Raw genomic sequence first — 57554 nt, forward strand, 5'->3', positions numbered from 1 at the left:
GGTCCCGGCCCGGGGGGTTGGGTCGGCGGCGCGCCGGGGGGCCGCCGTGCGCCGCCCCCCGCCCCCCCCGCGCCCACGCCCCCCCACTACATTGATGCTGTGTCGGGAAAGCCCCGTGCTGAGCACAACTCGACACTACCTGCTCCCTCCCTTTGGCGTAGCCAAGGGGAGGGCTGGGGAGGGGTAGCTTCTAAAGCTTGAAAGTCCTGAAGCCTCAGAACGACAAACCCTCGGCGCTGGCCTCGGCCGCCTCGATCGTGTTCTGCATCAGCGTGGCCACCGTCATCGGGCCAACGCCGCCCGGCACCGGGGTGATCCAGCTGGCCCGCTGCGCAGCCGCTTCAAAGCCGACATCGCCGACCAGGCGACCATCGTCCAGGCGGTTGATGCCAACGTCGATCACCACCGCACCCGGCTTCACCCATTCACCCGGGATCAGCTGCGGAATGCCCACCGCGACGACCAGGATGTCGGCGTTGCGCACGGCCTGTTCCAGCACGTCCTTGGGGGTGAACTTGTGGCAGCTGGTCACCGTGCAACCGGCGATCAACAGCTCCAACCCCATCGGCCGGCCGACATGATTGCTGACGCCGACGATGGTGGCATTGCGACCACGTACCGGTTGGTCGGTATGACCGAGCAACGTGGTGATGCCACGCGGGGTGCAGGGGCGCAGGCCGAACTCGCGCAGCACCAGATGACCCACGTTCTGCGGGTGGAACCCATCAACGTCCTTGCGCGGGTCGATGCGCTGGATCAGGCGGTTGGCATCGGGAATGCCCGGCAGCGGCAGCTGGATCAGGATGCCGTGGATCTTCGGATCAGCGTTGAGCTGATCGATCAGCTCCAGCAACTGCGCCTCGCTGGTGCCTTCCGGCAGGTCGTAGTCAAACGCCTCGATGCCGACCTTCTCGGCAGCACGGCGCTTGTTGCGCACGTACACCGAAGACGCCGGGTCGCCGCCCACCAGCACCACCGCCAGACCAGGCCGGGTACCGCCCGCGGCGAGCCGCGCGTCGACGCGCACCTTCAAATCGTCGAGCAGTTCCTCGGCGATGCGACGGCCGTCAAGGATGCGGGAGGTATGGGTGGAGGCGTCGGCGAGGACAGTCATGGGGCATGGCGGTGAACACGGGGGCGGCTATTGTCCCTGATTCCGGCCAAGGCCACACCTTGTCATGGCCCCGCCGCCCCGCCTGAATCGGCAGCGGCCGCCTCCCCTGCCCCGGCAATGGCGTCGGGATTGAGCGGACGCGACTCACGCCGCGGCGGGGTGAAGGGCGTCGGTGTCGGCGCTCCAGGCGTATTGCGGTACATCAGCCCGGTGTCGGCCTGCAGCCCGCCGCCGGCCATCTCCAGCTCGAAGCGTTCGGCATCGCGCCGACGGATCTCGCGCGCAACCACGTCAGCCTCATCTTCATCCACGCCCAGCTGCAGCAATGCTGCACGACCGAACTCCACCGCTGATTCGAAGGTCTCGCGGATCTGGAAATCCACCCCGGCATGTATCAGCGACAGCGAATGCTCGCGGTCGAATGAGCGCACCAGCAGCTTTGCCAGCGGGAACTCATGCCGCACCAATTCGACGATGCGATCCGCTGCAGCACGATCATCAACGCAGACCGCAATCGCGCGTGCGGTTTCCGCGCCGGAGGCGCGCAGCACATCCAGGCGCGTGCCATCGCCGTAATAGATCTTGAAGCCGAATCGGGTAGCGCTGCGGATCATGTCGATATCGTTGTCGATGATGGTCACGTCCACATCGCGCGCCAGCAGCGATTGGCTGGACACCTGACCAAAGCGCCCGAAGCCGATCACCAACACGCTGCCGGTGAGCCCATCGGCTGCATCCACGCCATCGGTGGAAACCTGCCCCTCCTTCACCAGCAGCCGGTACACCAGCATGCACAGCGGCGTCAGCGCCATCGACAGCACCACAACCGCGGTGAGATTCGCATTGACCTTGGCATCGATCACACCTGTGGTCGCAGCGGCTGCAAACAACACGAAGGCGAACTCACCGCCCTGCGCCATCAGCACGCCGCGGTCCAAAGCCTGGCGATGATCACTGCCCATCACCCGCGCCACGCCATAAATGCAGATCGCCTTGGCCAACATCATTGCCGGCACCAGCAGCGCGATCACCTTCCAATTGGCCGCCACCACCGAAAGATCCAGCGCCATGCCCACGCTGAGGAAGAACAGGCCAAGCAGGATGCCGCGGAACGGCTCGATGTCAGCTTCGATTTGATGGCGGAAGGTGGATTCGGACAACAGCACACCGGCGAGGAAGGCGCCCATCGCCATCGACAGCCCGCCCAGCTGCATCAGCAAGGCCGCACCCAACACCACCAGCAACGCCGCCGCCGTCATCACCTCTCGCGCCTTGGCCGCAGCGAGGATGCGGAACAAAGGATTGAGCAGGTAGCGCCCGACCAGCACAAGGCCAACGATGGCGCCCGCACCGATGGCGATGCTCGTCCAACGCGAGCCTTCATGCGCACCGATCTGCGCCGGCGCCATCCACGCCACTACGGCCAGCAACGGCACGATCAACAGGTCTTCAAACAACAGGATGGAGACAATCTTCTGCCCGGACGGCAAAGTCAGGTCGCCACGCTCGCCCAGCAGCTGCATCACCACTGCGGTCGAAGTCAGCACGAAACCGGCGGCGGCAATGAAGGCGATCTGCGGGCGGTAGCCAAACAGGATTGCGACGCCGGTAAGGACCACGGCACAGGTAACGATCTGCGCCGTGCCCAGGCCAAAGATTTCGCCGCGCAGGCTCCATAGGTGCGACGGCCGCATTTCCAGGCCGATCACGAACAGGAACATCACCACGCCCAGCTCGGCCACATGCAGGATGGCCTGCGGATCGGAGAACCAGCCGAAACCGAACGGGCCGATGGCCAAGCCGGCGACGAAGTAGCCCAGCACCGAGCCCAGCCCCAGCCGTCTGAACAGGGGAACAGCCACCACCGCAGCGCCAAGCAGGGCGACTACCTTTACCAGTTCCTGTGAGGATTCCGCCGCCATGCCTTGCCACCTTGTAATCGTGTAGCCGCACGATAAAGCAAAAAACCCACAGAACTGCCCATTCCCCGCGCTTTTTCAATTCAAGGCGAATGCGAACAGAACGCTGCGTAATCGATATATCCGGGGAATGGAACGCCGGGCGCGCACAACGGGCAGGCCGGATCGGCATGCACACGGGTCTCGCGGAAGCGCATCTGCAGAGCATCAAAACGCAGCAAACGCCCGGCCAATGGCTCGCCTATATCCAGCAACAGCTTCAACACCTCGGTCGCCTGCATCACCCCGGCCAACCCGGGCAGCACACCCAGCACGCCGGCCTCGGAACAGTTGGGCGCGAATTCAGGCGGCGGCGGTTCCGGGAACAGGCAGCGGTAGCACGGCGCCACACCGCGCTGACGACCCGCGTCAAACACACTGACCTGCCCATCGAAGCGCTCGATGGCAGCATAGACCAAGGGCTTGGCGTGCTTGATGCAGGCATCGTTGAGCAGGTAGCGCAGCGGGAAGTTGTCCGAGCCATCCAGCACCACATCCACATCCTGCAACAGGACATCGATGTTGGCCGAAGTGACACGCTCGGCGATCGCCTCGACCTCGATCTGCGGGTTCAGCGCCATCAGACGCTGGCGCGCAGAGTCCACCTTGGCTGTGCCCAAGGCAGCTTCGGTATGGATGATCTGCCGCTGCAGGTTGCTACGCTCGACCACGTCGTCATCGACAATCCGCAGCCTGCCGACCCCGGCTGCGGCGAGATAGAACGCTGCCGGGGCACCCAAGCCGCCTGCCCCCAGCACCAGTACTGTCGATTGCTGAAGCCGCCGCTGGCCGGTTTCGCCCACCTGCGGCAGCAGCAAGTGCCGTGAATAGCGGTCGTAGAAGTCGCGCTCGCCGGCATCCAGCATCGGCTGAACCAAGGGCAGACCTGCTGTCCGCCAGGCGACAGTGCCGCCGCTTACCGAAGACAGATTGGTGTAGCCGGCGTCCTGCAATGCGTGCGCGGCGTCGGCAGAGCGCTTGCCGCTCTGGCAGATCAGCAGGATCTCGCGCCCAGCTGACGGCAGGTGCTGCGCCGGGCTGGCGAGCAGCTCCGCCTTTGCAACGCCGATTGCACCTTCCGCCATGCCGCCTGCCCGCTCGTGCGCCTCACGCACATCGATCAGCAATGCGCCATCTGAGTGGCGGGCGCGGGCCTGTTCTGGGGTGAGTTCGCGGATGCTCATGATCGGATTATCAGCCAAACCAGGGCAGACGACAGAAATGGCTTTGGGCTTTGGGCTTTGGGCTTTGGGCTTTGGGCTTTGGGCCTTTAGAGCTCGTCAGTCCCGACCAAGGCGGGAAAACCCAGCGATTCCCTAGCCCGGATCTCAAAACCGACCAAAAACAAAAGCGGCCTGTCGGCCGCTTTTGTCTACATCACTCGGTACGCTTGAGCCGCGTCCCGGGCCTGAATCACTTCCTTCCCTTGACGTGCTTCATCAGGCGCCGCTTGGCCTTGACCTGGCGGTCCGTCAACACGTTCTTCTTGCCCTCGTACGGGTTGGCACCCTCTCGGAACAGGAAGGTCACCGGCGTACCCACCAGCTTGAAACGCTTGCGGAAGAAATTTTCCAGGTAACGCTTATACGAATCCGGCAGTTCCTTCAGGCGCGTACCGTGCACGATGAAGGTTGGCGGATTGCTGCCGCCCGGATGCACATAACGCAGCTTGGAAACGTGGCCACGGATGCTCGGCGGCGGATTGGCTTCATACGCCACTTCCAACGCCTTGTTGACTTCGGCGGTGCTGAACTCATGCGTCGCCGACGCATGCGCGCGGTGAATCGCCTTGAACAACTCGCGCAGGCCGGAACCATGCAGCGCGGAAATCCGCACGTTCTCGGCCCACGGCACGAAGCCCAGCTTCAGCGACAACAGGGTTTCAGCCTGCTGCTTGTCGTACTCGCTCAAGCCATCCCACTTGTTGATGGCAATAACCAAGGCACGACCGGCATCCAGCACTGCACCCAGCACGCTGGCGTCCTGATCGGTCACGCCTTCGTGGGCGTCCAGCATCAGCACCGCCACCTGGCATTGCTCGATCGAGCGCAGCGTCTTGACCACGCTGAACTTCTCGACCACTTCGTCCACGCGCGACTTGCGACGCAGGCCTGCGGTGTCGATCAAGCGATACAGCTCACCCTCGCGATCCAGATCCACTGCGATCGAATCGCGGGTGGTACCGGGCACTTCGGAGGCGATCATGCGCTCCTCGCCGAGGATGCGATTCACCAGCGTCGACTTGCCCACATTCGGGCGGCCAACGAAGGCAATGCGGATGCGATTCGGATCGTTGTCCAGGGTTTCGGCCGTGCCTTCTTCCGGCAGACGGCCGACAACCTCTTCGACCAGATCGTCGATGCCCTGCCGATGCGCGGCAGAGACGGTCAACATCTCGCTGAAGCCGTAACGGGAAAACTCCGAACGAACGGCATGTTCGTCCGTACCGTCGATCTTGTTGATCAACAGCAGGGTAGGCCGCGCAAGCTTGCGCAGCCAAGACAGGATCTCGTCATCCAGGGCCGACGTGCCATCACGCGCGTCAACAACAAATACGATCAGATCCGCCTCACCGGCGGCGGCTCGGGCTTGGCGCGCGGTGGCGCCAGCCAGCCCTTCCTCTTCACCGGCAATACCACCGGTATCGACGATCAGGAAGGGATTGTCCTCATCTAGACGGCAAACACCGTAGTTGCGATCGCGGGTAACACCCGGCTGGTCATGTACCAGCGCATCGCGCGTACGGGTCAACAGATTGAAAATGGTGGACTTACCGACGTTCGGTCGTCCAACCAGGGCGACCAAAGGCAGCATCGCTATGACTCCTTATTGGGCCAACCGGAATGCGGTCAGCTTTCCATCAACGTTCTGCACCAGCAGGATGCCGTCAGCAACGACCGGCTGCGCCAGCAGAGCATCACCACCGCTCTTCTCACGCGCCGCAAACTCGCCATCGCTCAACCGCAGCCAATGCAGATATCCCTTGTAGTCCCCCACCACGGCATAGTCACCCTGGATGGCGGCACCGGTCAGCGAGCGGCGCGCCAGCGCCTGCTGTGACCACATTGCCGAGCCGGAGGTTTTATCCAGCCCGTAAACCGAACCCTTGCCATCGGTGACCACGACATTGCCCGAGGACACTGCAACACCACCGCCACCGCCGTGGTCACGCGACCACATCGGACGACCGGTCGGGCCTTCAATGGCCATGGTTTCGTTCTTGAAGCTGGTCACGAACAGCGTGTTGCCTTCCAGCACCGGCGCGCCATCGATGTCGGCCATGCGCTCCAGTTCGGTACGGCCTTCCGGCGTACCCACCATTTGCTCCCACAGCGGACGACCGTCCTGCATCGACAGCGCAGCGACGGTGCCGTCGTCATTGCCGATGAACAGCACGCCCGGACCGGTAACGACCGGCGCATTGCCACGCACGGTCAGCGACGGCAGTTCCTGCGAATTGAACCAACGCTGTTCGCCGGTAGCTGCGTCCAGTGCGGTGGTGCGGCCATCGTTGCTGCGCACGAACACCAGACCCTGTGCCACGGCCGGAGCGGCGATCACTTCACCGGTGACCTTGGACTTCCACTTTTCGCTGCCATTGGCCGCGTCCAGTGCGATCACCTGCCCGTCCAGCGTGCCGATCACCACCAGGCCATCGCCAACACCGGGACCACCGGAAAGACGCAGCTTGGGCTTCTTCTTTTCCTTGGCCGGGCTGTACTCCCATACCTGCTTGCCAGTCTGCAGATCCAGCGCATGCACGCCGCCCTGCACTGCAGCGGCATACACGCGACCATCAGCCACCACCGGCGCCTGCCGCAGGCCGATACGGCCCTCGCCCTTGCCGACATTCGCCGACCAGATCTTGTCGACCTTGGCGCTGGCCTCGAACTTGGTCAGTTCAGCAGGCTCCAGCGCCTTCTTGGCCGCCGCATCCTTGCCCGCAAACCAACCCTTGACCGTGGAACAACCGGTCAATGCCACTGCCATCAAGGCAACGCCTGCAACATGCTTGAACTTCATCAATTCTTCTCCGCTGCAGGATCAGCCACGGTGCCGCCGGCGTCCATCAATTTGGTTTCCAGCAAGCGGCGCTGCGGTGCAGCCACGTCCAGCTTGGCCAGCGCTTGGGTGTACAGCTCACGAGCCTCATCGCGCTTGTTCTGCGCCATCAACGCATCGGCGCGGATTTCCAGACCCGCGCTGTCGTCAGCGGCGCCCAGCAAGGTCGCAGCTTCCGCCGGCTTGCCGGTCTCGATCAGCAGGCGCGCAATGCGCTGGTCGATCAAGGCCTTGAACTCACCCTCGGTCTTGAGCGCACGTAGGGTCTTGATCGCGTCATCGTACTTGCCCGCTTCGACCTGGGCCTTGGCCAGTTCCAGCGATGCCAGATCGGAATAGATGCTGGCTTTGCCACCACCCAGTGCCGCAACTTCCTTGGCCGCCTCGTCCAGATTCTTGGACTGCAGGCTGCGCGAGACGGCTTCGTAACGGATGTTGGCGTCGGCAAGCTTGCCGACCTGCTCTTTCTGCCACCACTGCCAGCCGGCAATAGCGCCAATACCGAGAACTACTCCGCCGATAATCCCGGCGCCATTCTTGCGCAGCCACGTGCGGACACGTTCGCTTTGTTCGTGCTCGTCGAGCAGGTCGTCAATCGCCATGCGTACTCTCGCTCACCCTGGCGGGGAGCCTTGTTGTTTTGTTCGACGCCTGGTTTCAGTGTGAAACCGGCGCCACGGAGCCGTCAGAGGATACCGTAAAGCGGGCCACATTGCCGCGCTTGTAGGGTGTCAGGTCGACGTTACCCGCCGCCTGCTGAACCTCGACCTCGGCGGCATTACCCAGCACCATCCGCCCCACCTGACCAGCAGCGAAGCTGCGGCTCTCGCCCGCACGTATCAGGGCCTTTTCGACCGTGGCACCATCCGGCGCGGAGATTTCCACCCAGCTGTCACCCTTGAAATTCAGGGTCAGCGTTGACGGCGTGGCAGCCGCCGGACGCGCCAGCGGTGCCATCGAAGCGATATACGGACCAGTGTCGGCCGGCTGCACCGGCGCTGCAGCAGGCGCCTGAACAGGCGGCACCAACTGCCCGGCAGCCTCCGTCGCTGGCACCACGTCGAGCGAGGCCGTGCTTGGCGGAGCACTGTTGGAGTTGCCGCTGATCACGTACCAGACCGGTACCGCCAGCACTGCCGTGATCACCACGTAGACCGCCCGGCGACCGATATTTTCGGCCGCGCGCTTCAGCCGCGGGGTATGGGTGTGACTGACCAGCTTCGGCGGCTCGACCGGCGCGATCCGCGCCTGTTCCAGCAGCCCACCCAGATCAACCTTCAACAAGCGCGCATAACTGCGTAGCTGGCCACGCACAAAAACCGGCGCCCCCAGACGCGACCATTGCTCGCCTTCCAGTGCCGACACTACCTGCACTGGCATATGCAACTGACCAGCAACCTGATCCAGCGACAGCCCGGCGGCCTCACGCGCCTTGCGCAGCTGCTCACCGCACCCCATTACACCTTCTAAAGCACCTACACCCGGATCATTGATCACAATGCGTCAGCCTTGGGAATTCGAGGTTGCAGCTGAAGGAAACTCTTCGCGCAACCGCTGTTGGAACCGACCGGCCGCCATCCTGTCGCCGAGTCGCTCTTCAATCTGAATGGCAAGTTGTAACACGGAAACCGTGGCCGGCGCAGCCGCCAAACGCCGCTGGTAGAAGGCCCGGGCTTCGAAATAGCGCCCCTGCAGCACTTCGTTGCGGGTCATGGACTCCAATGCATAGGCATTTGCTGGCGCCAAAGCCAGTGCCTGGCGAAGGTTTTCCTCGGCACGTTCGCGCTGCCCGGCATCCAAAGCGCAGCCACCCGCATTGGCCAGGGCGTCAGCCCGCGCGCCGTAGTCCGGATCAGCCAAGGCACGATCAAACCAGACCAGGGCCTCTGCCGGGTGACCGCTGCCGCACAGCCAGGCACCGTAGTTATTGAGCACATCGCCCTGTTTCGGGGCCAGCTCGGCCGCCTTACGGTAGAGCTCACCAGCCGCCTCGGCCTGGCCCCTATGCCCCTCGATCACCGCCTGCATGGTGTAGGCATCGGGCAATTTTGGCTCAAGCTTCTGCGCCGAGCGCGCGAATTCCAGCGCCTCGTCCAACTGACCGCGACCAAAGCGATCACCCGACAGGCGCAGGAACTCCTGATAGCGCATCCGCTTATGGGCGGCCTTGTCCTGCTTGATGCTGTAGTCCGGCGCCACGATGTCCGGGCGGCCGATTTTCAGATTGTCCCGCCCGCACGCTGCGAGCAGCGCAACCAGGAAGATCAGCAGCCAGCGATCAGGCGACCGCATCACCGCCGTCCTGTTCCTGCAGCAGGCGATTGAACTCGGCCTGGCGACGGGTACGGTCCATCACCTGGCCCTTGAGCTGGCCACAGGCCGCATCGATGTCGTCGCCACGGGTACGACGCACCATCGTCAGCACCTGCGAGTCGAGCAGGATCTTCTGGAAGGCGCGGATCTGTTCCTCGCCGGAGCGCTCATAGCGCGTGCCCGGGAACGGATTGAACGGAATCAGATTGACCTTGCCTGAGTCCTTGGCCTGCACGGCGTTATCGAACTGGCGCATCAGCCGCGCCAGCTGGCGGGCGTGCTCGGGCTGGTCGTTGATGCCCTTCATCAGCGTGTATTCGAAGGTCACCGAGTCGCGCTTCTTGTTGCCGCGCAGGTAACGTGCGCAGGAAGCCATCAACTCGGCAATCGGGTACTTCTTGTTGAGCGGCACCAGCGTCTCGCGCAGCTCGTCGTTCGGCGCATGCAGCGACACCGCCAGCGACACATCGCTCTCAACCGAGAGACGATCGATCTGCGGCACCAGGCCCGAGGTGGACAAGGTCACGCGCTTGTTGGCCAAACCGTAGCCCAGGTCATCGCGCATGATGCTCATCGCGCGGATGACGTTGTCGAAATTCATCAACGGCTCGCCCATGCCCATCATCACCACGTTGGTGAGACGGCGCATCTGGTGCGGCACGTTGCCCAGGTGACGCGCAGCAACCCACACCTGGCCGATGATCTCGGCGGTGGTCAGGTTGCGGTTGAAGCCCTGGGTGGCGGTCGAACAGAAGGTGCAGTTCAAACCGCAGCCGACCTGCGAGGACACGCACAGCGTGCCGCGGGTCTTGTCGGGGATGTAGACGGTTTCGATGGCGTTCTTGCCATCCACGCCCATCGCCAGCAACCACTTGTGGGTGCCATCGGTGGACGGCTTGTCGAACACGATGTTCGGGACGACGACCTCGGCATGCTGCTGCAGCTTGGCGCGCAGCGACTTGCCGAGGTCGGTCATCTGATCGAAATCGGTGACGTAGCGATGGTGGATCCACTTCATCACCTGATGGGCACGGAACTTCTGCTCGCCGAGGATATCGACGAAGAAATGCTCCAAGCCCGCGCGATCAAGGTCGAGCAGGTTCTGCTTGCCAGCTTTTGCTGCCGTTTTCGGCAACGGCTGGATGGCGGGTGTCTGTACGACCTCGTTCACGACTTCAACCTCTAATTAACGCGAAACAACTTCGGTAGCAGCAAAGAAGTAAGCAACTTCATTGGCTGCGTTCTCGACCGAATCCGAACCGTGAGCGGCATTGGCGTCGATCGAATCAGCGAAGTCAGCGCGGATGGTGCCCGGCGCTGCGTCCTTCGGATTGGTGGCGCCCAGCAGGTCGCGGTGAGCCAGCACGGCGTTCTCGCCTTCCAGCGCCTGGATCATCACCGGGCCGGAGATCATGAACTCAACCAGCGCGTTGAAGAACGGACGCTCGCGGTGCACGGCGTAGAAGCCTTCGGCTTCACGGCGCGACAGCTGCTTGTACTTGGCAGCGACAACCTTCAGGCCTGCCTTTTCGAAGCGGGCGTAGATTTCGCCGATCACGTTCTTGGCAACGGCGTCGGGCTTGATGATGGAAAGAGTGCGCTCGAGCGCCATGGGAATTCTCCGGTAGTGGGCCGGTCGGCCCGAGGGTACATGAAAAAACCCGCGTGCGGACGCGGGCTTAGCCTGAATTGCGGTGGCTAATTCTACCGGGTGCCCCCGACGTTTGCACAGCGGCAGATGAATGATGCTGCGCCGCAGCATGACCTGAACGACCAGCCGGGCGTAGGATCCAAACAATCGTTTGATTGATTGAGCCAGCCATGGGCAAACCCGCCAGCTTCTCCACCAAGGACCGCATCCTCGGCGCGGCCGAGGAACTGTTCGCCCAGTACGGCTTTGCCGGCACTTCACTGCGCCAGGTAACCAGTCACGCCGATGTAAACATTGCTGCGGTCAACTACCACTTCGGGTCCAAGGACAACCTGGTCAATGAAGTGTTCCGCCGCCGCATGGACGAGATGACCGCCGCCCGCCTCGGCCAGCTGGAGCGGGCGCGCAGCGCCCAACCCGGCGACCTGCGCGCGGTCTTGGCCGCCTTCGTCGAGCCAGCGCTGGCCCTGGCCCAGGACCGCCAGAGCGGCGGTGCCTTTGTCCGCGTCATCGCCCGCGCCTATGCGGAGAAGAACGACAACCTGCGCAAGTTCCTGTCCGATCACTACGGCCATGTATTGCGCGAGTTCGGCAAGGCCATCGACGCCTGCATCCCGGGCCTGAGCAAGGAAGAGCTGTACTGGCGGCTGGATTTCCTCGCCGGCTCGCTGACCTACGCCATGGCCGATTTCGGGCTGATCAAGCGCCCGCACAACATCAGCGAGGCCGAGCACCGCAGCAAGGCCGCGCAGGAATTGATCCATTTCGCCGAAGCCGGGTTCCGCGCCAGCGTGCGTAATCCGACCTCCCCCGTCGTTCCCTGATCCAACCGTCATCGCAGACCAAAGGTTTATCGATATGTCCAATTCCCTGCTTGTCCGCCGCGCCGCCGTACTTGGCGCAGGCGTCATGGGTGCGCAGATCGCCGCCCACCTGACCAATGCCGGCGTCGACACCGTGCTGTTCGACCTGGCCGCCAAGGAAGGTCCTGCCGACGGCATCGTGCTCAAGGCCATTGCCAACCTCGGCAAGCTGAGCCCGGCCCCGCTGGCCAGCAAGGCGCTGGCCGAAGCCATCACCCCGGCCAACTACGACTCCGGCCTGGAACAGCTGCGCGACTGCGACCTGATCATCGAAGCCATCGCCGAACGGATGGACTGGAAGCAGGACCTGTACAAGAAGATCGCGCCGTTCGTGAACGAACACGCGGTACTGGCTTCCAACACCTCGGGCCTTGGCATCAACAAGCTGGCCGACGTACTGCCGGAAGAACTGCGCCATCGCTTCAGCGGCGTGCATTTCTTCAACCCGCCGCGCTACATGCACCTGGCCGAGCTGATCCCGGCCAAGACCACCGACAAGTCGGTGCTGGAAGGCCTGGAAACCTTCCTGACCACCAACCTGGGCAAGGGCGTGGTCTATGCCAAGGACACCCCGAACTTCATCGGCAACCGCATCGGCGTGTTCTCGATCCTGTCGACCATCCACCACACCCAGCAGTTCGGCCTGGGCTTTGACGAGGTGGACGGCCTGACCGGCCCGCTGGTCGGCCGCCCGAAGTCGGCGACCTACCGCACCTCCGACGTGGTCGGCCTGGACACCATGGCCCACGTCATCAAGACCATGGGCGACACCCTGCCTGACGACCCGTGGCACAAGTACTTCAACGCACCGGCATGGCTGGGCGCGCTGATCGGCAAGGGTGCACTGGGCCAGAAGACCGGCGCCGGCATCTTCCGCAAGGTCGGCAAGGACATCATGGTCGTCGACCTTGAGAAGCAGGACTACCGTCCGGCCGACCGCGTTGCCGCACCGGAAGTGGTCGAGATCCTGAAGATCAAGAACCCGGCAGAAAAGTTCGCCAAGCTGCGCGAAAGCCAGCATCCGCACGCGCAGTTCCTGTGGGCGACGTTCCGCGACCTGTTCCACTACAGCGCCTACCACCTGGCCGACATCGCCGAAACCGCGCGCGACGTCGATCTGGCCATCCGCTGGGGCTATGGCTGGTCGCTGGGCCCGTTCGAGACCTGGCAGGCTGCCGGTTGGAAGCAGGTGGCGCAGTGGATTGCCGACGACATCGCCGCCGGCAAGAGCATGAGCAATGCGCCGTTGCCGGCGTGGGTGCTGGACGGCCGTGATGGCGTGCATGCCGCCGAAGGCAGCTACAGCCCGTCGCAGAATGCATTGGTGCCGCGCTCGTCGCTGCCGGTGTACCAGCGCCAGCGCTTCCCGGATGCACTGCTGGGCGAGAAGTTCGCGCAGGGCGAAACCGTGTTCGAGAACGACGGCATCCGTCTGTGGACCGACGGCGACGGCATCGGCGTCATCAGCTTCAAGACCAAGATGAACACCGTCTCCGACCAGGTATTGGACGGCATCCAGCACGCCATCGGCCTGTCCGAGAAGCAGTTCAAGGGCGTGGTGATCTGGCAGAACAAGGAGCCCTTCTCTGCCGGTGCCGATCTGTCCGGCGCGTTGGGCGCACTGAAGGCTGGCAAATTCGCCGAGTTCGAAGCGATGGTGGCCAACTTCCAGCGCACCAGCCAGCGCATCAAGTACGCCACCGTGCCGGTGGTGACTGCAGTGCGCGGCCTGGCACTGGGCGGCGGCTGCGAATTCCAGATGCATGCGGCCAAGTCGGTTGCGGCGCTGGAAAGCTATATCGGTCTGGTTGAGGCCGGCGTCGGCCTGCTGCCGGCCGGTGGTGGCCTGAAGGAAATCGCCGTGCGCGCCTCGCAGGCCGCAGGTCCGGACGGCGACGTGTTCGCCGAACTGAAGAAGACCTTCGAAACTGTTGCCATGGCCAAGGTCTCCAACTCGGCGGTCAACGCCAAGGAACTGGGCCTGATGCGCGGCACCGACAAGGTCGTGTTCAACAGCTTCGAGCTGCTGCACATCGCCAAGGCCGAAGTCACCGCGCTGGCCGAAGGCGGCTACCGTCCGCCGATGCCGGCACGCCGCATCCGCGTGGCCGGCGACGTTGGCATTGCCACCTTCAAGATGATGCTGGTCAACATGCTGGAAGGCCGCTTCATCAGCCCCTACGACTACGAGATCGCCGAACGCATCGCCACCGTGTTGTGCGGCGGCAAGGTCGACCGCAACAGCGTGGTCGACGAAGAGTGGCTGCTGACCCTGGAGCGCAAGCACTTCGTCGAACTGGCCCAGCAGGAAAAAACCCAGGCCCGCATCGCGCACATGCTGACCACCGGCAAGCCGCTGCGGAACTGAGTGAGCGTGCTTTGGGGTGGCGCTGCCAGCGCCGCCCTCGCCCGCCCTCACGCTCACACCTATTGAAGAGATCACTGCAATGACCAAGCAAATCCAGGACGCCTACATCGTCGCCGCCACCCGCACCCCGGTTGGCAAGGCGCCCAAGGGCATGTTCCGCAACACCCGTCCGGACGACATGCTCGCCCACGTACTCCGCTCCGTGGTCGCGCAGGCCCCCGGCGTGGACGTCAACCGCATCGACGACGCCATCATCGGCTGCGCCATGCCCGAAGCCGAGCAAGGCATGAACGTGGCACGCATCGGCGTGCTGCTGGCCGGCCTGCCCAACACCATCGCCGCACAGACGGTAAACCGCTTCTGCTCGTCCGGTCTGCAGGCCGTGGCGATGGCTGCCGACCAGATCCGCCTGGGCAACAGCGACCTGATGCTGGCCGGTGGCACCGAGTCGATGTCGATGGTGCCGATGATGGGCAACAAGATCGCGATGGCACCGAGCGTGTTCGACAACGACCACGTCGCCATTGCCTACGGCATGGGCATCACCGCCGAGAAGGTCGCCGAGGAATGGAAGGTCTCGCGCGAAGAACAGGACGCGTTCGCCCTGGCTTCGCACCAGAAAGCCATTGCCGCGATCCAGAATGGCGAGTTCAAGGACGAGATCAGCCCCTACGACATCGTCTCGCACCTGCCTGACGTCGCCGATGGCAAGCGCATCATCACCCGCAACAAGCTGGCCGATACCGACGAAGGCCCGCGCCTGGATTCCTCCATCGAAGGTTTGGCCAAGCTGCGCCCGGTGTTCCGCAATGGCCAGTTCGGCGGTTCGGTCACCGCCGGCAACTCCTCGCAGATGAGCGATGGTGCCGGTGCGGTGCTGCTGGCTTCGGAGCAGGCGATCAAGGACTACGGCCTCACCCCGCTGGCCCGCTTCGTCAGCTTCTCGGTCGCCGGCGTGCGTCCGGAAGTGATGGGCATCGGCCCGATCGCGGCGATCCCGAAGGCACTGAAACAGGCCGGCCTGAGTCAGGATCAGCTGGACTGGATCGAGCTCAACGAAGCCTTCGCCGCGCAGTCGCTGGCGGTGATCCGCGATTGCGGCCTGGACCCGTCCAAGGTCAACCCGTTGGGCGGTGCCATCGCCCTGGGTCACCCGCTGGGCGCTACCGGCGCGATTCGTACCGCCACCCTGCTGCACGGCCTGCGCCGTCGCCAGCAGAAGTACGGCATGGTGACCATGTGTATCGGTACCGGCATGGGCGCTGCGGGTATCTTTGAATCGCTGTAAGCGGTTTGCTGTTGCGCTGATTGAAGAAGGCGGCCTTATGGCCGCCTTCTTCGTTGATTTCCCCGCCCCCTGGCCACTGTCGGAAACACATGTAGTGCCGAGCCATGCTCGGCAGGCGCTTTCCCGATAAAGCCCCACCGCAGCACGACTACGCTCTACAGAACAGCAGCAGCCCCAAGAAAGCAAAAAGGCGGCCTCCCGGCCGCCTTTCAACAACGCTGACAAACAAGATCAGCGTCCACAATGCCAGCCAGCACTCACTCCGCCAGCATCTTCTGCATCATCGCGCGCGCCGGCCCAGCCAGCTTTTCGTTCTCCAGCGCAAAACGCACGGTGGCCTCGACCAGACCCAGATGCGTACCGCAGTCAAAACGCGTGCCTTCAAAGCGATACGCATCCACCTGCTCGGTCTTGAGCAGCTGCGCAATTGCATCGGTCAGCTGGATTTCGCCACCGGCGCCGGTGCCGGTTGCTTCCAGCAACTCGAAGATCTTCGGGCTAAGTACATAGCGGCCAACGACCGCCAGGTCGCTCGGCGCATCTTCCGGCTTCGGCTTCTCGACGATCTGGGTGATGTGCCCCTTGCGACCATCGAACTTGTCGGTCGCAACGATGCCGTAGCTGCCAGTCTTGTCATGCGGCACGTCTTCAACCGCGATGACGCTGGCGCCACTGGCCTGGTTCAGATCCGCCATCTGCTTCAGCGCGCCCTCGCCACGGTTCCAGATCAGATCGTCCGGCAACAGCACCGCGAACGGCTCATCACCGACAATCGCCTTTGCGCACAGTACCGCGTGGCCAAGCCCAAGCGCCTCTGTCTGGGTCACGAACACCGCACGCACGCCCTTCGGCAGTACATGGCGGATCAGCTCCAACTGCTCCTGCTTGCCGGCGCGTTCAAGCTTCTGCTCCAGCTCGTAGGCCTTGTCGAAGTAATCAGCCACCGCGTGCTTGTAACGGTTGGTGATGAAGATCAGGGTGTCGCAGCCGGCCTCGATCGCTTCATCGACGGCGTACTGGATCAGCGGCCGGTCAATGATCGGCAGCATCTCCTTGGGCACAGTCTTGGTTGCCGGCAGGAAACGCGTTCCAAGCCCGGCAACGGGGAATACCGCTTTTTTGATTCGACCGTGCATCAGTGGCTTCTTCCAGCTTCTTTGGTAGTGGGGAACGGCACGATATTGGCAGTGCCGGTTTGCAGCGCAGCGTCTTCGGCGGGCATGAACTCGGGAATGGTGGTCCCCAGGATGTGCCGCATCGTCTCGACATCGTAGGCGGCAACCGCCTTCCTCAGCGCCGCCACATTGTTCAAGACCAACTCCGGCGAGAACTCACGGACGCCGGCAGCCATCACCTTCGGATGCGCGGTCGGCTGGCAATTCTCATCCGCGTAGAACAGGCTTTCATGCAGCTTTTCGCCCGGCCGCAAGCCGGTATAGATGATGGGAATATCAATCCCCGGCTGCTTGCCCGCCAAGCGGATCATCTGTTCTGCAAGGTGGCGGATGAAAACTGGTTCGCCCATATCCAGCATGTAGATCGCGCCGCGCGACGAGGAAGCGGCAGCCTGCAGAATCAGCAGGCAGGCTTCGGGAATAGTCATGAAGTAGCGACTCACGTCGGGATGGGTCACGGTGATTGGCCCCCCCTTGCGAATCTGCTCACGGAACATCGGCACCACGCTACCCACCGAGCCCAGCACATTGCCAAAACGCACCGTAACAAACCGGGTTTGAGGGGCGCGTTTGTTCAGGCTCTGGCAGATCATCTCCGCGTACCGCTTGGTCGCGCCCAGTGCATTGGCCGGGTCAACCGCTTTGTCAGTGGAGATGAACACAAAATTCTCGACGCCCGACTCGATACAGGCGGTGGCCACGCACTCCGTGGACAAGGTGTTGTTGCGCACGGCCTCGCGCAGCTGCGCCTCCAGAAGCGGAACCTGCTTGTAAGCGGCAGCATGGAATACGGTATCTGGGTTGTAGCTACGCAAGGCGTGACGGATCACGGCCGGATCACCGCAGTCCCCAAGCACGCCATGAACCTCCAGGTCTGGAAAGCTCCTGCGCAGCTCGGCCTGGATATTGATCATCAGCAGCTCGCTGATCTCCAGCACCACGATCCGCGATATGCCATGTCGCGCACATTGCCGACACAGCTCCGAACCAATCGATCCGCCGCCACCGGTAACCAGTACCGTACGCCCACGCAACCAGCTGCGCAGCAATTCCCAGTCCGGCAGGATCGGCTTGCGCCCGAGCAGGTCTTCAATAGCGACCTCCTTGAGCTGCCCGGGCAGCGAACTGCCTTCCAGGATATCCACCAATCGCGGGACCGTGCGAAAAGGCAGCCCGGTGCGCTCACACAGACTGACCACGCGCTGCATGCCCGCAGCATCGAGGGTAGGTATGGCGATGACAAGCAGCTTGGCCGCGGTCTCACGCGCTACCGACGCAACACTGTCCAGCGTCCCCAGAATCGGAGCGCCATGCAGATTCGCCCCCTGCAGGTGAGGCGAATCATCCAGCAGGCCGACAGGCTCATAGTGTCCTGAGCGACGCAGGTCCTTGATGAGGGACTCTGCCGCCCGTCCGGCGCCAAGTACCAGGACCCGGGTTGCACGCACATCCGAGTGCTGCGCCTGGTAGTCCTTCCACGCACGATAGAGCAGCCGAGGGGTACCCAGGAGTGCAGACAACGCAAACGGGTAGACCACCAGCACTGACATTGGAATGCCTTCCAATCGGCGGTAGGAGAACACCACCACGATTGCCAGCAGCCCGATGAAGCTGGCTTTGAAGATATTGATCAGGTCGGCGACAGAGGCGAACCGCCAAAGACCGCGGTACAGGCCAACCTTCCAGAACGCCAGCGCCTGCACGCCAACCACCACCACCGCGTCCCAGGACAGCCAAGGCATCGCGGGCGCGGCATCCAACAGCGCGTAACGCGCCATCAGCAGCACCTGCCAACACAGCCACACCATGATCAGGTCGTGCAGCATCACCGCGTAACGCGGAGCACCACCTGCAAAGCGCTCATGCCAAGATGCCATAGAAAACTCTAGTCCTTATCTAAATGCCGTTGCACGCAGGAACATCCACACCGCTGCCGTAGCAGTCAGCCAGATAACGCCCCCTGCCCACCCCCAACCTAGGGGAAGCCTTGAAAATTGCGCTGCAAGTGTAAGCCCCACAAGGGTGAAGAGCGCATAACCCAACGTAACAACCTCGTGACTGCATTCACGTTTCACGAAACGTTGATAAAGGTGCTGGGTATGCGGCTGCATCCAGCGCTCCCCCTTCAACATGCGTGACAGCAGCGTGAAGCCTGCATCTGCCAGAAATACGGCAGGCAGCATCAGCCAAAGCACTGGAGCGGTGTCGCTCACGCCCAAGCCCAGCGCCAGCAGGCCGGCGACCAGATAGCCAAGTGCGCCGCTGCCTACGTCCCCCATGAAGATCCGGGCACGAGGGAAGTTGAAAGGAAGGAAGCCCGCACATCCAGCTGCCAGCGCCCAACCGGCCAACGCGTAGCTACCGGGCAGCAAGCACGCAGCCCCAACCCCGACCAGGATTGCCTGGGTGGTTGCCAAGCCATTGATGCCATCCATGAAGTTCCAGATGTTCACCAACGAAACGGCCAGGCCAAAACAGAACACGGCTTTGATCAGGCTGCCAGTACCAAACCAGACGATTCCACCCAGCATCAGTCCGGCCAGCAGGTGCACGCACAGCCGCGGCAGCGCCGGCAAGGAGCGATGGTCATCCCACCAGCCGATTCCGGCGACCAGCAGCAGGCCCAGTGCAAACACCAGCAGGGGAACCGCATGCGAGGGCATCAAAGCCACCCCAAGGCCGCAGGCAAGCAATTGCGATGCAACTATACCGATGCCACCGCCGCGTGGCGTGGATACGTTATGACTGCGACGTTCACCCGGCTGGTCGATCAACTGCCGCCAGCGTGCGTAGCGGATTGCCAGCCAGGTGGCCGTCGCTGCGGCGATGAACACCAGCAGCAACAACCAGTAATGCAACCCCGGCACTCAGAGTACCGCGTAGTTCAACAGCGGCTTGACCGTACCCCATTCCTTGCAGCTTGGGCACTGCCAGTGATGGGTGCGCGCGCCAAAACCACAACGCGTGCAGCGATATGCCGGGTTACGCACCAGCAGCTGGTCGGTGATGTGCTTGAGATCCTGCAGGGTCGCAACCGGGTCTGCACCTTCGGCCAAGGTCAGGTCGATCAGCGCGGACTCGCCGCGCACCGAAGGCCGATCCTTCAACTGGCGGCCCAGATAGGCTCGCGCAGGTGCGGTGCCCTCCTGCTCTTCCATCAGACGGGTGAGTGCCAGCACCGGCGCGATGCCGCGGTAGTGCTCGGTCATCTCCGCCAGGAAGGCACGTGCGCCGGCAATGTCACCAACATTGCGGTAGTTCTTCACCAGCTGCGGCAGGATCTCCGGCAGGTAATCCGGGTCATTGCGCGCGGCCCGCTCGAATGCGCGTACTGCGGCCTCATCATTGCCGAAGTCGCTTTCCAGTCGGCCTTCGATGATGCCCGCACGCACACTCATCGCGTCGGCCACGTTGGCCCGATTGATGGCAGCACGCGCATCGTCCAGGCGGCCCGCTGCACGATAGCGCTCGGCCAGCTCGCACTCGAACTGACCAATCAACTTGCCCATCGGCTCGTCGGTCACCGCTTCATAGCGGGTGGCGTTCTCGATGGCCTTTTCCCAATCGCGCTCGGCCTGGTAGATGCTGATCAGGTGCTTCAAGGCCTGCGGCGCACGCTGGTCCAGTTGCGCCAACTCGGTGAAGACGGTTTCGGCGCGATCCAGGAGGCCGGACTTCATATAGTCCTCGCCCAATGCAAGCAAGGCCTGCACGCGCTGCGCATCACTCAGGTCATTGCGATTGACCAGCCCCTGGTGCAAGCGGATTGCGCGGTCCACTTCGCCGCGACGGCGGAACAGGTGACCCAGAGCCACCTGGGTCTCGAAGGTTTCCTTGTCCAGCTCGGCGATATGCAGGAACAGCTCGATGGCCTTGTCAGGCTGCTCGTTGAGCAGGTAGTTGAGGCCACGGAAATACGTACTGGAAAGACGGCTTACCTGGTTCTCACTATGGCGCTGACCGCCACGACGGCCCACGACCCAGCCGCCTAGCGCGGCAATCGGCAGGAACAGGAAGAACCAGAACCACTCACTGATGAAGGCCATCGTTGCTCAGCGTCCGTCAAAGGGAGATGGCGTCGGTGCGACTGGCGCGACCGGCTCAGCCGTTGCAGTCGCGGCCTTGTTGGCGCGACGCAGCTTGGCGTACATCGGGATGACCAGCGCAGCCATCACCAGGCCGCCACCGACCAGGGCACCCAGCAGCAGCGATGCGATGATCGCGATACCGGAAGTGGTCTTGAGCACCCAGAACGCAAGGCTGATATCAATTGCCTGGGAGTTGAGCGAGCCGATCACCAGCCCCCCTATCAACACCGCCAGCAGGATTACTAATCGAACGATCTTCATGCGCCGGCTTACTCCTGTAACAAGAGCCCGTAGCTTACCGTTCAGCGCATGAATTCGCAGCATTCAATCTGCCGCGGAATACTCAAGCGATACTTGACTCAGGCCGGGTCACTTTCCAGCGGAACGACCGAACTGACGCGCTCGCGCAGCTCCTTGCCCGGCTTGAAATGCGGCACATGCTTACCCGGCAGCGCGACCGACTCACCGGTCTTCGGATTGCGGCCCAGACGCGGCGGGCGGTAATGCAGGGAAAAACTACCGAAACCGCGGATCTCGATACGGTCGCCGGAGGACAGCGCCCCACCCATCATTTCCAGCAACGACTTCACCGCCAGATCGACATCATCAGCCTTCAGGTGCGCCTGGTGGCGCGCGAGGATTTCGATCAATTCGGATTTGGTCATTGCGTACTCGTCAATGGCAGGGTCTTACCCTGAAACGGCCCGGCCTGATGTCCGGGCCGCCAGGTCAAATCTACAACAGGAAGCCGATTACTCGGACTTGTTGCCGTTCAGCTGTGCACGCAGCAGCGCGCCGAGCTGGGTGGTGCCGCTGGATGCCGAAGAGGACTGGTATTCCTCCAGCACTTCGCGCATTTCGGCATCGTCCTTGGCCTTGATCGACAGCTGCAGGGTACGGCCCTTGCGGTCCATGCCCACGAACTTGGCTTCGACCTTGTCGCCGACCTTCAGGAACTGGGTCGCGTCGTCGACGCGCTCGTTGGCGACGTCACGTGCCGAAACGTAGCCTTCGATGCCGTCAGCCAGCTCGATGGTTGCGCCCTTGGCATCAACTTCCTTGACGACGCCTTCGACCTTCGAACCCTTCGGGTTGGCAGCCATGTACTGGCCGAACGGGTCCTGCTCAAGCTGCTTGACGCCCAGCGAGATGCGCTCGCGCTCCGGATCGACGGCCAGGACCACTGCGTCCAGGGTGTCGCCCTTCTTGAAGTTGCGAACCACGTCTTCGCCGGTGGTGTTCCAGCTGATGTCCGACAGGTGCACCAGGCCGTCGATGCCGCCGTCCAGACCGATGAAGATACCGAAATCGGTGATCGACTTGATCTGGCCGGAAACCTTGTCGCCCTTCTTGAAGATGGCAGCGAAGGTTTCCCACGGGTTGGCAGCAACCTGCTTCATGCCCAGCGAGATACGACGACGCTCTTCATCAACGTCCAGCACCATCACTTCGACTTCATCACCAACCTGGACAACCTTGGACGGGTTGACATTCTTGTTGGTCCAATCCATCTCGGACACGTGCACCAGGCCTTCAACGCCCGGCTCGATCTCAACGAATGCGCCGTAATCGGTCACGTTGGAGACCTTACCGAACACGCGGCTGTTGGCCGGGTAACGACGTGCGATGTTGTCCCACGGATCTTCGCCCAGCTGCTTCAGGCCCAGCGAAACGCGGTTGCGCTCGCGGTCGAACTTCAGCACGCGCACGTCCAGCTCGTCGCCGACGTTCACGACTTCGGACGGATGGCGCACGCGCTTCCATGCCATGTCGGTGATGTGCAGCAGGCCGTCGATACCGCCCAGGTCCACGAATGCGCCGTAATCGGTCAGGTTCTTGACGACACCCTTCAGGATTGCGCCTTCCTGCAGCTTGTCCATCAGCTGCTCGCGCTCTTCCGAGTGCTCGCTCTCGACAACTGCACGACGCGACACGACCACATTGTTACGCTTGCGGTCCAGCTTGATGAGCTTGAATTCCAGCTCCTTGCCTTCCAGGTAGGCCGGGTCGCGCACGGGGCGCACATCGACCAGCGAACCGGGCAGGAATGCGCGGACATCCTTGATGTCCACGGTGAAACCACCCTTGACCTTGCCGCTGATGCGGCCGGTGATGGTTTCGTTCTTTTCCAACGCTTCTTCCAGCTCGTCCCACACCATGGCGCGCTTTGCCTTCTCGCGCGACAGGACGGTTTCGCCGAAGCCGTTCTCGATCGAGTCGAGGGCAACCTTCACCTGGTCGCCCACGCCCACGTCGATCTCACCAGCGTCGTTACGGAACTGTTCGATCGGCACGATGCCTTCGGACTTCAGGCCGGCATTGATGATCACCACGTCGCCGCGGACATCAACGACGGTACCGATAACGATGGCACCGGGCTTCAGCTTGGCCAGATTGGCCTGACTGGCTTCAAACAGTTCTGCAAATGATTCGGTCATTAGATTTACTCAGTTGAACATATGGACAGCGGATCTGTTGCGAAAACCCGTACTGTCCAGCCTGTTGGACGACCCCATGACAGCGGCCGCATGTGAATGAAAAAGCCCACCACGCACCATTGCGCAGCGGGTTGTTGCAACATCTCTGTGCGACTGCGATCGATCAATTGATCGCACTCAACGCTGCGAGGATCAGGCTTCCTTGGAAACCAGACCCAGCACCTTGGCAACGACGTCGTCGATGCCAATACCGCTGGTGTCGATGAGGATGGCGTCTTCGGCCGGCCTCAGGGGCGCCACTGCGCGCTGTGCATCACGGGCGTCGCGGGCCATGATCTCACGCAGGAGGTCTTCAAAGTTAACCGAAACCCCTTTTTCTTTCAACTGTTTATGCCGCCTCTCAGCTCGCTCCTCGGCGCTCGCAGTCAGGAAAACCTTGAATGGGGCATCCGGGAAGATGACGGTACCCATATCGCGGCCATCGGCCACCAGCCCCGGCAGAACCCTGAATGCGCGCTGTCGCTCCTTCAGCGCCGACCGCACCTCCGGAATGGCCGCAATCGCCGAAGCCAGCGCGCCCGTGGTTTCCAGCCGCAGCTCATCGGTAGCGTCGGTGCCATTGACCAGCACCCGCAGGTTTTCGCCCTGCTCCACGAACTGCACCTTGGTATCAAAGGTGCAGCGGACCAGCGCCGACGCATCGGAGGTATCGATATCTGCCCAGCTGGCAGCCACACCCACCGCACGGTACAGCGCACCGGAATCCAGGTAGTGCCAGTCCAACTGGCGCGCCACGATGCGACTGACGGTTCCCTTGCCAGCCCCGGAGGGGCCATCAATGGTGAGAACGGGGGGCAATTGACTCATCTGGATGCCTGTCTGGAGCGAGAATCAGGCTATTCTAGCGCCCCGCACCGCCCTTCCCGCACGTGTTTGTACGCAAGCACTTGAACTGGCATGGAAATACCCGGTAGAATGGCGGGCTTGAACGAGCGTTATCCTGCATATCCGCGGCCGCGCTCCTGAGATCCCTACAGTTATCCGCCGAGGTATGCCATGAAAGTTCTGTCCTCCCTGAAGTCGGCGAAGGCCCGTCACCGTGATTGCAAAGTTGTGCGCCGTCGCGGCAAGATCTTCGTGATCTGCAAGTCGAACCCGCGCTTCAAGGCTCGCCAGCGCTGAGCCAACTGGCGCAAGCCAGTGCCTGATCCGCAAGGATCGGGCAACGTCAAAAAGCCGCCCTCGGGCGGCTTTTTGCGTAGGTGCCTACGCGCCGGGATGACGCTACGTTGGACACATGCAGCAATAGCGACATGAAACCGTACTTTTGTCGCCGTTTTTTGCTGTAATCGCAGCCTGTCCTCTGGGGAGATGTGACCATGAAGCAAGCATTGAAAATTCTGGGCCTGATCGCTGTTCTGGCCGCCGTACCCGCAGCGCACGCCGACACCCTGTTGATCGAGCGCGCACAGGAAAAACCGGCCCAGGCCATTCCAGCCCGCGGCCAGAGCATGACCGAGGTGGAGTCCCGCTTCGGCGCACCGAGCGAGCGCCTTGATCCGCGCGGCGGCCAGAAGCAGCAGTGGCCGACCATCAACCGCTGGGTTTACCCCGCGTTTACCGTGTATTTCGAAAAGCAACGCGTGATTGACGTGGTGGCCCGCCAGGCCAGCCCGGATGAAGTCGGGCCCAAGCCACCGATCCGCTGACTCTTTCCCGGCAGCCGGCGATCCAGCCGGCTGCCCCAACGCCCACTCCGGGCCGACTGCATCCGAGAAGAATGAACGACACGCTCCGCTTTCCAGCCGAATGGGAAACCCAGTCCGGCGTATTGATCGCCTGGCCGAACGCCGACACCGATTGGGCCGAGCGCCTGGCCGAGGTTGAGGAAACCTACATCGCGCTGGTCAGCGCCATCACCCGCTACCAGCCGGTGTTGATCTGCGTGGCCGATGACGACATCGAGACCTACGCCGAGATGCGCCTGCGCTCGAACCGCGTGGACATGGAGCGCGTGACCTTCGTCAGTGCCGCCTATGACGATACCTGGCTGCGCGACTCCGGCCCGATCACGCTCAAGCGCGGCGACGGCAGTTTCCAGCTGCTGGATTTCCGTTTTACCGGCTGGGGTGGCAAGTTCGAAGCCAGCCTCGATGACCAGCTGGTTGGCGTGCTCGACCAGGCGCAGGTGTTCAACAACGCGCAGGTCCGCAGCATTCCGTTCGCGCTGGAAGGCGGCGCCATCGACACCGATGGCGCCGGCACCTTGCTGACCACCTGGAAGTGCCTGCACGAACGCCACCCCGAGCGCGACCGCGACTCGCTCAGCGCCGACATGGCCAGCTGGATGCAGCAGGACCGCGTGCTGTGGTTGGATCACGGCTATCTGGAAGGCGACGACACCGACGCCCATATCGATACCCTCGCCCGCTTCGCCTCGGTCGACAGCATCGTCTACCAGAACTGCGACGACCCGCAGGACTCGCACTACGCCGAACTGCAGGCGATGGGCGCCGAACTGGCCGCATTGCGCACCAGCGACGGCAAGCCCTACCGCCTGTTCCCGTTGCCTTGGGCCGAACCGGTGCTCGATGAAGGCCGCCGCCTGGCAGCCTCGTATGCCAACTTCCTGATCATCAATGGCGCGGTATTGATGCCTGCTTATGGTGACGCCGCCGATGACGCTGCGCGCGACGTACTGGCCCAGGCCTTCCCGGACCGCGAGATCGTGCAGGTCCCCTGCCGCTCACTGATCTGGCAGAACGGCAGCCTGCACTGCATCACCATGCAGCTGCCAGCCGGCCTGCTGAAGCACTAATCGCCGCACCTGTAGTGCCGAGCCATGCTCGGCAGAGGCTTCACGAGCGAAAAGCCGCCCTCACCCCAACCCCTCTCCCGTACACGGGAGAGGGGCTCAAAGCGTAGTGCCGAGCCATGCTCGGCAGAGGCTTTACCAGCGAAAAGCCGCCCTCACCCCAACCCCTCTCCCGCACGCGGGAGAGGGGCGCAAGCGTAGTGCCGAGCCATGCTCGGCAGAGGCTTTACCAGCGAAAAGCCGCCCTCACCCCACCCCCTCTCCCGTACACGGGAGAGGGGCTCAAAGCGTAGAGCCGAGCCATGCTCGGCTGAACATGTACGTAGCAGATCCGGATTGCACGGTCCTGGGCGAAAGGCAGCCGAGCATGGCTCGGCTCTACCTGAGAAGCGCAAGCGACCGCATGCGCGCCGCAGCCCCTTCCGTTCAGCCCATACCGCATTGCCGGCCCGCATCCGCGTTAACATGCGCGTTTTCCCCCGCAGGATCGCAGCAATGAACTCGCGCAGCCCTCTTACCGTCGCCCTGGTGCAGGAACGCAACCACGGTGATGCCGCCGCCAACCTGGCCGTGATCGACGCACGCGTAGCCGAGGCTGCCGCGCAGGGCGCGAGACTGGTGCTGCTGCAGGAACTGCATAACGGCGCGTACTTCTGCCAGCACGAATCGGTGGACGAATTCGATCTGGCCGAGCCGATCCCCGGTCCGAGCACCGAGCACCTCGGTGCGCTGGCCAGGAAGCATGGCGTGGTCATCGTCGGCTCGCTGTTCGAGCGTCGCGCCGCAGGCCTGTACCACAACACCGCCGTGGTCTTCGAAAAGGACGGCAGCTTGCTGGGCAAGTACCGCAAGATGCACATCCCCGACGACCCGGGCTTCTACGAGAAGTTCTACTTCACTCCGGGCGACATCGGCTTCAAGCCGATCGAGACTTCGGTGGGTCGCCTCGGCGTGCTGGTCTGCTGGGACCAGTGGTACCCGGAAGCCGCCCGCCTGATGGCGCTGGCCGGTGCCGAACTGCTGCTCTACCCGACCGCGATCGGCTGGGACCCGGACGACGTGCAGGACGAGAAAAACCGCCAGCGCGATGCCTGGGTGCTGAGCCACCGCGGCCATGCCGTCGCCAACGGTGTGCCGGTACTGAGCTGCAACCGCGTCGGCCACGAAGCCTCGCCGCTGGGCGCTTCCGGCATCAACTTCTGGGGCAACAGCCATGTGCTCGGCCCGCAGGGCGAATTCATCGCCGAGGCCGGCACCGACCCGACCCTGCTGGTCTGCGACGTCGACCTGCAGCGCAGCGAGCACGTGCGCCGCATCTGGCCGTTCCTGCGTGATCGCCGCATTGATGCCTACGGCGACCTGCTCAAGCGCTACATCGACTGACCGGACCTGACATGACCCTGCAGCTGCGCACCGCAACACCCGCTGACATCCCGGCCATCACCGCGATCTACGCGGTGGAGGTGCGCGAGCTGGTCAACACCTACGAGTACGAAGTGCCCGCCGCGTCGGAAATGGCGCAGCGCATGCAGGACATCACCGCACGCGGCTTCCCCTATCTCGTCGCCACCATCGACGACGAGGTAGCCGGTTACGCCTATGCCAACAGCTACCGTGCCCGCATCGCCTATCAATGGACCGTGGAGAACTCGGTCTACGTTGATGCTCGCTTCCAGGGCCAGGGCGTTGGCAAGGCCTTGATGCAGGCCTTGATCGACGAATGCACCGCGCGCGGCTACCGGCAGATGATCGCGGTGATCGGCGAACCGACCAATACCGCATCGATCAAGCTACACGAACGTTTCGGCTTTGAGCTGGTTGGCGTGTTCCGCGGCCTCGGCCGCAAACATGGCCGCTGGCTGGACACCGTGCAGATGCAACGCGCACTCGGCGACGGTGCCGACAGCGCCCCCTCCAATGAATGAAGCAATGACTGACACCTCTATTGAGACCGGCGGCGAAGTGCTCGCCGGCCAGCCCGTGCGCGTGGTTGAACGCGACGGCGTGCGTTACACCTTGCTGGGTACCGCCCACGTATCCGCCGCCAGCGTACAAGCTGTCGAGCAGGCAATCGCCAGCGGTCAGTACGACGCGGTCGCGGTTGAACTGGACCCACAGCGCCTGCAGGCGTTGACCAATCCGAACGCCTTGGCACAGCTCGATCTGGTCGAGGTGATCCGCAAGGGCCGCGTGGCGCTGTTTGCCGCCAACCTCGCCCTGGCTGCTTATCAGCGACGCCTTGCCGAGCAATTGGGTATCGAGCCCGGTGCCGAGCTCAAGCGCGCGGTGGAACTGGCCAAGGCCAGCGACCTGCCGGTGCACCTGATCGACCGCGATGTCGGCCTGACCTTCCGTCGCGCCTCGCAGAGCCTGGGCTTCTTCGGCAAGATCAAGCTGGTGATGGGACTGGGCGCTGGCCTGTTCTCCTCGGAAGACGTCGGCGAAGACGAGATCGAGAAACTCAAGCAAGGCGACATGCTGGAGTCGAGCTTCGGCGAGTTCGCCAATGAAAGCCCGGCGCTGTATCAGGCCATCATCGGCGAGCGTGACCGCTACATGGCCACGCGCCTGCGCGAAGAGCACAACAGCGAGCAGCGCAATGTGCTGGCGGTTGTTGGCGCGGGTCACCTTGCAGGACTGGCACGCTATCTGGAAACCGATACAGAAGCACCCAGCCCACTGCGCGAGCAGCTGGAGTCGGTGCCGAAGAAGCGCAACATCCCTTGGATCACGCTGGGCATCCTGGCCATCGTGCTCGGCGGTATTGGCTTTGGCTTCTGGAAGGGCGGCATGGGCATGGGTGCCGACATGCTGCTGACCTGGGCGATGTTCACCGGCGGCCTGGCTGGCTTGGGTGCATTGCTTGCTGCCAGCCATCCGTTGAGCATTCTGACCGCGATCGTGGTTGCGCCGTTCAAACCTTTCCGCCTGAGCATTCCCACCGGTGCGTTTTCGGCGCTGGTGGAGACCCGGCTGCGCAAGCCGACGTATCAGGACTTTCTGCAGCTGCGTGACGATGCCCAGAGTGTGAAGGGTTGGTACCGCAATCGCGTTACCCGCATCGTGCTGACTTTCATGCTGACCAATCTGGGCAGCATGCTGGGCTTGTGGCTTACCGGCTTCAGTGTGTATGGGAAGTTGGCTGGGTGAAGCTTTGGCTTTGAGGCTTTGGCTTTGAGGCTTTGGCTTTTGAGCTTTGGCTTTGAGGCCTTGGCTTTGAGCTTTGGTTTAAAAGCTGTAAGTGCTTTAAAAGCTTAGAAGCGCCCTCACCCCTACCCCACTCCCCCATGCGGGAGAGGGGATTGGCTCTCCTGCATTTTCTTTTGCTGCTGCATCGCCGGCTTCGGCGGCGGAAGCGCGATCGCCAGCTTTGGCTTTGGCTGTTGCTTTGGCTGTTGCTTTGGCCTTTGATCCAGCCTGTGCCTTGCTGTCCCCTCTCCCGCATGCGGGAGAGGGGGAGGGGTGAGGGCGGCTCTTGCTTCAGCTTTCGCTGTTGCCTTCGCTTTTCGCTACAGCAACAGCCTCCCTGCCCTCGACCAATCAGCCTTCTACAACAGCCGCTTGCTCCACCGGCGGCAAGCCGCGCGCACGCCGCACCAACCGTGCCGTGCCGGTACGCAGATCATCCAGCAACGCATAGATGGTCGGCAGGAACAGCAGGCTGACCACCGTCGAGAACGCCAGACCACCAGCAATCGCGCGCGCCATCGGGTAGTACGGCGGCATGCCGTCAGCGGTGGTCGTGTTCAAGGCAATCGGCACCATCGCCAGGATCGCCGTGCCCATCGTCATCATGATCGGCCGCAGACGCTCACGGCTGCCCTCAATCAGGGCTTCCGTGCGCGACACCCCACGTCGGCGCAGATTGTTGATGTGTTCGATCATCACGATACCGTTGTTCACCACCACGCCCATCAGCACCAGGATGCCGATCACCGCCATGATGTTCATCTCGGTGCCGGTCAGCCAGAACAGCCAGTACACGCCGTAGATCGAGAACAGCACGCAGGACATGATCGCGGCCGGGAACAACAGCGACTCGAACACCGCCGCCATGATCACCACCATCAGGATCAGGGCGATGAAGATCGCACTCACCATCTGGTCCATGCCGTCGAAGTTGATGTTGAATCCCGCGCCGTTGAACGTATAGCCGTAGCCAGGCGGGAACTGCACGCGGTCCAGGGTCTCCTCGACGGATTTACGCGCCTGGTCCATCGGCACGTCCTTGGCCAGGCCAGCCTCGATACGCAGCATGGTCTGCCGGTTCAAGCGCTGGATCGAGTTGGCCGCTGGATTGACGTTGACATCCACCATCGCCAGCAATGGAATCTCCTTGCCACTGGAACTGCGCACCATGAACGAAGACAAGTCCTCGATGCTGTAGTTCTCCGAGCCCGAGAAACGCACGTTGACCGGAATCTCGACGTCATCACGGTGGAAGTCACGCAGCGATGAGCCACGTAGCGCCATGCCCACGAACTGCGCCACCTGCTGCGCACTGAAGCCATACGACGCTGCACGTTCGCGGTTGACCCGCACCGCCAGCTCGGCGTTGGCATCACCAACGTCCACGCGCACATCGCGCAGCTTGGGATTGCGCGCCAGGATTGGCACGATGTCGTCGGCCAACTCGCGCAGGGTCTGGCTTGAATCACCGACCAGACTGAAACGCAGGCCCTGCCCTTCGCTGCCCATGCCACCCGGCCAGCCGATACCGATCTTGGCGCGTGCCGACTGCGGCAAGCCCTTGCGCACCTCTTCCTCGATCTTCTTGCTCTGCTCGCGGTCGTCAACGGTCAGGTACAGGCGCGTCTGCGCCCAGCCCTGCTCGGCGAAACGGCTGTAGACGCGCTTGATCTTGAACGCGTCGCGGTTGGCATTGACGAAGTCCTCGACCCGCTGCACTTCCTTGCCCATCTCCTCCTTGGAGTAGGAGCCCTTCCATTGGTAGAAGATGTTGATCTCATCCGGATCATTGTCATCGCCACCACCGGTGGTATGGGTCATCGGCCATACGCTGAGCACCGACACCAGCACGATACCGGCCACGCTCCAGCCGCGGTTCTGCAGGGTCCAGCGCAATATCCGCGCATAACGCTCCTGCAAACGGCTGATGAACGGCGACTTCAAGGCCGGTGGCGTCTTCATCCGCGCCGACAGCATCGGAATCAAGCTCACCGCCACCAGCCACGAGGCCAGCAACGAGAACGAGATGGTCAGCGCCAGCTGGGTCAGGTAGATGGTGATGATGTTCTTCTCGCCGAACATCATCGGCAGGAACACCACGCAGTGGCACAAGGTGCCGGCCGACAATGCGATCGCCACATGGCGGGTACCGATGATGGATGCCATCTCCGGTTTGCCGGGGTATTTCTCGCGTTCCTGGTAGATGCTCTCCACCACCACCACGGCGTTGTCCACCAACATGCCTACCGCCAGCAACAAACCCATCATCGAGATGATGTTCAGGCTGATGCCGGTGAAGTACATGAAGCCCAGCGTCATGATGAAACAGATCGGGATCGCCATCGACACCATCAGCGTCGACGGCCAATGGCGCAGGAAGGCGTACAGCACGATCACCGACAGCAGCAGACCAATCGCACCGGCCTCGGCCAGGGCCAGCAGTGAACTGGTGACCGCCTTGCCGGAATCCCAGGCAATCTCGATATCGACACCGCGCAATGCCGGATCCTCGCCCAACAGCGCGACTTCCTTGGTCACAGCGCGCGACAGGTCCACCAGGTTCGCCGAGCGCTCCTTGTAGATGTCCACGCCCACGCTGGGCTTGCCTTCCATGCGCCGCACATAACTCATGCGCTGCGGTTGCAGGCTGACCTCGGCGATGTCCGACAGGCGGGTACCGCGGTTGTTGACCGGCAGGTCGCGCAGCTCCTGCACTTCCAGCAGCTCACCCTTGGGCTGCACGCGCAGGCGGCGGCCGTCCTCGGTGATCTGCCCGGCCGATACCGCGAAGTTGGCTGCCTGCAGCTTCTGCACCAGATCATTCAGGGCAACGCCATGCGCGCTGATGCGGTCCTTGTCCAGCGCGATCAGCACTTCCTGCTTGGCAACGCCCTCCACTTCAACACGGGCCACGCCGGGCAGACGCTCCAGGCGTTGCTTGATGGCACGCTCGATCATGTCAGCGCGCGCGGTCAGGTCCTCGGCACTGTTCAGGCGCAGGCTGATCGCTTCCTGGTCGCTGGTGCTCCAGCGCTGCACGTAATAACGGCGGAAGTCGTCCGGCAACTCGTCACGCACCGCGTCGATGCGCTCACGCGCTTCGGAGGCGGCCATGGCGATGTCGCGGTTCCAATCGCTGAACTCGACCTGGATCTGGCCACCCTCGGCATTGGCGCGCGAGTTCATCGTCTTGATGCCGGGCATCGTGGCGATGGCCTCTTCAACCGGCCGCAGCAGGTTGCGCTCAACTTCTTCCGGGGTCGAACCCGGGTACGGCAGTGCGATGAAGAAGAACGGGATCGATGCTTCCGGCTCGGACTCCAGCGGCAGCTTGAACGCAGCGATCAGGCCGATCACCACCATCGATACGAACAACATGATGGTGGTGACGGGGCGGCGGATGGACAGCTCGGTGATATTCATCCGCTCAGTCCTTGATGCCGCCGATGGGGTCCTGCTCATGGCTCAAAACCTGCTCGGCCTGGGCCATCGCCTGGCGTGCACGACGGCCGCGCTCGGCGTAATACTCGTCCGGTTTGCGGTCCAGCAGGTCGTACACCACCGGAATCACCAGCAGGGTCAGCAGGGTCGAGACCAGCAGGCCACCGATCACCGTGATCGCCATCGGCGAGCGCACTTCGGCACCTTCACCAAAGGCCAGGGCCAGCGGCAGGAAGCCGAACACCGCGCACAGCGTGGTCATCATGATCGGCCGCAGACGCGAACGTGCGCCCTCAACCAGGGCCTCACGCTTGGCCACGCCTTCCTCACGCAGCTGGTTGACCTTGTCGATCAGGATGATGGCGTTCTTCACCACCAGGCCGACCAATAGAATCAAACCGATGAATACCACCACCGAGACCGGCGAGCGTGCCAACAACAGAGCCGCAACCGCGCCAACCAGGGCCAGCGGAATGGTGAACAGGATCACGAAGGGATGCAGCAGCGATTCGAACTGCGATGCCATCACCAGATAGACCAGGAACACCGCCAGCGCGAAGGCGAACAGCAGCGAGCGGATCGACTCACCCAGCTCCTGGCCCTGACCGCCGATATGCATGCCGACATCAGTGCCCAGCGGGTTCTTGGCAACCATGCTCTGCACTTCGGTGATGGCCTTGCCCAGGTCGATGTCGCGCAGGTTGGCCGAGACAATCGCCACACGGCGCTGGTCGGCGCGGTGGATTTCGCTCGGACCGGTGGTGGCGATGACATCGGCCACCGAGCCCAGCTCGATTGGCTTGGCACCGCTCGGGTTGACGATCAGGCGACGGATGTCGTTGACCGAGGAACGCTCCGATTCCTGCACGCGCACCAGCACGTCGATCTTGCGATCGCGGAAGCTGTAACGGGTAGCGACATTGCCCTTGACCTTGTTGACCACCGCATCGGCGATCTGGCGCGTGGTCAGGCCGAGTGCCGCAGCGCGGTCCTGATCGAACACCACCTGGATTTCCGGGAAGCCCTGCTCCACCGTCGACTTGACGTCGGCATAGTGCGGGTTCTCGCGCAGCATGCCAGCCAGGCGATTGCCGGCAACGCGGATGTCATCGAGATTATTGCCCTCGATTTCGATTTCCAGCGGCGGCGACAGCGCGAACAGTTCCGGGCGGGCGAAGTCCACCTGCGCTGACGGCCAGGCCTTCATGGTCTCACGCAGCTTCTCGGTCAATGCCGGTTCCAGCTTGGTGTCATTCATCACCACCGACAGCTTGCCGATGTTCTCGCCGCTCTCGGTCGGGCTGGCATCCAGGCGGGTACCAGTACCGGAGACGCCGTACAGCAGGCGCACACCTTCTTCGCCGGCATGCTTGCGCTGCACTTCACGCACCAGTGCATCGGTCTGCGCCAGTGGCGTGCCCGGCGGCAGCTTGGCAGTCATCTCGAAGCGATCCTGGGCCAGCTGCGGCAGCAGGTCCACGCCCAGCAGCGGCAGCGCAGCCAAGGTCAGGCCAAAGGCCAGGGTTGCAAAACCCAGGATCGGCCACGGACGCTTCAGTGCCGCCGGCAGCGCGCGCAGATAGCCAGCTTCCGCGCGGCCATACGGCGCCATTGCCAGATCGCTGGCCTTGCGCATCACCGGGCCGACCACCGCAGAAATGCCACGGAAGATCCGCACCACGCTCCAGGCCAGGAAATAGAAACCATAGCGGAACATCGCGCCGATGCCGCGGCCTGCATAGGCAGCCGGCTTCTTCCAGCGGCTTTCGGGGCGCCACGGCTCACGCGGGGCCTCGGCCGGGAACTCCAACGGCGGGCGGCCCTTGAGTGCGCTGAGCATCGGAATCAGGGTCATCGACACCACCAGCGACACCGCGATGGCGATCGACACGGTCAAGGCCTGGTCGCGGAACAACTGGCCGGCAATGCCTTCGACGAAGACCAGCGGCAGGAACACCGCGATCGTGGTCAGGGTCGAGGCAACCACCGCCATGAACACTTCGCGGGTGCCTTTGATCGCCGCTTCCAGAATACCCATGCCGCGCTCACGCGCCTTGGCGATGGATTCAAGCACCACGATCGAGTCATCCACCACCAGGCCGGTGGCCAGCGCCAGGCCGCCCAGCGACATCACGTTCAAGCTCAAGCCGAGCTGGCCCATGAAGAAGAACGTGGCGATGATCGAGATCGGCAGCGACAGCGAGATCACGAAGGTGCTCCAGCCATCACGCAGGAACAGGAAGATGATCAGCACCGACAGCAGGCCGCCGATCACCGCATCGATCTTGACGTCCTTGATGGCGTGGCGGATGAAGACCGACTGGTCCTCCACCATCGTCATCTCGATGTCCTTGGGCATTTCCTTGCGGATGGTTTCAAGCCGTGCTTCCAGCGCATCGGCGGTGGAAACGGTATTGGCGTCGCCTTCCTTGTAGACCGCGAGTTCGACAGCTTCATGGCCGGCAGCGCGGATTACCGCTTCGCGCTCCTTGTAGCCCTGCCGCACTTCCGCCACGTCCTTCAGGCGCACGCTGGGTGCGCTGCTGCTGCCATCGCTGCGCATCGCCGCGATCACGTTGGGATCGCTGCTGCCGAGGATGGCAGACATCAGCTGGCGGTTCTCACCGGCCGAGCTGGCGGTGCTGGAACCACTGGCCGTGGTCAGCAGCATCTCGCGCATCTGTTCGACCGTGGCGAACTGGTTGACGGTACGCACCAGGTAACGCTGCGAACCTTCTTCCAGACGACCGCCGGAAAGATTGACGTTCTCCTGCTGCAGGCGCTGGATCACCGTGTCCAGCGACAGACCGAGCGCGGCCAGCTTGCGCTGGTCGATATCGACCTGGATCTCATCCTCAAGACCACCGCCGACCTTGACCGCAGCCACGCCGCTGACCGGCTCCAGCTTGCGCTTGAGGTCTTCATCGGCATAGCGACGCAGCTCCATCAGGCGGCGCACTGCATCGGCGTCGTTGCCAGCGTCCTGCTTGGACGACAGCGCCAGCCGCATGATCGGCTGGGTCGAGGGATTGAAGCGCAGCAACACCGGCGGCTTGGCCTCCAGCGGCAACTGCAGCGTCTCCATCTTGTCGCGCACGTCCAGCCCAGCCTGCTGCATGTCCGTGCCCCAGGCGAATTCCAGCACCACGTCGCTCTGACCCGTGCGGGAAATGGACTTGAGCTTGCGCAGACCCTTGACGATGCCCAGCGCCTCTTCGGCCGGCTGCGAAATCAAGGTTTCCACCTCGGCCGGCGCTGCACCTTCGTAATCGGTACGCACGGTCAGGGTGGGATAACTCAGGTCCGGCAGCAGCTCGACCTTCAGGCTGGACAGCGAGATCAGGCCAAACAACACCAGGGTCAGCGTCATCATCGCGATGGTGACGCGGCGGCGGGTGGCGAACTCGATCAGATCGAAGCCACCGCCGGAAGCCGACGGTCCGTGGTCACTCATTGTTTGGTCGCCTGTGCGGCTGCCGGCGCCTTGGCCGCCGCTGCGACCGCCTTCTCCTTGCCGATCACCTGCACCGCACTGCCTTCACGTAACGCAGCCTTGCCGGCGATGACGACTTCATCACCCTGCTTCAGGCCGTTGCGCACCTCAATGAAGCCAGCATCGTCGTAACCCAAGGCCAACTCGGTACGCACGGCCTTGCCGTCACGCACCACATAGACCGCCGGCTTGCCGCCGTCTTCCAGCAGCGCGGTACGCGGCACCACCAGCGCATCGGCGCGCTGGTCGTAGTTGATGCTCAGGCGGCCGAACATACCGGCCTGCAATGCGTCTTCGCCGGTGAACGTCGTCACCACGCGGAAGGTGCCGGTGCCGTTGTCGACCACTGGCGCAACACGATCCACCGTACCGGTGAACGGCTTGCCCGGCAGCGCGTCAACCTGCAGCGATACGGCCTGGCCCGGCTTGAGCTTGGCGATTTCGCGCTCGGGCACATTGAGGGTGGCTTCGAGCTGGGCGCTGTCGACGATGCGGATGATCGGCGAGTTGATCTGCACGAAGTTGCCCGGCTTGATGTCACGCGAGGCGACCACGCCGCTGATCGGCGCGACCACCGTCGTGTAGGACAACTCCAGCGTCGCCATCCGGTACATCGCCCGTGCGTTTTCCAGGTCATAGCGCAGCTGGTCCACGTCAGCGGCGCTGACCAGCTGCTGCTGGACCAGCTTCTCGGCGCGGTGATAGCTGTTCTCGAGCTTGCGCATCTGGGCTTCGCTCTGTGCGACGCTCAGGCGCGCACGGTCCGGATCCAGCCGAACCAGTGCCTGCCCGGCGCGTACCAACTGGCCCTCCTCGACCAGCACCGCCAGCGCCACACCGGAGGTCTTGGCGACCACCTGCGACTCAGCGCGCGGCTCAAGCGCGGCGGTACCGGTATAGCTGGCGGCAATGGCACGGCGCTCGGCCTTGGCCACTTCCACCGGCACGGCGTCGCTGGCCTTCTGCTCATCCGGCGTCTTGGCCTTGGCTTCCTCGCCACCGGCTTTGCAACCGCCAAGCAACAGGGAAGTGGTGATCAGGAGTGCAGCAGCGCAGCTTCCGGTGCGGGCGTGCAGAGTGAAAAGTCGCGACATCGTCTTGTCCCTGGGGATGCGTAGGCAGGTGTTGTAGCAAAGTATTGCACCACCCCACACCCACACCATGCCCCGAAAGTCATGGTTACCACTAATAGGTATGAGTTACCGCAGTGCAGCATCCAAGCACCTGTTCCGAACAGGTAAATACGCGGGCTATACTCGGCCCGTTCCTCTTCCCCACGGCGGAACAACAGACCCGCTCACCGGACAAGGAAACCATGCGCTCGCAGCCGCTCGCCGCTTGTTTCGCTCTGGCTTTTGCCCTGCTCTCCGGGGCCGCCCACGCTGATACGCAGTCTGCTACACCCGCCGTGTCTCCCGCCCCTGCGCCTGCCGCCGCTCCCGCGCCGGCCAGCAGCGGCAATGCCGACGCCGGGCGCACCTTGGCTTACACCTGCCAGGGCTGCCACGGCATCACCGGCTACAAGAACGCCTACCCGAGTTATCGCGTGCCGAAGATCGGCGGCCAGTCAGCGCAATACCTCACCCAGGCCCTGACCGAGTACCGCGAAGGCAAGCGCAAGCATCCCACCATGCAGGCGCAGTCGATGAGCTTCAGCCCGCAGGACATCGCGGACCTGTCTGCTTACCTGTCCACCATCAAATAAGCATCGCTCATGTCGAAAGCCACGCACGCAACGCGTCTCGCCATCGTCTTGTTCGCTGCCTGTTCCTTGGCTGCCTGTTCGCAGTCCGAGGTCGAATCGTCCGGCAAGTCCGCCGCCGATCCGGGCCACGCCAGTGGTGAACATGGTTCCCGTTCCTCCGCCGGCTTACCGCAAGGGCGCATCGCTGCCGGCGAGCACTTGGCCAATGCCAAAGGCAAGGCAACCGGGCAGAGCTGCATCGACTGCCACGGCGCCGACGGCAACAATCCGATCGACCCGACCTACCCCAAACTGGGCGGCCAATATGGCGACTACCTCGCCCACGCCCTGCAGGCCTACCGTGGCGGTAGCCGCGACCACATGCTGATGACCCCGCAGGCGCAGAACCTGAGCGATCAGGACATCGCCGACCTCGCCGCCTATTTCGGCAGCAGGCCAAGCCAATTGCGCGACCTGCACGGCGTGGATTGAGCGCAACCATCGGGGCACCGCACTGACACAACAAAGCCGCCCTCGGGCGGCTTTGTTTTCAATACGCTTCGCATTGTTTGTGGGAGCGGTGTAAGCCGCGAAGCTGACACTGATGGAGCACCACTTACTTGTGCCACCTCAAGCGCCATCTGCATCGCGGCTTACATCGTTTCCACAACGGATACCTGATCACGCATGCCACTCTATCGATGTTCGATCTGCGGCGAGAACTTCCCGGGTGCCCTGCTGGGCAAGCCCTCGCCCATTGGCTTCTATGCAACCCGCTTCGTGGAGGCAGCAACCCGAGATGAGGCAGAAGCGCAGGTTCTGGATCTGCTTCGAGACGAGGATGTACTGCAAATTCCTGCTGAACTACGCAACGAGGACGCCCGGGTTTTCTTCGAGGAGATCGCAGAGGTCAGCGCCGGCAGCGAGCGTGTACCGAACTCCGGTTTCACATTCTTCGTCATGGGCAGCTGAATTCCTGAGGACAAAAGCTGTTGCAGCTGTACGTCAACAATCCCAAGGTGCGCTGCGGTCACCTCAGCTACGTTGCTTGGTCTGCACCAAGCATCGCTTGTGGGAGCGGCGTACGCCGCGAAGCTGGCACTGCCGAAGCCCAATGCATATGCGGCATCTGATTCGGCATGAGCTTCGCGGCTTACGCCGCTCCTACAAGAACCAACGCGGCATGCGGCGCACCGCTGGACACTCAGCGACTGCCGTTATCTTCCTGCAGCTCTTTCTTGAACGGAATATCCGGCGGCGGCCGCGCTTCCGCGGGTTGCTCCTGCATGTTCGGGTTGGTCAGGCCACAGCCGCCACCGAACTGCAGCATCGACACCACGCAGGAAATCTTGCTGTTGGAGCCCGGGATCGGTATCTCCACGCTCTTGATGCCCTTGCGCACCCACTCGGCCAGCAGCGACTCATTCGGCGCCCAGTACTTGTCGAACGAGGTTGGAGTGAAACCGTAGGGCGGGCGCTTGAGCCAGGTGCCGGACTCGGCGATGCGCTCACGGCTCCAGGTATCGGTATCCCCGCCGGGCGCGCCGCGCCTGGCCGCGTCCTGCGACTGCCCCTCATTGCCGCCAAGCTTTACGCTGCCATCGGCGTTGAAGAGCCCTGCCCCCTTGTCAGCCTGACCGCCAGCGCTGCCAGCAACCTGACGCTGGGAAGCACCCCAATCATCGCCACGCGTCGGCGCAGCCCAACCGCCACTGCGGTCGGCAGGTTTTGGTCCAGCTCCCGGGCTTGTACCCGGACGTGGACTCGGATTGGCGGCCGCAGCCTGCCCCGTAGCGCGCGCCGCGCTCGTCGAAGTGCTTGCCTGTGCCGTGCTGGCGGATGCCTGGGCTGCAGCGGGAGCACTCGAAGCCAATGTTGCCGGCTTGTCCGGCACGCCTGCTACCGAACGCTCACGCACCGCCGTTGTTGGCGTCCTTACCTGCACTTCGGCGTTGCGTGCGGGCACCGCAGCCATCGCTACCGATTCCTGCGGTGCGGTTTCGATCTGGCGCTCACGCACACCCAATTGCGGCGTACGCACCTGCACCTGCGTCTCGCGCACGCGCGGCTGGGCGAGCGTGACCGATTGTTGCTCGGCGACATCGATCTGGCGCTCGCGCACCTGTACCTGGGATGGGCGCGGCTGCACGGCGATCTCTGCGGGCTGGCGCAGGGAAGGAACTGGTTGCGGACGATCAACCGCAGTTTCGACAGTACGCTCACGCACCTGGGTTTCCCGCGTGCGAAGTGTCGGCGCAGCCACCGTGACCGGTGGCACGATGAAATCGGTGGTTGGCCTGGTCGTTTCAGTAACCTGCAAAGGCTGCTCGACAGGCGGCGCAGGCTCAGGCGTTGCTGGTGCAGCCGCAGCTTCCGGCACCGCTTGCGCAACCGGCGGTTGCTCGACGTGCTGCTCGACGTGCTGCTCGGCCTGCTGTTCACTGGGTGCAGCTGCGGCACTCGCTGCAGGCGGCGAAACCTGCGTTTGCGTGGAGCCTGCAGCCTGCGCCACGGCCGCCGCAGCGCCCGCACCGGCCTCCGCATCCGGCGCACCACCGCCTTCATCCTGGGCGGTGCCATCGCCAATGAACTCCACCTGCACGCGCTCGCCTTCCTCGGCGTTCTGCTCGGGCACATTGCTGCGCACCAGCGCCACCCATAGCAGCAGCAAGGCAAACAGCACGTGCAGGCCGGCACTGAAGAAACCGGCGAACCAGCGCAGACCACGCTGGTCGCGCGGCGGCGGATCGCCTCCATTCCAGAACAGCAGCACGATGATCCGCCACAACGGCAGCGGTGCAGCCACGGCGTCGCGCGGGCGTGGCGGTCGCGCTGCCATGACCCCGGCAGCATCAGCATCAACAAACGCCGACAGCCCCCTGGACACGCGCGTGCGCAGCCAGTTGCTCCAGCTATACGGCATGCCGGTGCGGCGATCGTGCAGGATGCTGGTCTGCCGGCGCGCGGCCAGCAGATTGATCAGCTCGGTAACCGATGTCACCGGCATGCGTGGTAGCGGCTCAGCCCGCGCCGTCGCGCGGGATATACGGCGCCTGACCGGTTTCGTGGTCGGTGGCGTCGCGCACGGCGGTGATGCCCGGCACCCGGCCCATCAAAGTCTTCTCGATCCCCTGCTTCAAGGTCACATCGGCCATGCCACAACCATGGCAGCCACCGCCGAAGCGCAACAGCACCACGCCATCGGCCGACACTTCCTGCACCGCGACACGTCCACCATGCGAAGCCAGCTGCGGATTGATTTCGTTCTCGATCACCCAACGCACACGCTCGACGATGGACGCTGCATCGCCGGGGGCTTCCCCCTTGATCTTGGGCGCCTTGATGGTCAGCTGCTGGGTTCCGGCAGCCTGGGTGACGATGTCGATTTCGGCGCCGTCCAACCACGCCACACTGGTGGCAGCGATATACAAGGTGAAGCCATCGCAGTCCACGGCCCACTCATCACCGAGCAGGTCAGCCGGCTCGGCAAATTCAAGCCGCGCATCGGCGCTGGGGGTTCCCGGGTCCATCGCGCTCAGGCGCACACCCATTCCGGGCACGGCCTCGCGTTCGATCAACTTGCGGAAATGCGTTTGGGCGGTATCTGATATCTGGATCATGCGGGTATTCTAGCCGTGTCTTGGTTGCCACCGATGGGACAGTGATTCCAACGACGGCACAGTTCAGTCACCTGTTATGGAGGTTTGCATGGCCCCTGATCTCATCCCGCTGGCACAAGCGCACTGCAGCCCGCGCCGGGGCAGCGAATATCGCCTCAGCCAGGCCCGCATCGCCGAGCTGCTGCCGCAGGTCCCGGGTTGGGAGCTGGCCGAGAACGGCCAGGCCCTGACCCGTACATTCCGCTTTGACAACTACCACGGCACCATGGCGTTCGTGAACGCGCTGGCCTGGGTTGCGCACCGCGAAGACCACCACCCTGACCTGGGCGTGCACTACGACCGCGCCGTTGTGCGCTTTTCCACCCACGATGTGGGCGGCCTGAGCGAAAACGACTTCATCTGTGCCGCCAAGGCATCCGCACTAACGGAGCAATGACATGAAACTGCGTCTGCTGTTCGCTGCATTGGGCACCGTGGCCACCTTGAGCGCCTGCAACTCCTCCGACCAACCGCCCGCGCCGACCGTCGCCCCGACCGAAGTGGCTGCCGTGCAGACCCCGCCGCCGGACTACCCGGCCGAACTGGCCTGCACCGGCGTCGGCGGCAAGAGTGTGCTGCGCGTGGTGGTTGGCCCGCAGGGCACGCCTACCGAGGTCTCGCTGGTCACCAGCAGTGGCAACAGCCAGCTGGACGACTCCGCCGCCCGTCGCGTGCGCGAGTGGAAGTTCAACCCGGCCACCCGCAACGGCCAACCGGTGCCCACCACTATCCAGGTACCGGTCAGCTTCAACCCGCCGGACCCGAAGCCGAATGAGTGCTTTGCCATCGAAGAACGCGCGCGTCGTGGCAGCTGATCACGACTGATGCATCCGGTTACCCCCGAAAATCTATGGATGGCCTTCGGGCTGACCCTGGCTGCCGGCCTGGCGACCACCGTCGGCAGCCTGATGGTGGTGTTCTCCAGGCGCCCCAACCCGCGCCTGCTGGCCTTTGGCCTAGCCTTTGCCGGCGGCGCGATGGTCTATGTGTCGCTGTCGGAGATCCTGAACAAGTCCGTGGCCTCGTTCGCGCTGGCTTATGGCGACCGTCTCGGCTTCACCTACGGCACGCTCTGGTTCCTGGGCGGCGTGCTGCTGGTGGTGTTGATTGACCATTTCGTGCCCAACCCGCACGAAACATTGGACAAACAAGACCCTGCGTTCAAGGAAAAGACCCGCAGCAACATCCGCCGGGTCGGCCTGCTCAGCGCAGTGGCGATCACCGCACACAACTTCCCGGAAGGCTTGGCAACCTTCTTCGCCACCCTCGAAAGCCCGTCGGTCGGCCTGCCGCTGGCCTTTGCCATTGCCATCCACAACATCCCCGAAGGCATTGCCATCGCCGTACCGGTGTACTTCGCCACCGGGCGCAAGTCCTATGCGGTTTTCGCCAGCCTGCTGTCTGGCCTGGCCGAGCCGGTTGGCGCCGCCATCGGCTACTTCGCTCTGGCCGGCTCGCTGTCCCATGCCACCTTCGGCGCGGTATTCGGGCTGATCTCCGGCATCATGGTGTTCCTGGCCCTGGATGAACTGCTACCGGCCGCCAAGCGTTACGCCAAGGGCCACGAGACCGTCTATGGACTGGTGATCGGCATGGCGACGATCGCGGTGAGCCTTGTGCTGTTCAAGTGGTAGGAGGCAGGGAGCGACACGCAACCCTGCCAGATCCGGAACCGGTTCTTTTGTGGGAGCGGCGTAAGCCGCAAAGCTTACACACCATCAGACATCCGGGATGCGGGAGGCTCCAAGCAAGGTCAGCTTCGCGGCTCACGCCGCCCCCACAAACCCTTGCCCCCCCCGATCCCGGCGTCAGACCTTCAAAGCCTGTTCATCGCCTCAACCAGATCCGGCGGCAGCGGCGCATTCAGCACATAAGGTGTCTTGCCGCCGTCCAGCGCGAACTCCAACGAGGCCGCGTGCAGGAACAGGCGTTTAAGCCCGATCTGCTCACGAAAGCGCTTGTTGACTGCAGGATCGCCGTATTTGTCGTCACCAGCGACCGGATGGCCGATGTGCTGGGCATGCACGCGGATCTGGTGGGTACGCCCGGTCTCAATCCGGACTTCGCAGTAGGACTGGCCGCCGCGACGCTCCAACACCTTGAAATGACTCAGCGACGGCTTGCCGATCGCATTCACCTGAACGTGGCGCTCGCCGCCCTGGCGCAGGCCGACATGCAGCGGCGCGTCCACACTCATCACGCCGTCGGGCATGCGTCCGGCCAGCAAGGTCAGGTAGCGCTTCTGGATGCCGCCATGGTCTTCACGCAGCAAGGCCTGCAGCTCGACCAGTGCCGAACGCTTCTTGGCGAGGATCAGCAGGCCGGAGGTGTCCCGGTCCAGCCGGTGCACCAGTTCCAGGTTCATGTTCGGCCGCAGCGCGCGCATGGTCTCGATCGCACCATGGCTGATACCGCTGCCGCCGTGGCTGGCGACGCCAGTCGGCTTGTTGATCACCAACAGCTTGGCGTCCTCGAAGACGATGGCTTCTTCCATACGCTGCAGGAAGCTGCTCGGCGGCGGCGCTTTGTCTCCAATCTCATTGAGATTGACCGGCGGAATACGCACCTCTTCGCCGCCGTCCAGCTTGCGGTCGGCCTTGGCGCGGCCACCATTCACGCGGACCTGGCCACTGCGGACCAGTTTGTAGACCAGGCTGCGTGGCGCGCCCTTCAGCTGACCCAACAAAAAGTTGTCCAGTCGCTGTCCTGCCCTGTCTTCGGGCACTTTGATCATGCGCACGCTGCTCTTGGCGGCAGGCGGTGCGTGGGGCTTGTCGGAATCAGTCATCGGCCTATTTATTCTGCTACACTCGGGGGGCGATATAAGGGTTTGATTTCGTTGGAAGTTGGTCAGGGCCAGAAGCCCCGCTCCCTACGAATCCGGCACAGTGCGCGGCCACCGCCCCCGGGGCGGCCATGTTAGCGGCTCGTCGGCGTTCCCGGCCATCGCCGGATGCCAAAAAAGCATCCGAGCTGGACGAAACCCATGTCCCGCGCGACGCCATCGGCCACGGCCGCGGGCGGCCGCCGGCCCTGAAACACCTAAAACAAGAAAGAAGCGCTCCCGCGGCCTGCCGTGGTGTCGTAGCGCTGGAAACCCAAGCCGCCCTGCCCGCGCCTGCGCGAATGGGCGGCGAACCGTGTCCAGAGGCGAAACCCCATGGCGTTCCGCGCGGTAGCAGCGCGCGAGGAACGCACAATGAAGCGAATGCTGATCAATGCCACGCAGGCTGAAGAACTGCGCGTGGCCATCGTCGACGGGCAAAACCTGTACGACATCGACATCGAGCAACCGTCCAAGGAACAGAAGAAGTCCAACATCTACAAGGGCCGCATCACCCGTCTTGAGCCGTCGCTCGAGGCTGCCTTTGTCGAGTACGGCGGCGACCGCCATGGCTTCCTGCCGCTCAAGGAAATCTCCCGCGACTATTTCCAGGCGGGCGTGGACCACAACAAGGCCTCCATCAAAGAACTCCTGCGCGAAGGCCAGGAAATCGTCGTGCAGGTCGACAAGGAAGAGCGTGGCAACAAGGGCGCCGCCCTGACCACCTTCATCTCCCTGGCCGGCCGTTACATGGTGCTGATGCCGAATTCCCCCTCTGCCGGCGGCGTGTCCCGTCGCATCGAGGGTGAAGACCGCGCCGCCCTGAAGGAAGCGCTGGACAAGCTGAACATCCCTGACGACATGGGCGTGATCATCCGCACCGCCGGCGTTGGCCGCGATGCCGAAGAGCTGCAGTGGGATCTGGACTATCTGTTGCAGGTATGGCGTTCGATCGCCGAAGCCGCACTGACCAAGCCGGCCCCGTTCCTGATCTACCAGGAATCGCGCCTGATCGTGCGCGCCCTGCGCGACTACCTGCGCTCGGACGTCGGTGAGATCCTGGTCGACACCGAAGAGCTGTACGAGACCGCGCGCGACTTCATGCAGCAGGTGATGCCGCAGACCCTGCGCAAGCTCAAGCATTACAAAGACGACATCCCGCTGTTCAACCGCTTCCAGATCGAATCGCAGATCGAGGCGATCTACGAGCGCAACGTGCGCCTGCCGTCCGGCGGCTCGATCGTGGTTGACCAGACCGAGGCGCTGACCGCGGTCGACGTCAACTCGGCCCGCTCCACCAAGGGCAGCGACATCGAAGACACCGCCTTCCAGACCAATCTGGAAGCCGCCGAAGAAGTCGCCCGCCAGCTGCGCCTGCGCGACCTGGGCGGCCTGGTGGTCATCGACTTCATCGACATGTCCTCCAGCAAGCACCAGCGCGAAGTCGAAAACCGCCTGCAGAATGCGCTGAAGTACGACCGCGCCCGCGTCCAGCTGGGTCGCATCTCGCGCTTCGGCCTGATGGAAATGAGCCGCCAGCGCCTGCGTCCGAGCCTGGGCGAATCCAGCCAGATCGTCTGCCCGCGTTGTGACGGCCAGGGCCGCATGCGCAGCATCGAGTCGCTGTCGCTGTCCATCATCCGCGTTGCCGAAGAGCATGCGATGAAGGAGAACACCGGACAGGTGCTGGTCCAGGCCCCGGTCGAGATCGCCAACTACCTGCTCAACGAGAAGCGCAGCGCCCTGCGTGAAATCGAGCAGCGTCACGACGCGCCCATCGTCATCGTTGCCGATGAGCAGCTGCACACCCCGCACTACGAAGTCACGCGCCTGCGCGACAACGAGCTGGGTGAAGAGTCGAGCAAGCCCAGCTACCAGCGCGGCACCCCGCGCAAGCTGCCGGTGCATGCACTGACCAAGGCTCAGCTGAACATCCCGGCGCCGGCCGTGACCCACGTCAAGCACAGCCAGCCTGCGCCGATCCGTGAAGTCGTCGAAGCCGCCCCGGCTCCGGCACCGGTTGCCGCACCTGTCGCTCCCGCCGCTGGCGGCGTGATGGGCTGGCTGAAGCGCGTGTTCGGCGGCGAACCGGCCCCGGCCGCACAGCCGGCACAGCCGCAACGCCAGGACAACGGCCGCAACAACCGCAACGAGCGCGGCAACCAGCGCCGTGATGGCCGTAACGGCCAGCAGGGTCGCGGTGGCAACGGCAATGCAAATGCGGGTGGCAACGCCAACGGCAACCGCCGTGATGAGCAGCGCCGCGAAGATCGTCGCCAGAACGCAGACAAGCCGCAGCAGCAGGCCCAGCCGCAGGCGCAGAACAACGCCCAGCAGCAACCCAAGCAGCGCAATGAGCAGCCGCGCGGCGAGCAGGCCCAGCAGCAGCCCAAGCAGCAGCGCAACAACGAGCAGCAGCAGGCCAAACAGCCCAAGCAGCCGAAGCAGCCCAAGCCGCAGCAGGACGCCGACAAGCAGGCCCAGCAGCAGAACGTGCAGGGTGAGAAGCCCGCACGCCAGCAGCAGCCACAGCAGGAAGCCGCTCGCGCAGCTGCACCGGCCGTCGCAGCACCGGTCGTTGCCGCAGCAGCGATTGTTGCCAACGAAGCCATTGCCAACACCGATGCCGCGGTGAAGGACACCAACATCGCTGCCGAGATCGCCAAGCCGGCGGTCGTCGCCGAGGAGCAGCCGGCAGTGGCTGTGGTTCTCGACGAGAACGGCAACCCGGTTGCAGCAGCTGAAGACGGTGCCGGCGAAGCCGGTGGTCGTCGCCGTCGCGGTCGCCGCGGTGGCCGTCGTCGCCGTCGTGGCAATGGTGAAGGCGCAGCCGCTGGTGAAAACGCGGGCGGTGACGAGGACGGCCTGGACGCTTTTGATGATGCCGATGGCGAAGTCAATGAAGCTCCGGCCAAGCCCGCCAGCAGCCAGCCCGAGTTCGAGTTCGATGACGAGCCCGCAACCCCGGCCGCACCAGTGTCCGCTCCGGTAGCAGCAGCCAAGCCGGTTGTTTCCGCACCCGTGCAGGTTGCCGCAGCTGTTGTTGCCGCAGCACCCGTCGCTGTTGTCGAAGCAGCTGCATCGGCACCGGTTGCTGAAGCCCCGGTCGCTGAAGCCTTTGTCGCAGCAAGCGCACCGGCTCCAGTCGCTCCCGTCGAAGTGGCAGCTGCCGCTGAGCCGGTAGTCGTCAAGGCCGAGCAGGCGGCCAGCGCCCCGGTGGAAACCGTCGCTGAAGCAGTCGTGGCAGCACCGGTGGTCGCCTCTGTGGAGGTGCCCGTCGCTGCCCCGGAAGTTGTCAGCGCACCGGCAGAAGTCGCCGCTGCACCGATCGCGCCGGCCGCCGCTGCTGAACCGGTCAACGCAACCCCGATCAGCGTCCAGCAGCCGGAACCGCCCGCAGCAGTAGTTGCACAGCCTGCAGCACCGGAGAACGGGCAGTTGTTCGCCCAAGCCCCAGTTGTTGAGGAAACTGCCGAGAAGCCGGTCGTCGAGACTGCAGCGCCAGCCGCGGTGGCTGCACCGACGCCTGTCGTAGCCGCTCCTGCCGTAGACGCGGAAAGCGTCGCAGCAGAGACGGATGCCGAGGCCGAGAAGCAGGAAGACGACCAGCCGCGCAGCGTCTGATCCGTCCAAGCAAGTTGAAAAGCAGAAAGCGGCCCTGGGGCCGCTTTCTGCTTTTCTGGGCCATGCAATCAGAGCGCCGAAGGTTCATCGCCGTTGTAGGAGCGGCGTAAGCCGCGAAGCACGCAGATCATCAGATGGCACAGGCCTCTGCCGCTCCAGCAACGCCAGCTTCGCGGCTTACGCCGCTCCTACAACACCCAGGTCGGCATCTGGTTTTTTTGTAGGAGCGGCGTGAGCCGCGAAGCACATAGATCATCAGACCGCATAAGGCTTGGCGGCTTCAGTAGCGCCAACTTCGCGGTTCACACCGCTCCCACAAACAGATAGTCGCCAAGCCATTGTCAGACTGGACAATTGGCATGTGAGCATGGCCCGCTCAAACAAAAGGAGCACAGCGCTATCGCCATGCTCCTTCTGATGCGACTGCAGTTGAAGGGCGCTGTTCCCCGGAACAATGCCTGCCAGAACCCTCTCGACTCAAATCGCCCTGGTCGGATCACCAACGCCGTACTGAGCGGCCAACCGGGCCAACGCGATGTTGTCCTGCACGCCCAGCTTCTGGAACAAGCGCGCCTTATGGGTATTCACCGTCTTTGCGCTGAGGCTCAGGCGGCGGGCAATTTCTTCCTGGCGATGGCCCTGGATCAGCAGCAAAGCCACTTCCAGTTCGCGTGGCGAGAGCAGATCGAACGGCGATGCGCCGCCTTCCAGATTGGACAACGCAAGATTCTGCGCAATGCTGGTGGCCAGATAACGCTTGCCGATGGCAACGTCATGCACGGCGCGGATCAGCTCTTTCGAATCACCGCCCTTGCCTACGTAGCCGGAAGCACCAGCTTCCAGCAAACGCTTGGGCATCGGCCCGTCTTCCAGCACGGAGACGATGATTACCTTGGTGCCGTGATCACCCTTGACGATGCGTTCGGTGATCTCCAAACCACTCAGGCCCGGCAGGTGCAGATCGCAAAGCACGACGTCTGGTTTCAGACGGCGGATCTGCGGCAGCGCGGCATCTCCGCTGTCTGCTTCACCGATGACTTCTATCCCGGTTTGCCCCGAAAGAATCATCCGAATGCCCGTGCGCACTAGTGCGTGGTCATCGATAAGAAAAACGCTGATGGTCATGAAGGATTCCTCGCGACGAGGTGACAGTTGAAGCCTTGGGCGCGGCAAAATCCGAGCATGCGAGGCGACGGACCTCCCCCGTCCCTCATGGCAAGGCCATGTGTATTATCAAGCAGAAGTGGCCCAACTAGGCTCTATCGGACACCCACACGCAGGAAATGTATCTGTAGTTTTGAGCATCAGGATGATGCGGTTTATGCGCCTGCGGCTGGCGAGCTCACTATGCCGTTGCAGCCAATACTGTATCCATCAGGTCAATTCGTCCAATGACTTAGGACTTCTCTTACCTTTTCGACAATCCCAATTGCAATGCGCTTCACGGCGTCGGCAGGGACCAGCGCTGGCGGAACATCACCGTATACACGCCTGTCACCCAGATCATTGCGGCACACCAGCCACCGAGAATGTCCGAGGGGTAATGCACCCCCAGGTAAACCCGGGACAACCCTACCGAGACGACAAAACCGCTGACCAGCGCTACCACTGGCCAGCGCCAGCGCGTGCGCCAGGTCAAAAACACCAGGGTCAGCGCCAGCGTCATCGAACCCATCGCGTGCCCGCTGGGGAAGCTGAACGTGCTTTCCGGCGCAATCGATTCCCACAAACTGGGGCGTTCACGCTGGAAAATCTGCTTGCTGCCCAGGTTCAACAGCGCCGAACCGATGAACGCCGTCGCCGCAAATGCGGACTTGCGCCAGCGCCGCCGCAACAGCAGCACCGCCACGATCACGATATCCAAGGGGATGACGCCCCACTGGTAGCCGAGCTCGGACATCAGCACGAAGAAGCCGTTCAGGCCGGGCGTCGCCATCGCATGCATGCGCAGCAGCAGCGCAGCATCGAAGTGGAAGGCCTCCGCCTCATGGATCTCGTCGGCCAGTGCCACGAAACCCGCCAACGGCAGCAGAACCCCGATGAACAACACCACCAGCCGCCACGCATTGTGGGCGAGCCAGCGGCGCAGACCGGCAGCTTCGCTCCGGGAATCAACCGGAGCTTCGTGCATACCGGGTCTCGACATAGTCATCAATCAACGCCACGAACTCATGGGCGATGTTGTCACCACGCAAGGTGACTTTCTTTTCGCCATCAACAAACACTGGCGCAGCCGGGGTTTCGCCGGTGCCCGGCAGGGAAATGCCGATATTGGCGTGACGCGACTCACCCGGACCGTTGACGATGCACCCCATTACCGCAAGCGTCATGTTCTCCGCGCCGGGGTGACTGACGCGCCACACCGGCATCTTCTCGCGTACGTGGTTCTGCACCACCTTGGCCAGCTCCTGGAAGAACTCGGAGGTGGTGCGGCCACAGCCCGGGCAAGCGGTGACCATCGGCGTGAAAGCGCGCTGACCGGTGGTCTGCAGCAGCTCCTGGGCGACGATGACTTCCTGCGTGCGCGACTGGCCCGGCTCGGGCGTCAACGAGATGCGGATGGTATCGCCGATGCCTTCCTGCATCAGCACCGCCAGCGCCGCCGACGAAGCGACGATGCCCTTGCTACCGATGCCGGCCTCGGTCAGGCCAAGGTGCAATGCGAAATCCGAGCGCAGCGCCAGGTCCCGGTAGACGGCAATCAATTCCTGTACGCCACTGACCTTGGCCGACAGCACGATGCGATCGCGCGGCAGGCCCAGCTCAACCGCGGTCTCGGCCGAGTCCAGCGCCGAGCGGATCAAGGCCTCACGCAATACGCGACCGGCATCCCAAGGCTGCGCACGCTGGCTGTTCTCGTCCATCAGCTTGGCGGCAAGCGCCTGATCCAACGAGCCCCAGTTGGCGCCAATGCGCACCGGCTTGTTGTACTTGATGGCAAATTCGATCAGCTGCGCGAACTGGGTGTCTTTCTTCTTGCCGAAGCCGACATTGCCCGGATTGATGCGGTACTTGGCCAGCGCCTCGGCGCAGGCTGGCTCGCCTGTCAGCAGCTGGTGGCCGTTGTAATGGAAGTCGCCGATCAGTGGTACATCGATGCCCATCATCGCCAACTTCTCGACGATGCGCGGAATGGCCGCGGCCGACTCGGGGTTGTTGACGGTCAGTCGCACCATCTCCGAGCCAGCGCGCCAGAGCTCAGCCACCTGCTTGACGCTGGCAGCCACATCGGCGGTATCGGTATTGGTCATCGACTGCACCACCACGGGATTCCCGCCACCCACCTTGACGCCGCCAATGGCAACGGACTGGGTGATGCGGCGGGGCCACGAGGTAGCGTCGGTGGGCGGTGTTGGGCGGGTCACGGCGTCATGCATGGCCCATTTTAGCGCGCCAGCCGCCCCCACGGCATGAACCTTGGATTGCATGGTAGCCACCGCCACAGCATACGATTACGCCATGGAAACCCGAGACACCTCTTTTCTGCGCACGCTGTGCAGCCTGCGCTGGCTGGCCACCGCCGGACAGGCCGCCACCATTCTTGTCGCCACCTGGCTGCTGGGCCTTGAACTGCCGCAGGAACCGTTGTGGGCCGGCGTCGCCGTGCTGGCCCTGTTCAACCTGTACGTGCAGCTACGCGTGCATGACACCGACCCGGCCCCGGTCACCGCCTTCGGCCATATCCTGGTCGATGTCACGGTGCTGACCTGGATGGTGGGCTGGAGCGGCGGCATCGCCAATCCCTTCGGCTCGCTGTTCCTGATCCTGATCGCACTGGCCGCGTTGGCGCTGCCGCTGCGCTGGACACATGCCGTGGCCGCCGCCTGCGTGGGTGGTTATGCGCTGAGTGCGGTATTCGGCCTGCCGCTGGAAGGCGGTTACTTCGACACGATGAGTCTGCACCTGTGGGGGGCAGCGGCCAACTTTCTGCTGTCCAGTGTAGTGGTGCTGGTGTTCTCGACCCGCCTGGCCGCGGCCTTGCGCGAGCGCGAGAACCAGTTGGCGATGTTGCGCGAACGCTTCGTCCGCAATGAAGGCATCGTCGCCTTGGCCACGCATGCAGCTTCCGTCGCCCACGAGCTCAACACGCCGCTGGCGACCATGACCCTGCTCACCGATGACATCGTCGAACAGGGCGCCGCCACCCCGGAAATGCGCGACGACCTGGAAACCCTGCGCGGTCTGCTGGTGCAGTGCCGGGAGAAAGTGCTTGCACTGGCCGCGCCAGCCGATGGTGCAGGTAGTCGCGCGCCGGTATCCATCGCCAGCGTGCTCGAACAATGGCGGCTGGTGCGCCCGACCATCCAACTGCGACGCAACCCCGACGCGCCGCTGCAACTGAAGCTGGATCCAGGCATCGGCCATCTGCTGCAGGTACTGCTCAACAACGCCGCTGACGCCGGCGAACACGCCGGCCGCGCGCAGATCGACCTGGATATACGCATCCACGAGGGCCAGCTTTACGGCGAGGTGCGCGATTACGGCCCAGGCTTCAATGCCAATGACGCCGCCCTGCCCGGCACCTTGTTCAACAGCGGAAAAAGCAACGGCATGGGTGTCGGTCTGGCGCTGTCGCATGCCACCATTGAGCGCCTGCACGGCGAATTGTGGATGCGTCCGGCCGAAGGCCAGGGAGCACGCGTCGGCTTTCGTCTGCCGTTGAACAACATCGAGGTAAGTCCATGAATGCTCCCGCCACCCACGGCCTGCTGGTCGATGACGACCCGCTTTACCTGCGCACCCTGCAGCGCACCCTGGCCCGTCGTGGCATCGAAGCGATCACCGCTACCGACATCTCCAGCGCCATGCAGTTGGCCACGCAGACACCGCCAGCGTTCGCGCTGATCGACCTGAAGCTGGGCAGCGAATCCGGCCTGAACCTGATCCAGCCGTTGCGCGAGTTGCGGCAGGACATGCGCATCCTGCTGGTTACCGGCTATGCCTCCATCGCCACCGCGGTGGAAGCGATCAAGCTGGGTGCCGATGATTACCTGCCAAAGCCGGCGACGGTGCAGATGATCCTGCGTGCCTTGGGCGAAGATGACGAAGCCGGAGAAGAGCCAGAAGATGTCGAGCCCCCGGATGCGATGACGCCGATCAGCCGCCTGCAATGGGAGCACATCCAACAGGCGCTGCATGAAACCGGCGGCAATGTCTCCGCTGCAGCGCGCCTTCTGGGCATGCATCGGCGCTCATTGCAGCGCAAGCTGACCAAGCGGCCCAGCCCGGAGCGGGACCCGAACCGTTGACAGAGCAATGCTCAAAGCCTCTCTCCCGTTTGCGGGAGAGAGGTTGGGGTGAGGGCAGCTTTGGACGTCTGCTCCAACAGCAAGAGCTACCCCTCCCCAGCCCTCCCCTTGCCTTCGGCAAAGGGAGGGGGCAAAACAGAGCCCCTCTCCCACCTGCGTGGGGCACGAAAAAGCCGCGCATCTCTGCGCGGCTTTTTTCTGCAAGCGAAGATCTGCTATCAGCGCAGCCGCGCCAACAACTCCCGGGTCATCGGGTCAGCAATCTCCACAGCCTCACCCTGCAACGCCGGCAACAACTGGCTGGCCAACTGCTTGCCCAGTTCAACCCCGAACTGATCGAAGGCATTGATATCCCAGACCAAGGACTGCACGTATACCGCGTGTTCGTACATGGCGATCAACGCGCCCAACGACTGCGGAGTCAGCGCATCCAGCAGGATCATCGTGCTCGGGCGTCCGCCCGGGTACTGGCGGTGCGGGTCTTCGCTGTCCTGGCCGTTGGCCAGGGCTTCGGTCTGCGCCAGCAGGTTGGCCAACAAGGCCTGATGGTTGATCTCGTAGGGATCATCATTGCGCACGCAGCCGATGAAATCGGCCGGCACGATGCTGGTGCCCTGGTGCAGGGCCTGGAAGAAGCTGTGCTGCACATCGGTGCCAGCACCACCCCACCACACCGAAACGGTGTCGCCATCGACCGGACTGCCGTCGCGCTTGACCCGCTTGCCCAGGCTCTCCATCACCAGCTGCTGCAGGTAGGCCGGCAACAGCGCCATGCGCTGGTCGTAGGTCATCACTGCGTGGGTGGCGTAGCCCAACACATTGCGATTCCAGATATCGGTCAGTGCGTGCAGCACCGGCAGATTGCTTGCCAGCGGCGCACTGGCTGCATGCGCATCCATCTGCGCGGCGCCTTCCAGCAGCTGGCCAAAACGCTCGAAACCAATTGCCAAGGCAATCGGAAAGCCCACCGCCGACCACAGCGAGTAACGACCACCCACCCAGTCCCACATCGGCAGCACACGCTCGGCGGCGATGTCGAAGGCTTTGGCGGCGCGTTCGGGGTTGGCACTGACGGCGTACAGGCGCTCGCTGCCACCCAGCCAATCGCACAGGATGCGGCCGTTGAGCAGGGTTTCCTGGGTACCGAAGGTCTTGGATATCAGGATGCCGGCGGTAGTCGCCGGGTCCAGCGTCGCCAAGGTGCGCTGCATCGCTGCACCGTCGACGTTGGAAACGAAATGCACGCGAAAACGCGCACCCGATGCCGGACGCAACGCATCGGCAACCAGACGCGGCCCCAGGTCCGAGCCGCCAATGCCAACGCTGACGATATCGGTGACGTTGCTGGCTTCCAGCGCCTTGATCAAGCCGCCCATCTGCGCCTGCACCGCCACCGCTTCAGCGCGCGCAGCCACTGCAACCGGCGCATCGCTGGCGTCGCCGCGCAGTGCGCTGTGCAGCACCGCGCGATCTTCGGTGTGGTTGATTTTCTGGCCAGCGAACAGGCGTTGGAAACCGCCGGCGACATCACGCGCGGCGGCCAGTTCAAGCAGGGCATCCAAGGCCGCGCGGTCGTATTTCTGCCGCGCGAAGTTCACATACAACGGACCGACTTTCAGCGCCAGGCGCTGCACCCGGTCAGGCTCTGCAGCCATCAGCGAGGGAATGCCGGTGCCCTGCAGACGCTGGGCGTGGGCGTGCAATACGTCGAATCCGTTGTTGGTGATCATGCGGCCTGTGTGGGGATGCTGTCGTTGGTGTGGGAGATGCGGTTGTCGCCGTCAACGTAGACAAGCTTGGGCTTGAACGTGCTGGCTTCTTCTTCGCTCATGCCGGCGAAGGCAGCGATGATGATGATGTCGCCCACCTGTACGTGGCGCGCGGCGCCGCCGTTGAGCGAGATCACGCCGCTGCCGGCTTCTGCGCGCAGTGCATAGGTGGTGAAACGGGCACCGTTGGTCACGTCCCAGATGTGCACCTGTTCGAATTCGCGGATGCCGGTCGCCTGCAACAGGTCGTCATCGATCGCGATGGAGCCTTCGTAGTTCAGCTCCGAATGGGTGACGGTAGCGCGGTGAATCTTGGTCTTGAGCAGGGAGAGTTGCATGACAATGCCGAAACTGCGTGAGAAAGGGCGCAGTCTAGCACCGGCGCGCGCCCCTGCCCGCACCGCAACATGACCTTTCCAGCGACGCTCGCCCGGATACAGCAATGGCGCCACAAGGGCGCCATTGGTTGTCATGCGGGGACCTGCCGACGGACAAGCAAAGTCCGCCAGTTGCCCTATTCAGAACCCGCGGATTCAGAACTCAATGTTGTCGATCAGACGGGTATTACCCAGCTTCGCCGCCACCAGTGCCACGCGGGCACCTTCATGGCTGGCGCCCGGCTCGCTCAGATCGGGCATGCGCACCACCGCGTAATCCACCAGGTAGCCGGCAGCCTGCAGCTGTGCTGCGGCCTGCTGTTCCACCACGGCACGCTCGGCACCGCCCAGGTAGGCATCACGCGCGGCCAGCAGCACCTTGCGGATCAGCGTGGCCTGCGGCCGCACATCGGCGGTCAGGTACTGGTTGCGCGAGCTCATCGCCAGGCCATCGGCCTCACGCACGATCTCGCCACCGACGATCTGGATCGGGAACGCCAGGTCGGCCACCATCTGCTGGATAACCGCCAGCTGCTGGTAGTCCTTGCGCCCAAAGGCGGCCACATCCGGCTGTACCTGATTGAACAGACGACTCACCACCGTGCAGACACCATCGAAGTGCCCCGGGCGGTGCGCGCCCTCCAGCAGCGAACTGACACCGGGCACATGCACGTTGGCAGCCAACTCCACGCCAAACGGGTACATCGATTCCACCGTGGGCAGCCACAGCACGTCACAGCCGGCCTTCTCCAGGCCACTGGTGTCGGCCTCGGGTGTGCGCGGGTAACGGGTGAAATCCTCGTTCGGACCGAACTGGGTCGGGTTGACGAAGACGCTGGAGACCACCTTGTCGGCGTGCTCACGCGCCAGCTTCACCAGCGAGTAGTGGCCGGCGTGCAGATTGCCCATGGTCGGCACCAGCGCAACGCGCAGGCCCTCGCGCTTCCAGCCGCTGACAATGGCGCGCAGCCGGGAAAGTTCGGTAACGGTTTCGATCATGATGCGTAAGCGTGTTCTGCGTCGGGGAAGATGCCGGCGCGCACGGCGTCGGCATAGGCACGGACCGCACCGGCCACCGAGCCGCCTTCGGCAAGGAAATCCTTGACGAACTTGGGACGTCGGTGACCGCTGTCCAGACCGAGGAAGTCATGCAGCACCAGCACCTGTCCGTCGCAATCGGGACCGGCGCCAATACCAATGGTGGGAATGGTGATCTCAGCAGTGACGCGGCCGGCAATCGGGGTCGGCACGCATTCCAGCACCAGCAGGCTGGCACCGGCCTCGGCCACGGCCTTGGAGTCGTCCAGCAACTGCCTGGCAGCATCGCCACGGCCTTGCACGCGGTAACCGCCCAGGCGCAACACCGACTGCGGGGTCAGGCCCAGGTGCGAGCAGACCGGAATTTCGCGTTCGACCAGGTGACGGATGATGTCCAGCTTGAAGCCGGCACCTTCGATCTTGACCATCTCCGCGCCGGCCTGCAGCAGCTTGAGCGAGGCATCCAATGCGCGCTCGGCGGTGGCATCGGCACCAAACGGCAAGTCCGAGACCAGCAGCGCGCGTTCCAGCACGCCAGCTACTGCGCGGGTGTGATAAACCACATCGTCAACGCTGACCGGCAGCGTCGAATCATGCCCCTGCACCACCATGCCCAGTGAATCGCCGACCAGGATCAGGTCCACGCCATTGGCATCGAAGGCACGGGCAAAGCCGGCGTCGTAAGCGGTCAACATGACCAGCTTCTGGCCATTGCGCTTGGCCTCGGCCAATGCGGGGACGGTCCAAGGCTTGCTATCTGCGTGTGTGCTCATGTGGTCATAACGGTGGCTTATGAGCCGACCATTATCCCCCTATCGGGTCGATACCGCAGGTATTGATGCCTACCAATACGTCCCGCACTGTTCCATGGCCCGGAATCAGAGCCTCTGGCGCCACGTCGGCCAAGGGCAACAGGGCAAAAGCGCGCTGGTGCAGGAAGGGGTGCGGTACCTGCAGCCGTGGCAGGTCGATCACCTGCTGGCCATAGAGCAGCAGGTCCAGGTCCAGCAGCCTCGGCCCCCAATGCTGGCCCGGCTCGCGCACCCGCCCGAACTGCTGTTCGATCGCCAGCAA

Annotated in this window: 50 protein-coding genes (1 of these 50 running past the window's edge); 18 read left to right on the forward strand and 32 right to left on the reverse strand. The window is 63.4% G+C overall.

Annotated elements, in window-relative coordinates; translation table 11 throughout:
* Positions 1–214 precede the first annotated feature (214 nt).
* The 10 genes from folD to ndk all read right to left on the reverse strand — a co-directional run bounded on the left by folD (position 215) and on the right by ndk (position 11059).
* Positions 215–1114 carry a bifunctional methylenetetrahydrofolate dehydrogenase/methenyltetrahydrofolate cyclohydrolase FolD gene (gene folD / locus ACVOLV_RS06315; RefSeq protein WP_481553651.1) on the reverse strand — a complete coding sequence of 300 codons (900 nt, stop codon included), beginning with the start codon at positions 1112–1114 and terminating at the stop codon, positions 215–217.
* 62 nt (positions 1115–1176) lie between these two features.
* Positions 1177–3036 carry a monovalent cation:proton antiporter-2 (CPA2) family protein gene (locus ACVOLV_RS06320; protein WP_481553652.1) on the reverse strand — a complete coding sequence of 620 codons (1860 nt, stop codon included), beginning with the start codon at positions 3034–3036 and terminating at the stop codon, positions 1177–1179.
* Positions 3037–3116: 80 nt separating this feature from the next.
* Positions 3117–4256 carry a molybdopterin-synthase adenylyltransferase MoeB gene (moeB, locus tag ACVOLV_RS06325; protein WP_481553653.1) on the reverse strand — a complete coding sequence of 380 codons (1140 nt, stop codon included), beginning with the start codon at positions 4254–4256 and terminating at the stop codon, positions 3117–3119.
* A 229-nt stretch (positions 4257–4485) separates the two neighbouring features.
* Positions 4486–5886 (reverse strand): ribosome biogenesis GTPase Der, encoded by a 1401-nt coding sequence (gene der / locus ACVOLV_RS06330; RefSeq protein WP_481553654.1) that lies wholly within the window; start codon positions 5884–5886, stop codon positions 4486–4488.
* 12 nt (positions 5887–5898) lie between these two features.
* Positions 5899–7095, reverse strand: a complete 1197-nt coding sequence (gene bamB, locus ACVOLV_RS06335) for an outer membrane protein assembly factor BamB (RefSeq protein ID WP_481553655.1) — start codon at positions 7093–7095, stop codon at positions 5899–5901.
* Positions 7095–7736 (reverse strand): YfgM family protein, encoded by a 642-nt coding sequence (locus tag ACVOLV_RS06340; protein ID WP_481553656.1) that lies wholly within the window; start codon positions 7734–7736, stop codon positions 7095–7097. The genes bamB and ACVOLV_RS06340 overlap by 1 nt, the downstream gene beginning before the upstream one ends.
* 55 nt (positions 7737–7791) lie before the next feature.
* Positions 7792–8631 (reverse strand): helix-turn-helix domain-containing protein, encoded by an 840-nt coding sequence (locus tag ACVOLV_RS06345; RefSeq protein WP_481553657.1) that lies wholly within the window; start codon positions 8629–8631, stop codon positions 7792–7794.
* A 6-nt stretch (positions 8632–8637) separates the two neighbouring features.
* A complete protein-coding gene (gene pilW / locus ACVOLV_RS06350) occupies positions 8638–9426 on the reverse strand; it encodes a type IV pilus biogenesis/stability protein PilW (RefSeq protein WP_481553658.1) in 789 nt (262 codons plus the stop codon).
* Positions 9413–10618, reverse strand: coding sequence for a dual-specificity RNA methyltransferase RlmN (gene rlmN, locus ACVOLV_RS06355; RefSeq protein ID WP_481553659.1), 1206 nt, complete (start codon positions 10616–10618; stop codon positions 9413–9415). The genes pilW and rlmN overlap by 14 nt, the downstream gene beginning before the upstream one ends.
* A 15-nt stretch (positions 10619–10633) precedes the next feature.
* The gene (ndk, locus tag ACVOLV_RS06360; protein ID WP_057628193.1) at positions 10634–11059 is read right to left on the reverse strand and encodes a nucleoside-diphosphate kinase; all 426 of its coding nucleotides are present in this window, start codon (positions 11057–11059) and stop codon (positions 10634–10636) included.
* Between the two features lie 209 nt (positions 11060–11268).
* Between ndk and ACVOLV_RS06365 the strand changes: the two genes are divergently transcribed.
* The 3 genes from ACVOLV_RS06365 (at position 11269) to ACVOLV_RS06375 (ending at position 15617) form a co-directional block, all read left to right on the forward strand.
* Positions 11269–11922 (forward strand): TetR/AcrR family transcriptional regulator, encoded by a 654-nt coding sequence (locus tag ACVOLV_RS06365; RefSeq protein WP_303749721.1) that lies wholly within the window; start codon positions 11269–11271, stop codon positions 11920–11922.
* Positions 11923–11956: 34 nt separating this feature from the next.
* Positions 11957–14329: a 3-hydroxyacyl-CoA dehydrogenase/enoyl-CoA hydratase family protein gene (locus ACVOLV_RS06370; RefSeq protein ID WP_481553660.1), complete on the forward strand. Its 2373-nt coding sequence runs from the start codon at positions 11957–11959 to the stop codon at positions 14327–14329.
* Positions 14330–14408: 79 nt separating this feature from the next.
* The gene (locus tag ACVOLV_RS06375; RefSeq protein WP_481553661.1) at positions 14409–15617 is read left to right on the forward strand and encodes an acetyl-CoA C-acyltransferase; all 1209 of its coding nucleotides are present in this window, start codon (positions 14409–14411) and stop codon (positions 15615–15617) included.
* A 257-nt stretch (positions 15618–15874) separates the two neighbouring features.
* Here the strand turns inward: ACVOLV_RS06375 and galU are convergent, their stop codons facing one another.
* The 8 genes from galU to cmk all read right to left on the reverse strand — a co-directional run bounded on the left by galU (position 15875) and on the right by cmk (position 24185).
* Positions 15875–16753, reverse strand: a complete 879-nt coding sequence (gene galU, locus ACVOLV_RS06380; protein WP_481553662.1) for a UTP--glucose-1-phosphate uridylyltransferase GalU — start codon at positions 16751–16753, stop codon at positions 15875–15877.
* On the reverse strand, positions 16753–18669 hold the full coding sequence (locus ACVOLV_RS06385; protein ID WP_481553663.1) for a polysaccharide biosynthesis protein: 1917 nt from the start codon (positions 18667–18669) through the stop codon (positions 16753–16755). The genes galU and ACVOLV_RS06385 overlap by 1 nt, the downstream gene beginning before the upstream one ends.
* Positions 18670–18684: 15 nt before the next feature.
* On the reverse strand, positions 18685–19659 hold the full coding sequence (locus ACVOLV_RS06390) for an MraY family glycosyltransferase (protein WP_481553664.1): 975 nt from the start codon (positions 19657–19659) through the stop codon (positions 18685–18687).
* Positions 19660–20838, reverse strand: coding sequence for a lipopolysaccharide assembly protein LapB (lapB, locus tag ACVOLV_RS06395; RefSeq protein WP_481553665.1), 1179 nt, complete (start codon positions 20836–20838; stop codon positions 19660–19662).
* A 6-nt stretch (positions 20839–20844) separates the two neighbouring features.
* Positions 20845–21141 carry a hypothetical protein gene (locus ACVOLV_RS06400; protein ID WP_481553666.1) on the reverse strand — a complete coding sequence of 99 codons (297 nt, stop codon included), beginning with the start codon at positions 21139–21141 and terminating at the stop codon, positions 20845–20847.
* Between the two features lie 98 nt (positions 21142–21239).
* Complete coding sequence (locus ACVOLV_RS06405; RefSeq protein ID WP_057628209.1) at positions 21240–21545, reverse strand: integration host factor subunit beta; 306 nt, start codon at positions 21543–21545, stop codon at positions 21240–21242.
* Positions 21546–21632: 87 nt separating this feature from the next.
* Positions 21633–23318, reverse strand: coding sequence for a 30S ribosomal protein S1 (gene rpsA, locus ACVOLV_RS06410; RefSeq protein WP_062167945.1), 1686 nt, complete (start codon positions 23316–23318; stop codon positions 21633–21635).
* A 192-nt stretch (positions 23319–23510) separates the two neighbouring features.
* Positions 23511–24185: a (d)CMP kinase gene (gene cmk / locus ACVOLV_RS06415; protein WP_481553667.1), complete on the reverse strand. Its 675-nt coding sequence runs from the start codon at positions 24183–24185 to the stop codon at positions 23511–23513.
* A 189-nt stretch (positions 24186–24374) separates the two neighbouring features.
* Between cmk and ykgO the strand changes: the two genes are divergently transcribed.
* From ykgO to ACVOLV_RS06445, 6 genes are all read left to right on the forward strand, one after another.
* Positions 24375–24500: a type B 50S ribosomal protein L36 gene (gene ykgO / locus ACVOLV_RS06420; protein WP_005409283.1), complete on the forward strand. Its 126-nt coding sequence runs from the start codon at positions 24375–24377 to the stop codon at positions 24498–24500.
* Positions 24501–24697: 197 nt separating this feature from the next.
* Positions 24698–25027, forward strand: coding sequence for a hypothetical protein (locus ACVOLV_RS06425; protein ID WP_481553668.1), 330 nt, complete (start codon positions 24698–24700; stop codon positions 25025–25027).
* 71 nt (positions 25028–25098) lie between these two features.
* Entirely contained in the window at positions 25099–26136 is a 1038-nt protein-coding gene (locus ACVOLV_RS06430; RefSeq protein ID WP_481553669.1) for an agmatine deiminase family protein, read from the forward strand.
* A 492-nt stretch (positions 26137–26628) separates the two neighbouring features.
* On the forward strand, positions 26629–27516 hold the full coding sequence (locus ACVOLV_RS06435) for a carbon-nitrogen hydrolase (RefSeq protein ID WP_481553670.1): 888 nt from the start codon (positions 26629–26631) through the stop codon (positions 27514–27516).
* A gap of 11 nt (positions 27517–27527) precedes the next feature.
* Positions 27528–28058: an N-acetyltransferase family protein gene (locus ACVOLV_RS06440; protein WP_481548975.1), complete on the forward strand. Its 531-nt coding sequence runs from the start codon at positions 27528–27530 to the stop codon at positions 28056–28058.
* Entirely contained in the window at positions 28051–29283 is a 1233-nt protein-coding gene (locus ACVOLV_RS06445; protein WP_481553671.1) for a TraB/GumN family protein, read from the forward strand. The genes ACVOLV_RS06440 and ACVOLV_RS06445 overlap by 8 nt, the downstream gene beginning before the upstream one ends.
* A 390-nt stretch (positions 29284–29673) precedes the next feature.
* Here the strand turns inward: ACVOLV_RS06445 and ACVOLV_RS06450 are convergent, their stop codons facing one another.
* The 3 genes from ACVOLV_RS06450 to ACVOLV_RS06460 are packed head-to-tail and all read right to left on the reverse strand — an operon-like array spanning position 29674 to position 37350.
* Entirely contained in the window at positions 29674–32745 is a 3072-nt protein-coding gene (locus ACVOLV_RS06450) for an efflux RND transporter permease subunit (protein WP_481553672.1), read from the reverse strand.
* A 4-nt stretch (positions 32746–32749) separates the two neighbouring features.
* A complete protein-coding gene (locus ACVOLV_RS06455; RefSeq protein WP_481553673.1) occupies positions 32750–36217 on the reverse strand; it encodes an efflux RND transporter permease subunit in 3468 nt (1155 codons plus the stop codon).
* Positions 36214–37350, reverse strand: a complete 1137-nt coding sequence (locus tag ACVOLV_RS06460) for an efflux RND transporter periplasmic adaptor subunit (RefSeq protein ID WP_481553674.1) — start codon at positions 37348–37350, stop codon at positions 36214–36216. Before ACVOLV_RS06460 ends, ACVOLV_RS06455 begins: the two co-directional genes overlap by 4 nt.
* Positions 37351–37571: 221 nt before the next feature.
* Between ACVOLV_RS06460 and ACVOLV_RS06465 the strand changes: the two genes are divergently transcribed.
* From ACVOLV_RS06465 to ACVOLV_RS06475, 3 genes are all read left to right on the forward strand, one after another.
* Positions 37572–37961, forward strand: coding sequence for a c-type cytochrome (locus ACVOLV_RS06465; protein WP_303749704.1), 390 nt, complete (start codon positions 37572–37574; stop codon positions 37959–37961).
* Positions 37962–37970: 9 nt separating this feature from the next.
* Entirely contained in the window at positions 37971–38432 is a 462-nt protein-coding gene (locus tag ACVOLV_RS06470) for a c-type cytochrome (RefSeq protein WP_481553675.1), read from the forward strand.
* 195 nt (positions 38433–38627) lie between these two features.
* Entirely contained in the window at positions 38628–38912 is a 285-nt protein-coding gene (locus tag ACVOLV_RS06475) for a hypothetical protein (protein WP_481553676.1), read from the forward strand.
* Between the two features lie 232 nt (positions 38913–39144).
* Here the strand turns inward: ACVOLV_RS06475 and ACVOLV_RS06480 are convergent, their stop codons facing one another.
* Positions 39145–40947 carry a hypothetical protein gene (locus ACVOLV_RS06480; protein WP_481553677.1) on the reverse strand — a complete coding sequence of 601 codons (1803 nt, stop codon included), beginning with the start codon at positions 40945–40947 and terminating at the stop codon, positions 39145–39147.
* 13 nt (positions 40948–40960) lie between these two features.
* Positions 40961–41560 (reverse strand): NfuA family Fe-S biogenesis protein, encoded by a 600-nt coding sequence (locus ACVOLV_RS06485; protein WP_481513707.1) that lies wholly within the window; start codon positions 41558–41560, stop codon positions 40961–40963.
* 88 nt (positions 41561–41648) lie between these two features.
* On the opposite strand from ACVOLV_RS06485, the gene ACVOLV_RS06490 reads away from it, so the two are divergent.
* The 3 genes from ACVOLV_RS06490 to zupT are packed head-to-tail and all read left to right on the forward strand — an operon-like array spanning position 41649 to position 43233.
* The gene (locus ACVOLV_RS06490) at positions 41649–41996 is read left to right on the forward strand and encodes a 4a-hydroxytetrahydrobiopterin dehydratase (RefSeq protein ID WP_481553678.1); all 348 of its coding nucleotides are present in this window, start codon (positions 41649–41651) and stop codon (positions 41994–41996) included.
* 1 nt (position 41997) lies between these two features.
* The gene (locus tag ACVOLV_RS06495) at positions 41998–42414 is read left to right on the forward strand and encodes an energy transducer TonB (RefSeq protein WP_481553679.1); all 417 of its coding nucleotides are present in this window, start codon (positions 41998–42000) and stop codon (positions 42412–42414) included.
* 9 nt (positions 42415–42423) lie between these two features.
* Positions 42424–43233 (forward strand): zinc transporter ZupT, encoded by an 810-nt coding sequence (gene zupT / locus ACVOLV_RS06500; protein ID WP_481534962.1) that lies wholly within the window; start codon positions 42424–42426, stop codon positions 43231–43233.
* A gap of 182 nt (positions 43234–43415) precedes the next feature.
* On the opposite strand, the gene ACVOLV_RS06505 is transcribed toward zupT, so the two are convergent.
* The gene (locus tag ACVOLV_RS06505; protein WP_481553680.1) at positions 43416–44387 is read right to left on the reverse strand and encodes an RluA family pseudouridine synthase; all 972 of its coding nucleotides are present in this window, start codon (positions 44385–44387) and stop codon (positions 43416–43418) included.
* A 411-nt stretch (positions 44388–44798) separates the two neighbouring features.
* On the opposite strand from ACVOLV_RS06505, the gene rne reads away from it, so the two are divergent.
* Positions 44799–48047, forward strand: coding sequence for a ribonuclease E (rne, locus tag ACVOLV_RS06510; RefSeq protein ID WP_481553681.1), 3249 nt, complete (start codon positions 44799–44801; stop codon positions 48045–48047).
* 477 nt (positions 48048–48524) lie between these two features.
* Here rne and ACVOLV_RS06515 read toward each other — a convergent pair whose 3' ends face one another.
* The 3 genes from ACVOLV_RS06515 to ispG form a co-directional block, all read right to left on the reverse strand.
* Positions 48525–49172 (reverse strand): response regulator, encoded by a 648-nt coding sequence (locus tag ACVOLV_RS06515; RefSeq protein WP_481553682.1) that lies wholly within the window; start codon positions 49170–49172, stop codon positions 48525–48527.
* 316 nt (positions 49173–49488) lie between these two features.
* Complete coding sequence (locus tag ACVOLV_RS06520; RefSeq protein WP_481553683.1) at positions 49489–50178, reverse strand: phosphatase PAP2 family protein; 690 nt, start codon at positions 50176–50178, stop codon at positions 49489–49491.
* Positions 50159–51424: a flavodoxin-dependent (E)-4-hydroxy-3-methylbut-2-enyl-diphosphate synthase gene (ispG, locus tag ACVOLV_RS06525; RefSeq protein ID WP_481553684.1), complete on the reverse strand. Its 1266-nt coding sequence runs from the start codon at positions 51422–51424 to the stop codon at positions 50159–50161. Before ispG ends, ACVOLV_RS06520 begins: the two co-directional genes overlap by 20 nt.
* An 82-nt stretch (positions 51425–51506) precedes the next feature.
* On the opposite strand from ispG, the gene ACVOLV_RS06530 reads away from it, so the two are divergent.
* Both ACVOLV_RS06530 and ACVOLV_RS06535 read left to right on the forward strand, forming a co-directional pair.
* On the forward strand, positions 51507–52733 hold the full coding sequence (locus tag ACVOLV_RS06530) for an ATP-binding protein (protein ID WP_481553685.1): 1227 nt from the start codon (positions 51507–51509) through the stop codon (positions 52731–52733).
* A complete protein-coding gene (locus tag ACVOLV_RS06535) occupies positions 52730–53296 on the forward strand; it encodes a response regulator transcription factor (RefSeq protein WP_481553686.1) in 567 nt (188 codons plus the stop codon). Before ACVOLV_RS06530 ends, ACVOLV_RS06535 begins: the two co-directional genes overlap by 4 nt.
* A 218-nt stretch (positions 53297–53514) precedes the next feature.
* Here the strand turns inward: ACVOLV_RS06535 and pgi are convergent, their stop codons facing one another.
* The 5 genes from pgi to folK all read right to left on the reverse strand — a co-directional run.
* Entirely contained in the window at positions 53515–55026 is a 1512-nt protein-coding gene (gene pgi / locus ACVOLV_RS06540; protein ID WP_481553687.1) for a glucose-6-phosphate isomerase, read from the reverse strand.
* On the reverse strand, positions 55023–55403 hold the full coding sequence (gene panD / locus ACVOLV_RS06545; protein WP_481553688.1) for an aspartate 1-decarboxylase: 381 nt from the start codon (positions 55401–55403) through the stop codon (positions 55023–55025). The genes pgi and panD overlap by 4 nt, the downstream gene beginning before the upstream one ends.
* Before the next feature lie 195 nt (positions 55404–55598).
* The gene (gene panC, locus ACVOLV_RS06550) at positions 55599–56441 is read right to left on the reverse strand and encodes a pantoate--beta-alanine ligase (protein WP_481553689.1); all 843 of its coding nucleotides are present in this window, start codon (positions 56439–56441) and stop codon (positions 55599–55601) included.
* A complete protein-coding gene (gene panB, locus ACVOLV_RS06555; protein ID WP_481553690.1) occupies positions 56438–57253 on the reverse strand; it encodes a 3-methyl-2-oxobutanoate hydroxymethyltransferase in 816 nt (271 codons plus the stop codon). The genes panC and panB overlap by 4 nt, the downstream gene beginning before the upstream one ends.
* Before the next feature lie 31 nt (positions 57254–57284).
* Positions 57285–57554: the 3' portion of a 2-amino-4-hydroxy-6-hydroxymethyldihydropteridine diphosphokinase gene (folK, locus tag ACVOLV_RS06560; RefSeq protein ID WP_481553691.1), read on the reverse strand. The gene runs 219 nt beyond the window's last position; only the last 270 of its 489 coding nucleotides appear in the window; its start codon lies off the right edge, out of view — the gene reads right to left on this strand; it ends in the stop codon at positions 57285–57287.

The organism is Stenotrophomonas sp. STEN023 (assembly GCF_056760135.1).

Excerpts from the sequence above, each read along its gene's own strand:
- ACVOLV_RS06530 (WP_481553685.1), top strand. The coding sequence starts at position 51,507 with ATGGAAACCCGAGACACCTCTTTTCTGCGCACGCTGTGCAGCCTGCGC.
- zupT (WP_481534962.1), top strand. The coding sequence starts at position 42,424 with ATGCATCCGGTTACCCCCGAAAATCTATGGATGGCCTTCGGGCTGACC.
- rpsA (WP_062167945.1), bottom strand. The coding sequence starts at position 23,318 with ATGACCGAATCATTTGCAGAACTGTTTGAAGCCAGTCAGGCCAATCTG.
- ACVOLV_RS06470 (WP_481553675.1), top strand. The coding sequence starts at position 37,971 with ATGTCGAAAGCCACGCACGCAACGCGTCTCGCCATCGTCTTGTTCGCT.
- galU (WP_481553662.1), bottom strand. The coding sequence starts at position 16,753 with ATGCACGGTCGAATCAAAAAAGCGGTATTCCCCGTTGCCGGGCTTGGA.
- ACVOLV_RS06535 (WP_481553686.1), top strand. The coding sequence starts at position 52,730 with ATGAATGCTCCCGCCACCCACGGCCTGCTGGTCGATGACGACCCGCTT.
- lapB (WP_481553665.1), bottom strand. The coding sequence starts at position 20,838 with ATGGCCTTCATCAGTGAGTGGTTCTGGTTCTTCCTGTTCCTGCCGATT.
- folD (WP_481553651.1), bottom strand. The coding sequence starts at position 1,114 with ATGACTGTCCTCGCCGACGCCTCCACCCATACCTCCCGCATCCTTGAC.
- ACVOLV_RS06485 (WP_481513707.1), bottom strand. The coding sequence starts at position 41,560 with ATGATCCAGATATCAGATACCGCCCAAACGCATTTCCGCAAGTTGATC.
- ACVOLV_RS06520 (WP_481553683.1), bottom strand. The coding sequence starts at position 50,178 with ATGCACGAAGCTCCGGTTGATTCCCGGAGCGAAGCTGCCGGTCTGCGC.
- ACVOLV_RS06490 (WP_481553678.1), top strand. The coding sequence starts at position 41,649 with ATGGCCCCTGATCTCATCCCGCTGGCACAAGCGCACTGCAGCCCGCGC.
- moeB (WP_481553653.1), bottom strand. The coding sequence starts at position 4,256 with ATGAGCATCCGCGAACTCACCCCAGAACAGGCCCGCGCCCGCCACTCA.
- ACVOLV_RS06370 (WP_481553660.1), top strand. The coding sequence starts at position 11,957 with ATGTCCAATTCCCTGCTTGTCCGCCGCGCCGCCGTACTTGGCGCAGGC.
- ACVOLV_RS06480 (WP_481553677.1), bottom strand. The coding sequence starts at position 40,947 with ATGCCGGTGACATCGGTTACCGAGCTGATCAATCTGCTGGCCGCGCGC.
- ACVOLV_RS06460 (WP_481553674.1), bottom strand. The coding sequence starts at position 37,350 with ATGTCGCGACTTTTCACTCTGCACGCCCGCACCGGAAGCTGCGCTGCT.
- ACVOLV_RS06400 (WP_481553666.1), bottom strand. The coding sequence starts at position 21,141 with ATGAAGATCGTTCGATTAGTAATCCTGCTGGCGGTGTTGATAGGGGGG.
- cmk (WP_481553667.1), bottom strand. The coding sequence starts at position 24,185 with ATGAGTCAATTGCCCCCCGTTCTCACCATTGATGGCCCCTCCGGGGCT.
- ndk (WP_057628193.1), bottom strand. The coding sequence starts at position 11,059 with ATGGCGCTCGAGCGCACTCTTTCCATCATCAAGCCCGACGCCGTTGCC.
- ykgO (WP_005409283.1), top strand. The coding sequence starts at position 24,375 with ATGAAAGTTCTGTCCTCCCTGAAGTCGGCGAAGGCCCGTCACCGTGAT.
- ACVOLV_RS06505 (WP_481553680.1), bottom strand. The coding sequence starts at position 44,387 with ATGACTGATTCCGACAAGCCCCACGCACCGCCTGCCGCCAAGAGCAGC.
- ACVOLV_RS06495 (WP_481553679.1), top strand. The coding sequence starts at position 41,998 with ATGAAACTGCGTCTGCTGTTCGCTGCATTGGGCACCGTGGCCACCTTG.
- ACVOLV_RS06475 (WP_481553676.1), top strand. The coding sequence starts at position 38,628 with ATGCCACTCTATCGATGTTCGATCTGCGGCGAGAACTTCCCGGGTGCC.
- ACVOLV_RS06320 (WP_481553652.1), bottom strand. The coding sequence starts at position 3,036 with ATGGCGGCGGAATCCTCACAGGAACTGGTAAAGGTAGTCGCCCTGCTT.
- ACVOLV_RS06455 (WP_481553673.1), bottom strand. The coding sequence starts at position 36,217 with ATGAGTGACCACGGACCGTCGGCTTCCGGCGGTGGCTTCGATCTGATC.
- ACVOLV_RS06450 (WP_481553672.1), bottom strand. The coding sequence starts at position 32,745 with ATGAATATCACCGAGCTGTCCATCCGCCGCCCCGTCACCACCATCATG.
- bamB (WP_481553655.1), bottom strand. The coding sequence starts at position 7,095 with ATGAAGTTCAAGCATGTTGCAGGCGTTGCCTTGATGGCAGTGGCATTG.
- rne (WP_481553681.1), top strand. The coding sequence starts at position 44,799 with ATGAAGCGAATGCTGATCAATGCCACGCAGGCTGAAGAACTGCGCGTG.
- pilW (WP_481553658.1), bottom strand. The coding sequence starts at position 9,426 with ATGCGGTCGCCTGATCGCTGGCTGCTGATCTTCCTGGTTGCGCTGCTC.
- panC (WP_481553689.1), bottom strand. The coding sequence starts at position 56,441 with ATGATCGAAACCGTTACCGAACTTTCCCGGCTGCGCGCCATTGTCAGC.
- ACVOLV_RS06365 (WP_303749721.1), top strand. The coding sequence starts at position 11,269 with ATGGGCAAACCCGCCAGCTTCTCCACCAAGGACCGCATCCTCGGCGCG.
- der (WP_481553654.1), bottom strand. The coding sequence starts at position 5,886 with ATGCTGCCTTTGGTCGCCCTGGTTGGACGACCGAACGTCGGTAAGTCC.
- ACVOLV_RS06430 (WP_481553669.1), top strand. The coding sequence starts at position 25,099 with ATGAACGACACGCTCCGCTTTCCAGCCGAATGGGAAACCCAGTCCGGC.
- ACVOLV_RS06435 (WP_481553670.1), top strand. The coding sequence starts at position 26,629 with ATGAACTCGCGCAGCCCTCTTACCGTCGCCCTGGTGCAGGAACGCAAC.
- pgi (WP_481553687.1), bottom strand. The coding sequence starts at position 55,026 with ATGATCACCAACAACGGATTCGACGTATTGCACGCCCACGCCCAGCGT.
- panD (WP_481553688.1), bottom strand. The coding sequence starts at position 55,403 with ATGCAACTCTCCCTGCTCAAGACCAAGATTCACCGCGCTACCGTCACC.
- ACVOLV_RS06385 (WP_481553663.1), bottom strand. The coding sequence starts at position 18,669 with ATGGCATCTTGGCATGAGCGCTTTGCAGGTGGTGCTCCGCGTTACGCG.
- ACVOLV_RS06465 (WP_303749704.1), top strand. The coding sequence starts at position 37,572 with ATGCGCTCGCAGCCGCTCGCCGCTTGTTTCGCTCTGGCTTTTGCCCTG.
- ispG (WP_481553684.1), bottom strand. The coding sequence starts at position 51,424 with ATGCATGACGCCGTGACCCGCCCAACACCGCCCACCGACGCTACCTCG.
- ACVOLV_RS06375 (WP_481553661.1), top strand. The coding sequence starts at position 14,409 with ATGACCAAGCAAATCCAGGACGCCTACATCGTCGCCGCCACCCGCACC.
- ACVOLV_RS06440 (WP_481548975.1), top strand. The coding sequence starts at position 27,528 with ATGACCCTGCAGCTGCGCACCGCAACACCCGCTGACATCCCGGCCATC.
- ACVOLV_RS06515 (WP_481553682.1), bottom strand. The coding sequence starts at position 49,172 with ATGACCATCAGCGTTTTTCTTATCGATGACCACGCACTAGTGCGCACG.
- ACVOLV_RS06405 (WP_057628209.1), bottom strand. The coding sequence starts at position 21,545 with ATGACCAAATCCGAATTGATCGAAATCCTCGCGCGCCACCAGGCGCAC.
- ACVOLV_RS06445 (WP_481553671.1), top strand. The coding sequence starts at position 28,051 with ATGAATGAAGCAATGACTGACACCTCTATTGAGACCGGCGGCGAAGTG.
- ACVOLV_RS06425 (WP_481553668.1), top strand. The coding sequence starts at position 24,698 with ATGAAGCAAGCATTGAAAATTCTGGGCCTGATCGCTGTTCTGGCCGCC.
- panB (WP_481553690.1), bottom strand. The coding sequence starts at position 57,253 with ATGAGCACACACGCAGATAGCAAGCCTTGGACCGTCCCCGCATTGGCC.
- ACVOLV_RS06340 (WP_481553656.1), bottom strand. The coding sequence starts at position 7,736 with ATGGCGATTGACGACCTGCTCGACGAGCACGAACAAAGCGAACGTGTC.